This is a genomic window from Actinoplanes sp. KI2 (assembly GCF_025630775.1).
Taxonomy (GTDB): Bacteria; Actinomycetota; Actinomycetes; order Mycobacteriales; family Micromonosporaceae; genus Actinoplanes.
On record NZ_JAOSZE010000032.1, the window covers coordinates 56,331 to 109,540 of the forward strand.

65 protein-coding genes and 1 pseudogene (2 of these 66 cut by a window edge) are annotated in these 53,210 nt (G+C 72.4%); 38 read left to right on the plus strand and 28 right to left on the minus strand.

Going from position 1 to position 53,210, the window contains the following annotated elements; genetic code table 11:
- Positions 1–10 carry the beginning of a hypothetical protein gene (locus ODJ79_RS30690; RefSeq protein ID WP_263027104.1) on the minus strand. 296 nt of this gene lie to the left of the window's left edge, so only the first 10 of its 306 coding nucleotides appear in the window; the start codon lies at positions 8–10; the stop codon falls past the left edge of the window.
- 246 nt (positions 11–256) lie between these two features.
- Here ODJ79_RS30690 and ODJ79_RS30695 point away from each other — a divergent pair, with 246 nt between their 5' ends.
- Both ODJ79_RS30695 and ODJ79_RS30700 read left to right on the plus strand, forming a co-directional pair.
- The gene (locus ODJ79_RS30695) at positions 257–424 is read left to right on the plus strand and encodes a hypothetical protein (protein WP_263027105.1); all 168 of its coding nucleotides are present in this window, start codon (positions 257–259) and stop codon (positions 422–424) included.
- A gap of 41 nt (positions 425–465) precedes the next feature.
- The gene (locus ODJ79_RS30700) at positions 466–891 is read left to right on the plus strand and encodes a PPOX class F420-dependent oxidoreductase (RefSeq protein WP_263027106.1); all 426 of its coding nucleotides are present in this window, start codon (positions 466–468) and stop codon (positions 889–891) included.
- Between the two features lie 23 nt (positions 892–914).
- Here ODJ79_RS30700 and ODJ79_RS30705 read toward each other — a convergent pair whose 3' ends face one another.
- Positions 915–1,733: a PhzF family phenazine biosynthesis protein gene (locus ODJ79_RS30705; RefSeq protein ID WP_263027107.1), complete on the minus strand. Its 819-nt coding sequence runs from the start codon at positions 1,731–1,733 to the stop codon at positions 915–917.
- A 164-nt stretch (positions 1,734–1,897) separates the two neighbouring features.
- Here ODJ79_RS30705 and ODJ79_RS30710 point away from each other — a divergent pair, with 164 nt between their 5' ends.
- The 11 genes from ODJ79_RS30710 (at position 1,898) to ODJ79_RS30760 (ending at position 11,350) form a co-directional block, all read left to right on the plus strand.
- Entirely contained in the window at positions 1,898–3,322 is a 1,425-nt protein-coding gene (locus ODJ79_RS30710; RefSeq protein WP_263027108.1) for a magnesium chelatase, read from the plus strand.
- A gap of 6 nt (positions 3,323–3,328) precedes the next feature.
- Positions 3,329–5,287, plus strand: coding sequence for a vWA domain-containing protein (locus tag ODJ79_RS30715; RefSeq protein ID WP_263027109.1), 1,959 nt, complete (start codon positions 3,329–3,331; stop codon positions 5,285–5,287).
- 135 nt (positions 5,288–5,422) lie between these two features.
- Positions 5,423–6,022, plus strand: a complete 600-nt coding sequence (locus ODJ79_RS30720) for a CDP-alcohol phosphatidyltransferase family protein (RefSeq protein WP_263027110.1) — start codon at positions 5,423–5,425, stop codon at positions 6,020–6,022.
- Positions 6,019–6,918, plus strand: coding sequence for a DUF881 domain-containing protein (locus ODJ79_RS30725; protein WP_263027111.1), 900 nt, complete (start codon positions 6,019–6,021; stop codon positions 6,916–6,918). Before ODJ79_RS30720 ends, ODJ79_RS30725 begins: the two co-directional genes overlap by 4 nt.
- Entirely contained in the window at positions 6,915–7,247 is a 333-nt protein-coding gene (locus ODJ79_RS30730) for a small basic family protein (protein ID WP_263027112.1), read from the plus strand. The genes ODJ79_RS30725 and ODJ79_RS30730 overlap by 4 nt, the downstream gene beginning before the upstream one ends.
- A gap of 179 nt (positions 7,248–7,426) precedes the next feature.
- On the plus strand, positions 7,427–8,311 hold the full coding sequence (locus tag ODJ79_RS30735; protein WP_411267387.1) for a DUF881 domain-containing protein: 885 nt from the start codon (positions 7,427–7,429) through the stop codon (positions 8,309–8,311).
- A 33-nt stretch (positions 8,312–8,344) separates the two neighbouring features.
- Positions 8,345–8,725 (plus strand): glycine cleavage system protein GcvH, encoded by a 381-nt coding sequence (gcvH, locus tag ODJ79_RS30740; RefSeq protein ID WP_263027113.1) that lies wholly within the window; start codon positions 8,345–8,347, stop codon positions 8,723–8,725.
- A gap of 205 nt (positions 8,726–8,930) precedes the next feature.
- Positions 8,931–9,374 (plus strand): FHA domain-containing protein, encoded by a 444-nt coding sequence (locus ODJ79_RS30745; RefSeq protein WP_020514443.1) that lies wholly within the window; start codon positions 8,931–8,933, stop codon positions 9,372–9,374.
- A 74-nt stretch (positions 9,375–9,448) separates the two neighbouring features.
- Positions 9,449–10,123, plus strand: coding sequence for a MerR family transcriptional regulator (locus ODJ79_RS30750; RefSeq protein ID WP_263027184.1), 675 nt, complete (start codon positions 9,449–9,451; stop codon positions 10,121–10,123).
- A gap of 97 nt (positions 10,124–10,220) precedes the next feature.
- Positions 10,221–10,685, plus strand: coding sequence for a bifunctional nuclease family protein (locus ODJ79_RS30755; protein ID WP_263027114.1), 465 nt, complete (start codon positions 10,221–10,223; stop codon positions 10,683–10,685).
- 116 nt (positions 10,686–10,801) lie between these two features.
- Positions 10,802–11,350 carry a MerR family transcriptional regulator gene (locus ODJ79_RS30760; protein ID WP_263027115.1) on the plus strand — a complete coding sequence of 183 codons (549 nt, stop codon included), beginning with the start codon at positions 10,802–10,804 and terminating at the stop codon, positions 11,348–11,350.
- Between the two features lie 5 nt (positions 11,351–11,355).
- Here ODJ79_RS30760 and ODJ79_RS30765 read toward each other — a convergent pair whose 3' ends face one another.
- Both ODJ79_RS30765 and ODJ79_RS30770 read right to left on the minus strand, forming a co-directional pair.
- A complete protein-coding gene (locus ODJ79_RS30765; protein WP_263027116.1) occupies positions 11,356–11,991 on the minus strand; it encodes a class I SAM-dependent methyltransferase in 636 nt (211 codons plus the stop codon).
- A gap of 92 nt (positions 11,992–12,083) precedes the next feature.
- Complete coding sequence (locus ODJ79_RS30770) at positions 12,084–13,346, minus strand: citrate synthase (RefSeq protein ID WP_263027117.1); 1,263 nt, start codon at positions 13,344–13,346, stop codon at positions 12,084–12,086.
- A gap of 67 nt (positions 13,347–13,413) precedes the next feature.
- Here ODJ79_RS30770 and ODJ79_RS30775 point away from each other — a divergent pair, with 67 nt between their 5' ends.
- From ODJ79_RS30775 to ODJ79_RS30805, 7 genes are all read left to right on the plus strand, one after another.
- Positions 13,414–14,523 carry a citrate synthase 2 gene (locus tag ODJ79_RS30775; protein WP_263027118.1) on the plus strand — a complete coding sequence of 370 codons (1,110 nt, stop codon included), beginning with the start codon at positions 13,414–13,416 and terminating at the stop codon, positions 14,521–14,523.
- Between the two features lie 44 nt (positions 14,524–14,567).
- Positions 14,568–15,002 carry an SRPBCC family protein gene (locus ODJ79_RS30780; protein ID WP_263027119.1) on the plus strand — a complete coding sequence of 145 codons (435 nt, stop codon included), beginning with the start codon at positions 14,568–14,570 and terminating at the stop codon, positions 15,000–15,002.
- Positions 14,999–15,418 carry an EVE domain-containing protein gene (locus tag ODJ79_RS30785; protein WP_263027120.1) on the plus strand — a complete coding sequence of 140 codons (420 nt, stop codon included), beginning with the start codon at positions 14,999–15,001 and terminating at the stop codon, positions 15,416–15,418. The genes ODJ79_RS30780 and ODJ79_RS30785 overlap by 4 nt, the downstream gene beginning before the upstream one ends.
- Positions 15,415–15,861 carry a MarR family winged helix-turn-helix transcriptional regulator gene (locus ODJ79_RS30790; RefSeq protein WP_263027121.1) on the plus strand — a complete coding sequence of 149 codons (447 nt, stop codon included), beginning with the start codon at positions 15,415–15,417 and terminating at the stop codon, positions 15,859–15,861. The genes ODJ79_RS30785 and ODJ79_RS30790 overlap by 4 nt, the downstream gene beginning before the upstream one ends.
- Positions 15,862–16,001: 140 nt before the next feature.
- Positions 16,002–16,175, plus strand: coding sequence for a hypothetical protein (locus ODJ79_RS30795; protein WP_263027122.1), 174 nt, complete (start codon positions 16,002–16,004; stop codon positions 16,173–16,175).
- Positions 16,176–16,199: 24 nt separating this feature from the next.
- Positions 16,200–16,769, plus strand: a complete 570-nt coding sequence (locus ODJ79_RS30800) for a hypothetical protein (protein ID WP_263027123.1) — start codon at positions 16,200–16,202, stop codon at positions 16,767–16,769.
- A 91-nt stretch (positions 16,770–16,860) separates the two neighbouring features.
- Entirely contained in the window at positions 16,861–17,457 is a 597-nt protein-coding gene (locus ODJ79_RS30805; RefSeq protein ID WP_263027124.1) for a class I SAM-dependent methyltransferase, read from the plus strand.
- Here ODJ79_RS30805 and ODJ79_RS30810 read toward each other — a convergent pair.
- From ODJ79_RS30810 to ODJ79_RS30835, 6 genes are all read right to left on the minus strand, one after another.
- The gene (locus ODJ79_RS30810) at positions 17,454–17,744 is read right to left on the minus strand and encodes a YiaA/YiaB family inner membrane protein (RefSeq protein ID WP_263027125.1); all 291 of its coding nucleotides are present in this window, start codon (positions 17,742–17,744) and stop codon (positions 17,454–17,456) included. The two genes, ODJ79_RS30805 and ODJ79_RS30810, sit on opposite strands and share 4 nt — an antisense overlap.
- A 49-nt stretch (positions 17,745–17,793) precedes the next feature.
- The gene (locus tag ODJ79_RS30815; RefSeq protein WP_263027126.1) at positions 17,794–18,174 is read right to left on the minus strand and encodes a hypothetical protein; all 381 of its coding nucleotides are present in this window, start codon (positions 18,172–18,174) and stop codon (positions 17,794–17,796) included.
- A gap of 50 nt (positions 18,175–18,224) precedes the next feature.
- Positions 18,225–19,058, minus strand: a complete 834-nt coding sequence (locus ODJ79_RS30820; RefSeq protein ID WP_263027127.1) for an alpha/beta hydrolase — start codon at positions 19,056–19,058, stop codon at positions 18,225–18,227.
- 137 nt (positions 19,059–19,195) lie between these two features.
- Positions 19,196–21,082, minus strand: a complete 1,887-nt coding sequence (locus ODJ79_RS30825; protein ID WP_263027128.1) for a helix-turn-helix domain-containing protein — start codon at positions 21,080–21,082, stop codon at positions 19,196–19,198.
- A 9-nt stretch (positions 21,083–21,091) separates the two neighbouring features.
- The gene (locus tag ODJ79_RS30830; protein ID WP_263027129.1) at positions 21,092–21,853 is read right to left on the minus strand and encodes a 3-hydroxybutyrate dehydrogenase; all 762 of its coding nucleotides are present in this window, start codon (positions 21,851–21,853) and stop codon (positions 21,092–21,094) included.
- A 134-nt stretch (positions 21,854–21,987) separates the two neighbouring features.
- A complete protein-coding gene (locus ODJ79_RS30835; protein ID WP_263027130.1) occupies positions 21,988–23,181 on the minus strand; it encodes an ROK family protein in 1,194 nt (397 codons plus the stop codon).
- Positions 23,182–23,317: 136 nt separating this feature from the next.
- Between ODJ79_RS30835 and ODJ79_RS30840 the strand changes: the two genes are divergently transcribed.
- From ODJ79_RS30840 to ODJ79_RS30875, 8 genes are read left to right on the plus strand one after another with little or no spacing between them, the layout of a single operon-like run.
- A complete protein-coding gene (locus ODJ79_RS30840) occupies positions 23,318–24,259 on the plus strand; it encodes an ROK family protein (RefSeq protein ID WP_263027131.1) in 942 nt (313 codons plus the stop codon).
- Complete coding sequence (locus ODJ79_RS30845; protein ID WP_263027132.1) at positions 24,256–25,944, plus strand: ABC transporter substrate-binding protein; 1,689 nt, start codon at positions 24,256–24,258, stop codon at positions 25,942–25,944. Before ODJ79_RS30840 ends, ODJ79_RS30845 begins: the two co-directional genes overlap by 4 nt.
- A gap of 28 nt (positions 25,945–25,972) precedes the next feature.
- Positions 25,973–26,962 (plus strand): ABC transporter permease, encoded by a 990-nt coding sequence (locus ODJ79_RS30850; protein ID WP_263027133.1) that lies wholly within the window; start codon positions 25,973–25,975, stop codon positions 26,960–26,962.
- 4 nt (positions 26,963–26,966) lie between these two features.
- Complete coding sequence (locus tag ODJ79_RS30855; RefSeq protein WP_263027134.1) at positions 26,967–27,884, plus strand: ABC transporter permease; 918 nt, start codon at positions 26,967–26,969, stop codon at positions 27,882–27,884.
- Entirely contained in the window at positions 27,871–28,842 is a 972-nt protein-coding gene (locus ODJ79_RS30860) for an ABC transporter ATP-binding protein (RefSeq protein ID WP_263027135.1), read from the plus strand. The genes ODJ79_RS30855 and ODJ79_RS30860 overlap by 14 nt, the downstream gene beginning before the upstream one ends.
- Entirely contained in the window at positions 28,839–29,807 is a 969-nt protein-coding gene (locus ODJ79_RS30865; RefSeq protein ID WP_263027136.1) for an ABC transporter ATP-binding protein, read from the plus strand. Before ODJ79_RS30860 ends, ODJ79_RS30865 begins: the two co-directional genes overlap by 4 nt.
- 51 nt (positions 29,808–29,858) lie before the next feature.
- A complete protein-coding gene (locus ODJ79_RS30870; protein WP_263027137.1) occupies positions 29,859–30,305 on the plus strand; it encodes an MmcQ/YjbR family DNA-binding protein in 447 nt (148 codons plus the stop codon).
- Positions 30,306–30,363: 58 nt separating this feature from the next.
- On the plus strand, positions 30,364–30,945 hold the full coding sequence (locus ODJ79_RS30875; RefSeq protein WP_263027138.1) for a septum formation family protein: 582 nt from the start codon (positions 30,364–30,366) through the stop codon (positions 30,943–30,945).
- A gap of 163 nt (positions 30,946–31,108) precedes the next feature.
- Here the strand turns inward: ODJ79_RS30875 and ODJ79_RS30880 are convergent, their stop codons facing one another.
- The 5 genes from ODJ79_RS30880 to ODJ79_RS30900 form a co-directional block, all read right to left on the minus strand.
- Positions 31,109–32,290, minus strand: coding sequence for an ABC transporter permease (locus ODJ79_RS30880; protein WP_263027139.1), 1,182 nt, complete (start codon positions 32,288–32,290; stop codon positions 31,109–31,111).
- Positions 32,290–32,979, minus strand: a complete 690-nt coding sequence (locus ODJ79_RS30885; protein ID WP_263027140.1) for an ABC transporter ATP-binding protein — start codon at positions 32,977–32,979, stop codon at positions 32,290–32,292. The genes ODJ79_RS30880 and ODJ79_RS30885 overlap by 1 nt, the downstream gene beginning before the upstream one ends.
- Entirely contained in the window at positions 32,976–34,049 is a 1,074-nt protein-coding gene (locus ODJ79_RS30890) for a peptidoglycan-binding protein (RefSeq protein WP_263027141.1), read from the minus strand. The genes ODJ79_RS30885 and ODJ79_RS30890 overlap by 4 nt, the downstream gene beginning before the upstream one ends.
- The gene (locus ODJ79_RS30895) at positions 34,042–34,683 is read right to left on the minus strand and encodes a hypothetical protein (RefSeq protein ID WP_263027142.1); all 642 of its coding nucleotides are present in this window, start codon (positions 34,681–34,683) and stop codon (positions 34,042–34,044) included. The genes ODJ79_RS30890 and ODJ79_RS30895 overlap by 8 nt, the downstream gene beginning before the upstream one ends.
- Positions 34,684–34,826: 143 nt before the next feature.
- The gene (locus ODJ79_RS30900) at positions 34,827–35,807 is read right to left on the minus strand and encodes an undecaprenyl-diphosphate phosphatase (protein WP_263027143.1); all 981 of its coding nucleotides are present in this window, start codon (positions 35,805–35,807) and stop codon (positions 34,827–34,829) included.
- A 144-nt stretch (positions 35,808–35,951) separates the two neighbouring features.
- Here ODJ79_RS30900 and ODJ79_RS30905 point away from each other — a divergent pair, with 144 nt between their 5' ends.
- Positions 35,952–36,797: a hypothetical protein gene (locus ODJ79_RS30905; RefSeq protein ID WP_263027144.1), complete on the plus strand. Its 846-nt coding sequence runs from the start codon at positions 35,952–35,954 to the stop codon at positions 36,795–36,797.
- A 25-nt stretch (positions 36,798–36,822) separates the two neighbouring features.
- On the opposite strand, the pseudogene ODJ79_RS30910 reads toward ODJ79_RS30905, so the two are convergent.
- Positions 36,823–37,366 (minus strand): annotated as a pseudogene (locus ODJ79_RS30910) (uridylate kinase).
- Between the two features lie 124 nt (positions 37,367–37,490).
- Here ODJ79_RS30910 and ODJ79_RS30915 point away from each other — a divergent pair.
- Positions 37,491–38,366 carry an alpha/beta fold hydrolase gene (locus ODJ79_RS30915; RefSeq protein ID WP_263027145.1) on the plus strand — a complete coding sequence of 292 codons (876 nt, stop codon included), beginning with the start codon at positions 37,491–37,493 and terminating at the stop codon, positions 38,364–38,366.
- A 57-nt stretch (positions 38,367–38,423) separates the two neighbouring features.
- Positions 38,424–39,257, plus strand: a complete 834-nt coding sequence (locus tag ODJ79_RS30920) for a methyltransferase (RefSeq protein WP_263027146.1) — start codon at positions 38,424–38,426, stop codon at positions 39,255–39,257.
- A 34-nt stretch (positions 39,258–39,291) separates the two neighbouring features.
- Here ODJ79_RS30920 and ODJ79_RS30925 read toward each other — a convergent pair whose 3' ends face one another.
- Positions 39,292–40,014: a hypothetical protein gene (locus ODJ79_RS30925; RefSeq protein WP_263027147.1), complete on the minus strand. Its 723-nt coding sequence runs from the start codon at positions 40,012–40,014 to the stop codon at positions 39,292–39,294.
- Positions 40,015–40,081: 67 nt separating this feature from the next.
- Between ODJ79_RS30925 and ODJ79_RS30930 the strand changes: the two genes are divergently transcribed.
- Positions 40,082–40,423: a PadR family transcriptional regulator gene (locus ODJ79_RS30930; RefSeq protein ID WP_263027148.1), complete on the plus strand. Its 342-nt coding sequence runs from the start codon at positions 40,082–40,084 to the stop codon at positions 40,421–40,423.
- Positions 40,424–40,451: 28 nt separating this feature from the next.
- The gene (locus ODJ79_RS30935; RefSeq protein WP_263027149.1) at positions 40,452–41,525 is read left to right on the plus strand and encodes a hypothetical protein; all 1,074 of its coding nucleotides are present in this window, start codon (positions 40,452–40,454) and stop codon (positions 41,523–41,525) included.
- A 6-nt stretch (positions 41,526–41,531) separates the two neighbouring features.
- Here ODJ79_RS30935 and phoU read toward each other — a convergent pair whose 3' ends face one another.
- The 3 genes from phoU to ODJ79_RS30950 all read right to left on the minus strand — a co-directional run bounded on the left by phoU (position 41,532) and on the right by ODJ79_RS30950 (position 44,017).
- Positions 41,532–42,173 (minus strand): phosphate signaling complex protein PhoU, encoded by a 642-nt coding sequence (phoU, locus tag ODJ79_RS30940; protein WP_263027150.1) that lies wholly within the window; start codon positions 42,171–42,173, stop codon positions 41,532–41,534.
- 114 nt (positions 42,174–42,287) lie between these two features.
- The gene (locus ODJ79_RS30945) at positions 42,288–42,881 is read right to left on the minus strand and encodes an alpha/beta fold hydrolase (protein ID WP_263027151.1); all 594 of its coding nucleotides are present in this window, start codon (positions 42,879–42,881) and stop codon (positions 42,288–42,290) included.
- Positions 42,882–42,982: 101 nt separating this feature from the next.
- The gene (locus ODJ79_RS30950) at positions 42,983–44,017 is read right to left on the minus strand and encodes a cation diffusion facilitator family transporter (RefSeq protein WP_263027152.1); all 1,035 of its coding nucleotides are present in this window, start codon (positions 44,015–44,017) and stop codon (positions 42,983–42,985) included.
- An 85-nt stretch (positions 44,018–44,102) separates the two neighbouring features.
- On the opposite strand from ODJ79_RS30950, the gene ODJ79_RS30955 reads away from it, so the two are divergent.
- On the plus strand, positions 44,103–44,834 hold the full coding sequence (locus ODJ79_RS30955; RefSeq protein ID WP_263027153.1) for a sulfite exporter TauE/SafE family protein: 732 nt from the start codon (positions 44,103–44,105) through the stop codon (positions 44,832–44,834).
- Between the two features lie 97 nt (positions 44,835–44,931).
- Here ODJ79_RS30955 and ODJ79_RS30960 read toward each other — a convergent pair whose 3' ends face one another.
- A complete protein-coding gene (locus tag ODJ79_RS30960) occupies positions 44,932–45,324 on the minus strand; it encodes a hypothetical protein (RefSeq protein ID WP_263027154.1) in 393 nt (130 codons plus the stop codon).
- Positions 45,325–45,420: 96 nt separating this feature from the next.
- Between ODJ79_RS30960 and ODJ79_RS30965 the strand changes: the two genes are divergently transcribed.
- From ODJ79_RS30965 to ODJ79_RS30975, 3 genes are read left to right on the plus strand one after another with little or no spacing between them, the layout of a single operon-like run.
- Positions 45,421–46,008, plus strand: coding sequence for a dienelactone hydrolase family protein (locus ODJ79_RS30965; protein ID WP_263027155.1), 588 nt, complete (start codon positions 45,421–45,423; stop codon positions 46,006–46,008).
- Positions 46,009–46,053: 45 nt separating this feature from the next.
- Positions 46,054–46,710, plus strand: coding sequence for a helix-turn-helix transcriptional regulator (locus ODJ79_RS30970; RefSeq protein ID WP_263027156.1), 657 nt, complete (start codon positions 46,054–46,056; stop codon positions 46,708–46,710).
- A gap of 41 nt (positions 46,711–46,751) precedes the next feature.
- Complete coding sequence (locus tag ODJ79_RS30975; RefSeq protein ID WP_263027157.1) at positions 46,752–47,213, plus strand: DUF3291 domain-containing protein; 462 nt, start codon at positions 46,752–46,754, stop codon at positions 47,211–47,213.
- On the opposite strand, the gene ODJ79_RS30980 is transcribed toward ODJ79_RS30975, so the two are convergent.
- From ODJ79_RS30980 to ODJ79_RS31000, 5 genes are read right to left on the minus strand one after another with little or no spacing between them, the layout of a single operon-like run.
- Positions 47,200–47,643, minus strand: coding sequence for a DUF6086 family protein (locus ODJ79_RS30980; protein ID WP_263027158.1), 444 nt, complete (start codon positions 47,641–47,643; stop codon positions 47,200–47,202). The genes ODJ79_RS30975 and ODJ79_RS30980 overlap by 14 nt on opposite strands.
- 5 nt (positions 47,644–47,648) lie before the next feature.
- Complete coding sequence (locus tag ODJ79_RS30985) at positions 47,649–48,611, minus strand: cation diffusion facilitator family transporter (protein ID WP_263027159.1); 963 nt, start codon at positions 48,609–48,611, stop codon at positions 47,649–47,651.
- 20 nt (positions 48,612–48,631) lie between these two features.
- Positions 48,632–49,471: an alpha/beta fold hydrolase gene (locus tag ODJ79_RS30990; RefSeq protein ID WP_263027160.1), complete on the minus strand. Its 840-nt coding sequence runs from the start codon at positions 49,469–49,471 to the stop codon at positions 48,632–48,634.
- Positions 49,468–50,331, minus strand: a complete 864-nt coding sequence (locus ODJ79_RS30995) for an SDR family NAD(P)-dependent oxidoreductase (protein WP_263027161.1) — start codon at positions 50,329–50,331, stop codon at positions 49,468–49,470. Before ODJ79_RS30995 ends, ODJ79_RS30990 begins: the two co-directional genes overlap by 4 nt.
- Positions 50,328–51,791, minus strand: a complete 1,464-nt coding sequence (locus ODJ79_RS31000) for a flavin-containing monooxygenase (RefSeq protein ID WP_263027162.1) — start codon at positions 51,789–51,791, stop codon at positions 50,328–50,330. The genes ODJ79_RS30995 and ODJ79_RS31000 overlap by 4 nt, the downstream gene beginning before the upstream one ends.
- A gap of 70 nt (positions 51,792–51,861) precedes the next feature.
- On the opposite strand from ODJ79_RS31000, the gene ODJ79_RS31005 reads away from it, so the two are divergent.
- Positions 51,862–52,866, plus strand: coding sequence for an AraC family transcriptional regulator (locus ODJ79_RS31005; protein WP_263027163.1), 1,005 nt, complete (start codon positions 51,862–51,864; stop codon positions 52,864–52,866).
- A gap of 8 nt (positions 52,867–52,874) precedes the next feature.
- Here the strand turns inward: ODJ79_RS31005 and ODJ79_RS31010 are convergent, their stop codons facing one another.
- Both ODJ79_RS31010 and ODJ79_RS31015 read right to left on the minus strand, forming a co-directional pair.
- Positions 52,875–53,186, minus strand: a complete 312-nt coding sequence (locus ODJ79_RS31010) for a DUF4873 domain-containing protein (RefSeq protein ID WP_263027164.1) — start codon at positions 53,184–53,186, stop codon at positions 52,875–52,877.
- On the minus strand, positions 53,173–53,210 hold the end of the coding sequence (locus ODJ79_RS31015; protein WP_263027165.1) for a TetR/AcrR family transcriptional regulator. It continues 652 nt past the right edge of the window; 38 of the gene's 690 nt are visible here — the last part of the coding sequence; the start codon falls outside the window, past its right edge — the gene reads right to left on this strand; it ends in the stop codon at positions 53,173–53,175. Before ODJ79_RS31015 ends, ODJ79_RS31010 begins: the two co-directional genes overlap by 14 nt.

Sequence of the window (53,210 nt, forward strand, 5' to 3'; positions counted from 1 at the left end):
GGCCGGTCATCGCAGTCCCCCTAGCATTTTTGTGACGGTGGCGACCTCGTCCGAGTCCAGGTAGCGCGCGCCGGCGACGAGGTAGTCGTTGTCGTCGCGTTCGATCAGCGCTACCGCCAGCCAATTACCCTGTAGGTTTCGTCCACCAGCCAAGCGTAGACAAAATGTCTACACCCTGCGAGCGTCGGCGCGGAGCGGGTTGCCGGGTCGCCGATTTCGGCGGCATTCTGGGCGGGGAGACGGTAGGGAGGCGACTATGGCTGAGCCCGCGGTCCGTCCATCGGGTCGTCGGACTCGATGGGGATGGTGGCCGGCGGGGGTCGCGGTCCTCGCGACGGTCGCCGCCCTGATCGGCTATCAGATCGTTCCGCCGTTCAGCGACTGGGTCAACGACCTGCTCGGATCGCTGAACATCGGCGAGTGACCCGCCGTCCTGCTCGGGCCGCGGATCGCTACCATCGCGCCATGCGTCGCATGTCCATCGATGAGTTGCGCACCTTCCTCACCGCCGGCACCCGCACCGCGAAGATCGCTACGGTGTCGGCCGACGGCCACCCGCACGTCGTACCGGTGTGGTTCGTGCTGGACGGCGACGACCTGGTCATCACCACCGCGAGCGGCAGCGCGAAGGCCCGCCATCTGGCCGCCGACCCGCGGGTGTCGATCGCCGTCGACGACGAGCGGGCGCCGTTCGCGTTCGTCCACCTGCGCGCCACCGCGACGCTGCATCCGAGGCCGGCCGATCTGCTGGTCTGGACCACCCGGGTGGCCCGGCGCTACGCGGGCGACGACGCGGCGGACGAGCTGGGCCGCCGCTACGCCGAGTTCGACGATCTGATCATCCGGGTGCCGATCGCCGGCGCGGTCGGCTATGCCGAGGTCGTCGGCTGATCTTCCAGAGGCGCGAGAAAGAGTCAGACCTCGATCGGGACGGCTCGGCCGCTCACCCGGACGCCCGCTTCGCCCGGGATCAGCCGGACCGTGAGGCGGCTGGGCCGGCCCAGGTCGTCGCCCTGGCGCAGGTGCAGGGTGGCGTCGTCGGGGACGAGGCGCAGCTCGCGCAGGTAGCCGCCGAACGCCGCGGCGGCCGCGCCGGTGGCCGGGTCCTCGTAGACGCCGCCGACCGGGAACGGGTCGCGGACGTCGAACGTGTCGCCGGTGGCCCGGAAGACCAGCTGCACCGTGGTCCAGCCGCGCGACTGCATCAGCGCCTTCAGGGCGGGCACGTCGTAGTCCAGGCCGGCGAGCCGGCGGCGGCTCTGCACGGCCAGGATCGGGTGGTACGCGCCGGCGTAGGCGACCCTCGGCGGCAGCGTCTCGTCCAGCTCGGCGGCGGTCCAGCGCAGGGCGGACAGCAGCGCGGTCAGGTCGGCGCCGGGCAGCTCGCCGACGACCGGGTCGACGCTGGTCAGGGTGGCGACCCGGTCGTCGCCGACGCTGACCGGGACCTCGCCGGCATTGGTGCGGAAGACGTGCTCACCGGGGCCCAGGGCCACCGCGGTGGCGATCGTGGCGTGGCCGCAGAACGGGACCTCGGCCAGCGGGCTGAAGTAGCGCACCCGGTAGCGGTCGCCGGCCCTGGACAGCACGAACGCGGTCTCCGAGTAGCCCACCTCGGCCGCGATCTCCTGCATCCGCCGGTCGTCGAGGGCGGCCGCGTCCAGCACCACGCCGGCCGGGTTGCCGCCCTTCGGGTCGTCGCTGAAGGCCGCCAAGCGCAGAATCTCCGTCATTCCGCCAGCCTGCACCCGGCGCCGCGCGGCTGACAGGGGCAATCCGCGGCAAGTGGCCTGCGCGTACCGGGATTCCGTATTCCCGAAATCCATGCCGTTACGGTCACACTTCCTTCTCGAACACGATCACACCCTGGTCACAGGGGCGGAGTAGCTTTCTTCCCGTGACAGACGCACCGATCGCGATCACGCCCACGCCGCCTGCCGATCTCCCGCGCACCGTCGGTGAGCTGCGCGCCTCCGGCCACGAGTTCCGCACGGTCAAGGAGGAGCTGCGCGACAACCTGCTCGATCGGCTGCGCAGCGGCGCGCCGCGGTTCCCGGGCATCGTGGGGTATGACGACACCGTCCTGCCCGAAGTGGAGCGGGCGCTGCTCGCCGGGCACGACATGGTGCTGCTGGGCGAGCGCGGTCAGGGCAAGACGCGGCTGATCCGGGGGCTGGTCGGGCTGCTCGACGAGTGGACTCCGATGATCAGCGGCTCCGAGCTGCACGAGCATCCCTACCTGCCGCTGACGCCGGCGTCGCGCCGGCTGGCGGCCGAGACCGGTGACCTGCTGCCGATCTCGTGGCGGCACCGGTCCGAGCGGTACGGGGAGAAGCTGGCCACGCCCGACACCAGCGTGGGCGACCTGATCGGCGACGTGGATCCGATCAAGGTGGCGCAGGGGCGGGCGCTCGGCGACCCCGAGACGATCCACTTCGGCCTGGTGCCGCGGACCAACCGGGGCATCTTCGCGGTCAACGAGCTGCCCGACCTGGCCGAGCGCATTCAGGTGTCGCTGCTCAACGTGCTGGAGGAGCGCGACATCCAGGTCCGCGGCTACCAGCTGCGGTTGCCGCTCGACCTGCTGCTGGTCGTGTCGGCCAACCCGGAGGACTACACGAACCGGGGCCGGATCATCACGCCGCTCAAGGACCGGTTCGGCGCCGAGATCCGCACCCACTACCCGGTCGATCTCGAGCTGGAGACCGCGCTGGTCCGGCAGGAGGCGGCGCTGGTCGCCACGGTGCCCGACCACCTGATCGACGTGATCGCGCGCTACACCCGAGCGGTCCGCGAGTCGCCGGCGGTGGACGCCCGGTCGGGCATCTCGGCCCGGTTCGCGATCGCCGCCGCCGAGACCGTCGCCGCCTCGGCGCTGCGCCGGGCCGGGCTGCGCGGCGAGCGGGAGGCGGTGGCCCGGGTCGGCGACACGATCTCGGTGACCTCCACGCTGCGCGGCAAGGTCGAGTTCGAGAGCGGCGAGGAGGGGCGCGAGACCGAGGTTCTCGCCCACCTGCTGCGGGTCGCCACGGCCGAGACGTTCCGCGACCGGCTCGCCGGCCTCGACCTGTCCGGCTTCACCGACCTGGTCGCCGAGGGCGCGATCATCGAGACCGGCGAGCTGGTCTCGGCCGAGGAGCTGCTCGGGCAGATCGGCACCGTGCCGGGACTGGCCAAGGTGCTCGACCGGCTCGGGCTGGGCGACGCGCCGTCGCCGGGGCAGGCCGCATCGGCGGTCGAGTTCGTGCTCGAGGGGCTGCACCTGACCCGCCGGCTGGCCAAGGAGCTGACCGGCGACGGACGCACGCTGTACGGGAGCTGAGGGAGCATGTCGGGCAACCGGTTCCGATACGGGGCCTGGCGGGACGGGCCGGACCCGCTCGCGCCGCCCTACGACGTGCGCGCGGCGGTGGACGAGGTGGGCGAGCGCGTCCTGGCCGGCGACTCGCTCCGGGACGTGCTGCGTGACCTGCTGCGGCGCGGGCCGCGGGAGGGGCGCGGGCTGGACGAGATGCGAGCCCGGGCGCGCCGGCTGCGGCGGGAGGCGCTGCGCCGGGGCAACCTCGACGGCGCGGTCACCCGGGCGCAGCAGCTGCTGGACCAGGCCGTGGCGACCGAGCGGGACGAGCTGCGGGGGCGGGATGACCCCGATGCCCGGTTCGCGGAGGCCGTCCTCGACAATCTGCCCAGGTCCACCTCGCGGGCGGTGGAGGAGCTGGCGAGCTACGACTGGGCGTCCGACGAGGCGCGGGGGCTGTATCAGCAGATCCTCGACGGCCTGCGGCGGGAAGTTGTCGAGCAGCGCTTCGCCGGGATGAAACAGGCCCTGGAAAACGGTGACTTTTCTGGAGTGTCGGAAATGGTCGCCGACCTCAACCAGCTCCTGCAGAAGCACGCCCGGGGCGAGGACACCGACGACGCGTTCCAGCGGTTCATGGCCAAGCACGGCCAGTTCTTCCCGGAGAACCCGCAGAACATCGAGGAGCTGATCGACTCCCTGGCCCGGCGCGCCGCGGCGGCCGAGCGGCTGATGCGGTCGCTCACCCCGCAGCAGCAGGAGGAGCTGTCCCGGCTGATGGACCAGGCGCTCGGCGACGGCCCGCTGCGCGGCCGGCTCGGCGAGCTCACCGACAACCTGCGCGCCCTGCGCCCGCAGCTCAACTGGGGACGCGGCGAGCGGATGCGCGGGCCCGACGACCTCGGCTACGGCGACGCCGCCGCCGCGCTCGGCGAGATCGGCGAGCTGGACGAGCTGCTCGACCAGCTGGGCCAGGAACACCCGGGCGCGACGCTCGACGACATCGACGTGGAGATGGTGGAGCGGCAGCTCGGCCGGTCCGCCGCCGACGACGTGCGCCGCCTGCGCGACCTGGAGCGCGAGCTGTCCCGGCAGGGCTGGGTGACCCGCGACGAGGAAGGCCTGACGCTGTCGCCCAAGGCGCTGCGCCGGCTCGGCCGCACCGCCCTCGCGCAGGTCTTCGACGAGCTGAAGAGCAAACGCCAGGGTCAGCACGACCTGCGGGACGCGGGCGCGGCCGGCGACCTGATCGGCTCGTCCCGGCGCTGGGAGTTCGGCGACGAGCAGCCCCTGGACGTGGTGCGGACCATCGGCAACGCGGTCCGGCGCCGGGCCGGCGGTGGTGTGGAGACCCTCCCGGTACGGCTCGAGCCCGAGGACTTCGAGGTCGCCGAGACCGAGCGGCGCGCCTCGGCCGCGGTGGCGCTCTGCGTCGACCTGTCCTACTCCATGTACGCCGATGGCCGCTGGGGCCCGATGAAACAGACCGCGCTCGCCCTGTCGCATCTGGTCGCCACCCAGTTCCCGCAGGATTCGCTGCAGATCATCGGATTCGGCAAGCACGCCTCGGCGCTGTCGCAGGGGCAGCTCGCCGCGATCGAACCGACCGCCGAGAAGGGCACCAACCTGCAGCACGCCCTCAACCTGGCGGGCCGGCACCTGCGCCGGCACCCGGGCGCCGAGCCGGTCGTCATGATCGTGACCGACGGCGAGCCGACCGCGCACCTCGAGGACGGCGAGGCGTTCTTCTGGTGGCCGCCGACCGCCGAGACGATCCGGGCCACCGTTCGCGAGGTCGACCACCTCACCCGGTACGGCGCCACGCTGAACTTCTTCATGCTCGGCGAGGACCCCGGGCTGCAGCGGTTCGTCGGCGCGGTCGCCGAGCGCAACGGCGGGCGCGTCTTCCGTCCGGACGCCGATGAGCTGGGCAGATACGTCGTCGACGACTACGTTCGAGCCCGCCGGGGCCGTCGCCGACAGTCCTAGGACGGCGCACACGGTGTGCGTCGGGCGACTGGTCACCGGAACGAACCTCGGAGCTGGCTATAGTTGCTCGGCGAGTGACCGGTCACGCCTGGCCGGGGGGACCGGGCCGCCGCCGGAGGGGGAGAGGAAGTCGCGATGTCGCAGCAGCCTGCGCCGTCCGTCGTCGCCTCCGACCGGATCTGGACGATTCCGAACGTCATCAGCTTCGTCCGGCTGCTCGGCGTGCCGCTCTTCCTCTACCTGCTGCTCGGGCCGGAGAAGGACGTGGCCGCGGTGATCGTGCTGGCGGTCGGCGGCACCACCGACTGGGTGGACGGCTTCGTCGCCCGCCGGATGAACTCGGTGAGCCGCCTCGGCGAGCTGCTCGACCCGTTCGCCGACCGGCTCTACATCCTGGCCACGCTGATCGGGTTCACCCTGCGCGGCGTGGTGCCGTGGTGGCTGACCGGCGCCCTGCTGCTGCGTGAGCTGGTCCTCGGCATCGCCCTGCTGGTGCTGCGCCGGCACGGCTACGGTCCGCCGCCGGTGCACTACGTCGGCAAGACCGGCACGTTCGTGCTGCTCGCCGCGTTCCCGGTGATCCTGCTGGCCCAGGCGGTCGACTCGGCGTCGTCCTGGCTCACCCCGATCGGCTGGGGCCTGGCCTGGTGGGCGCTCGGCCTGTACTGGGCCGCGGCCGCCCTCTACCTGATGCAGACCCGCCGCCTGTTGAGAGCGGAAGCCCGAGCCGGATGACGGACGAGCAACCCAAGCGGGTCTTCGCCCCGGACTTCCTCACGGAGCTGTTCCGCAATCCGCTCGACCCCGGCTACGCCGACGCGGCCGCCCGCAAGGCCGTCGAGGGCGGCCCGACCGGCCCGAAACGCTGGGTGAGCAGCGGGATCTCGCTGGTCACCCTGGTCGCGCTGGGCTTTCTGTTCGTGGTGGCGTACCAGCAGACGATCGCCGACGAGCCGGGCCGCACCAAGGCCCGCGCCGCCCTGCTGCAGCAGGTGCAGAGCCGCCGCGACCTGACCACCCAGCTGCAGGACCAGGCCGACAAGCTCGGCGACGAGGTGTCCCGGCTGCGGGAGCGGGAGCTCGGCGGGGCCGCGGTCGCCCAGCTGCGCGACATGGAGGCGGCGACCGGGCTGGCCCCGGTCAAGGGCGACGGTGCCAAGATCAAGATCGGCGACGGCCCGACCCCGATCAACCCGGTGACCGGCGAGCGCAACACGGTGGCCCGGGTCAAGGACACCGACCTGCAGCTGGCCACGAACGCGCTCTGGTCGCTCGGCGCCGAGGCGATCACGATCAACGGGCAGCGGCTGACCGCGACCTCGACGATCCGGCAGGCCGGCGAGGCGATCCTGGTCGACTTCCAGCCGGTCACCACGCCGTACGAGGTGATCGCGATCGGGCCGCAGGACATGGCCGAGAAGTTCCGCGACGGCTACGCGGGCACCTTCTTCAAGGAGCTGTCGACCAAGTACGGCATGTCGTTCGACGCCACCGGCGTGCGCAACGTGACACTGCCGGCCGCCACGGAGCTGAAGCTCCGGGTGGCCGAGCCGATCCCGACCCCCTCGGCCAGCGCCTCGACCAGCGGCTCTGGCTCGGTAAGCAGCTCTCCCTCGGAAGGCGGCCGATGATCGCCGTACTCGCCCTCGCCGCCGGCATCGTGCTGGGCATCGTGTTCCACCCGACCGTGCCGGCCGGTCTCCAGCCGTACCTGCCGATCGCCGTCATCGCGGCCCTCGACGCGGTGTTCGGCGGCGTCCGAGCGAAGCTCGACGGAATCTTCGACGACAAGCAGTTCGTCGTCTCGTTCATCTCGAACGTCCTGGTCGCCGCCTTGATCGTCTACCTCGGCGACCAGCTCGGCGTCGGCAGCCAGCTCTCCACCGGCGTCGTGGTGGTCCTCGGCGTGCGGATCTTCGGCAACGTCGCGGCGATCCGCCGCCACCTCTTCCGGGCGTGACCGTGACCGACCGAGACCTCCCCACCGCCGGCCGCCGGCCGCCGTTGCCGGACGAAGAACCGATTTCCGGTACGCCCGGAGCCGGGCAGTATGTGCGGCCCGCGCCCGGCGCCGCCCTGACCCCCGAGCCGGCGCCCCCGCCGCCCGCCGCCGACGACCTCGACGGGCCCACGCAGCCCCTGGACCGGCCCTCGGCTGACGACGATCTTGACGGACCCACCCGGCCCCTCGACCGGCCGCCGGCCGCTGACGACGATCTTGACGGGCCTACCCGGCCTCTCGACCGGCCGCCCGGCTCGCCTGAACGGGTGACTTCGGCGAGGGAGGCTTCCGGCGTACCGGCAAACGCGGAGGAACCACCCACCAAGCCGGCGCCGTGGCGACGGCTCTCCTCGGCCGGCGCGCTGATCTGCGTGCTGCTCGCGCTCTTCGGCTTCACCCTGGTCGTGCAGCTGCGCAGCAACGACGGCGACCAGGGCCTGGCCACCGCCCGCCAGGAGGACCTGGTGCGGATCCTCAGCGACCTGGAGGCCCGCGACAGCCGCCTGCAGAGCGAGATCACCGCCTTGGAGACCAGCCAGCGGCAGCTCACCTCGGGTGTGGCCGGCCGGCAGGCGGCACTGGCCGAGGCCGAGAAGCGCGCCGACGAGCTGGGCCTGCTCGCGGGCACCCTGCCGGGCCGCGGGCCGGGCCTGGTGATCACGTTGGACAAGGTCAAGTCGCCCGCGGTGCTCAACGCCGTGCAGGAGCTGCGCGGGGCCGGCGGCGAGGTCATGCAGATCGCCGGCGCCAACGGTCAGACCGTCCGGATCGTCGCGTCCAGCTATTTCGTGGACGCGGACGGTGGCGGCATCATCTGCGACGACGCCCGGCTCACCGGCCCTTACCTGCTCACCGTGATCGGCGCGCCGCAGACGATGCAGACCGCTCTGCAGATCCCCGGTGGGGTGGTCGCGTCGGTGAACAGCGGCGGCGGTAGCGTGACGATGGAACAACGCGCCGAGGTCGAGGTGACCGCGGTGCACCAGGCGACGGCATTGCAGTACGCCAAGCCGGCTTCGTGAGAAAACCGGTTACGCGACAACGGGAGAGATTGCGTGATTCCTGAGGACCTGCGGTACACGGCGGAACACGAGTGGGTGTCCGGTGACGGCAGCGGGCCCGTGCGCGTGGGCATCACCCACTACGCGCAGGATGCGCTCGGCGACATCGTCTTCGTGCAACTGCCCGAGGAGGGCACGAAGGTGTCGGCGGGCGACTCGCTCGGCGAGATCGAGTCGACCAAGAGCGTCTCGGAGATCTACGCGCCGATCTCCGGCACGGTGGTCGCCACGAACGCCTCGCTCGCCGACGAGCCCGAGCTGATCAACGCGGAGCCCTATGCGGCCGGCTGGCTCGTCGAGATCGCGGCGGACGATGCGTCGGCCATCGGGGACCTTCTCGACGCGTCGGGATATCAGGCATTGACCGAGAGCTGAATGCCATCCGACCGCCCCGCCCGCCGCCCCTGAGCGGACTGAAGGCTGGGCCCGAACCCGCGCGTCCGGTTGCCCCGCGTTATTGGCCCTGACTAGGGTGGCGGGGCAACGCGGAAACGCCTTTTGCTGATAACCGAAATGTGAAAACCGATAGTCGTGCGTCCGGGCCGCCTGGCGACGACCAACTGATCCGTGAGGTGGTCCGATGACGCGCCCAGACGACGAGTTCCCCCCACTCGACGTCACGTCCACGCTGAACCTCGGTGCGCTCGATGAGGTGCTGGAGGGTCCCGACACCGACGTGGTGCCGAGCCGCATGTCCGGCTCGCTTCCGCCCGGGATGGCGCTGCTGGTTGTGCGCCGCGGTCCGAACGCGGGGGCTCGCTTCCTGCTCGACCACGACGTCACCACCAGCGGGCGGCACCCCGACAGCGACATCTTCCTCGACGACGTGACGGTGTCCCGCCGGCACGCCGAGTTCCACCGCGACGGTGGCACCTTCACCGTGCGCGACGTCGGCTCGCTCAACGGCACGTACGTGAACCGGGAGCGGGTCGAGGCGGCGACCCTGAGCAACGGGGACGAGGTGCAGATCGGCAAGTTCCGCCTGGTGTTCATCGCCGGCCCCCGGCCGGAGGGCGAGGCCTGAGCGTGAACCAGTCGGGGGCTGCCGCACGCGACGACCCGGGGCATCGCCCCGCGGCCGGCCGCGAGGCCGCGCTGATGAGCATCGGGGAGGTGCTGGCCCATCTGCGCACCGAGTTCCCCGACACCACCATCTCCAAGCTGCGGTTCCTGGAGGCGGAAGGGCTGGTCGACCCCCAGCGCACCGCCTCCGGGTACCGCAAGTACTCGTGGAACGACGTCGCGCGCCTGCGGTTCGTCCTGACCGCGCAGCGCGACCAGTACCTCCCGCTACGGGTGATCCGCGAGCAGCTGGACAGTTTCGACGCGGCGCCGGTCACGCCGGTGCGGCCGTCGCTGGTCGCGGTCGGCGACGGCACCGAGAAGGCCGCCGATCCGGCCGACACTCGCGTCCCGCGGGAAGATGTGATCGAACGCACCGGGGTCTCCGCGGAGCTGCTCGACGAGCTCGAGCAGTTCGGATTGATCACCGCGAGGCCCCCGGGCTGGTACGACGGGGACGCCGTGATCATCGTCGAGGCGGTGGTCGGGCTCGCCCGGTACGGTCTCGAGGTCCGGCACCTGCGGGCGTTCCGCGCGGCCGCCGACCGGGAGGTCGGCCTGTTCACGCAGTTGCTGGCGCCGCTGGTGCGGCAGAGCGACCCGGCGGCGCGGGCCCGCGCCAACGAGACGGCGCGTGAACTGCAGGCGCTTTCGCAGAAGTTGCACGCCGCGCTGGTCCGGGCCGGATTGCGCGGAGAGCTCGGCCGCTGACCGGATCGGCGCTCGTGGGATCCGGACGTGAGGCGTGTACCGTGCAGGTTAAGGGGGGCCGTGCGAAGCGGCATGGACAACGACACGGAGGCGTGCGGTGCGCGAGCTGAGCGTGGTCGGGGTTCGGGTGGAGCTGCCGAGCAACCAGCCGATCGTCCTGCTGCGGGAGGTCGACGGTGATCGGTATCTGCCGATCTGGATCGGCGCCGTGGAGGCAACGGCGATCGCGTACGAGCAGCAGGGTGTGAAACCCGCCCGTCCGCTCACCCACGACCTGTTGCGGGACATCCTGGCCGCGGTGCAGGCGCCGCTGCGGGCCGTCGAGATCACCGAGCTCAAGGACAACGTCTTCTACGCCGACCTGCTGATCGGCGAGGACCTGCGGGTCTCGGCCCGGCCCAGCGACTCGATCGCCCTGGCCCTGCGGGTGGGCGCGCCGATCCGCTGCGCCGACCAGGTGCTCACCGAGGCCGGCATCGTCATTCCGGACGAGCAGGAGGACGAGGTCGAGAAGTTCCGCGAGTTCCTCGACCACGTCCGCCCCGAAGATTTCGCGGGCTAGCCAGTCTTCCTCCATACGCGGCGTGTCGCCCGGTTACCTCACTGTCTCCGGGCTCGCTGAGATATACGCTCGTGAGGTCCAAGTAAAGCGGCACCGCGCAGCGGGGAGGTAGTCGCGTGCACGAGCAGCCGTTAGAGGGCCCACTCGTCGGCGAGGACGGTTCGGTCGGTTACCGCGGGGTGACCGCCTGCCAGGCGGTCGGGATCAGCTACCGCCAGCTCGACTACTGGGCACGCACGACGCTGGTCGTCCCGAGCATCCGGGACGCGTCCGGCTCCGGCACCCAACGGCTGTATTCGTTCCGCGACCTGGTCGTTCTCAAGGTCGTGAAGAGGCTGCTCGACGCGGGGGTCTCCCTGCAGAACATCCGCCGGGCGATCGAGACGCTGCGCTCGCGCGGCGTGGAAGATCTGGCCGGCATCACGCTGATCTCGGACGGCACGACGGTCTACGAGTGCCGCTCCCCGGAGGAGGTCGTCGACCTCCTGCAGGGCGGCCAGGGCGTGTTCGGCATCGCGATCGGCGGCGCCTTCAAGGAGATCCAGGGTTCGCTGTCGCACCTGCCCGCCGAGCCCGCGGCCGGTCCGCAGCCGGTGGGGGAGGCCGCTTCGCCGGCCGAGGGTGACGAGCTTGCCGCCCGGCGGGCGCGCCGCCGGGCCGGCTGACTCGCCTACGCCTTCCGGCGAAGTTTCACGGTGCTGTCGGTACGGGTGTGGTTCTCCCCGTCCGGGCCCTGCTGCTCGCGCGGGTGAACCTCGGCCTTCAGGGTCTCCCAGTCGTCGCCGAGAGCCAGCGCGGCGACGACCTCGTCGGGCGTCGGGAAGTGCGGCTGCTGCTGGCCGTGGCCCTCGTGGCCCTCGTGGTGGCCCTGGTGCCGGAACGGGCCGTGATCCATGTGGCCCTCGATCAGCAGAATGCCGCCCGGCGCCACCGCGTCGGCCGCCCGGCGCAGGATCTTCTCCCGGCCGAATTCCTCCCAGAAGTGCAGGAACTGAGCCGAGACCAGGTCGAACTCGCCGGCCGGGAAGGTCTCCTCCAGGTCGTGCCGCTGCCAGTCGACGGTCACGCCGGCCTCGTCGGCGTGCTCGGCGGCGCGCTGAAGGGCGACGCCGGAGATGTCGGCCGCGGTCACCCGCCAGCCCTGCCGGGCCAGCCAGACGGCGTCGGCGCCCTCGCCGCAGCCCAGATCCAGGGCGCGGCCCGGGGCGAGGCCGGCGATCTCGGCCACCAGGGCCACGTTCGGGTTGCCGCTCCAGATGCGGTGGCTTTCCTGGTAGCGGGCGTCCCACGCTTGTTCGTCACTCATTCGCCCAGCATGCGGCACCCTCGCCGGAGCGCCGAGTTTCCTTGCCGAAATGGCAAAGTGTGGCGCTTACCATTGCCGATCGGGCGCGGTGCTCACGCGGACGGCGTGCGGCCGGCGTACTGCCCGACCGGGCGGAAGCGACTGGGGCGGTCGGCGTACTCCTCCAGGGCGTGCGCCAGCCAGCCGGCCGTGCGTGCCACGGCGAAGACGGCCTCGCCGGCGTCGGCGGGCATGCCGTGATGCAGGGCGAGGGCGGCCAGGGCGAGATCGATGTTGGGGTGGGTGCCGGAGCGCTCCCGGACCGCTTGCGCCAGGCGGACCGCCATGTCCCGGGCCGGGCCGTCGTCGAGCAGGTCCAGCAGCGTCGCGGCGCGCGGGTCGCCGTCCGGGTAGAGGCCGTGCCCGAAGCCGGGGAGGTGACCGTCGGTGCGCAGGCGGGCGGCGATGGTGGCGACCGGGTCGCGGTTCTGGATCGCGTCGTTCAGCAGGGCGTACGCGAGGCCGCTCGCCGCGCCGTGGAACGGGCCGTCCAGGGCGGCGAGGCCGGCGCCGACCACGGCGTAGGGGTGGGCGCGGGTCGAGGCGGCGACCCGCGCGGCGAGCGTGGAGGCGGCGATGTCGTGATCGGCCAGCAGGATGAGCGCGGCATCCAGCACGCGGCAGTCCGTGGGGTCCGGCGGGCGGGCGGTGAGCCGGGGCCACAGCGCCTCCGCCAGTCGGCCGCCCCGCCGCCCGGCGCCCGGATCGGCTCGCGGGTCGCCCGACATCCCGGCCGCCGAGGTCGACGGCCCGGCGTGCGGCGCCCCGGCGTGCGTCGTCCCGGCTTGGGGGAGTGCGCTGACCATGGTGGCCAGCATCGTGCGGCCGGTGGCGATGACGGCCGGCGCGCTGGTGTCGAAGCGCAGCGGGTCGGCCGTCGCGGCGGCCGCGACGATCACGCGTAGCCGGTCGGTGGTGCGGGCATCGGCGGGCAGCGGCCGGACGACCGCCTCGGCGAGGGCGGTGAGCTCCGGGTTCGGCACGAGATCGACGTGGTCGAGGGTGCCCGTCCAGAGCAGCGTGGCCACCGCCTCGAACGTCGACGTGCGGGCCAGGTGGAGCGCGTCCGTGCCCCGGTAGTACAGCCCGCCGTCCCGGATCAGGGTGATGCCGGTCTGGATGCCCGGCGTCGTGGTGCGCCGACGACCGGCGACGAACGCGTCCACGTCCGCCCGGGCGAACAGGCTGCCCTTGCCGTCGGCATTGCGGATGCTGGTGAGCAGGCCACGGCTGACGTACGCGTACACCGTCGTGGGTTTGACGCCCAGTCGGGCGGCGACCTGTTCGGTGGTCAGCAGAGGGGACTCCCGGGGCATGTGCAACCGCTCTCATATTGACTGAATCAATGTTGACGTCAACATGAACAACATACATCGTCGGAGGATGCTGACTGTCAATCCTGGACTGGCCGGTGTCGTAGCGTTCGACACCGAGATCGCCGAGCCCGATCGGGACGGCGGATCGCTGCGGTACCGCGGCGTCGACCTTCGTGACCTGGCGGGGCGGGTGAGCTTCGCCGACGTGTGGGGTCTGCTCGCCGACGGTGACTTCGCGCAGGGCCTGCCGCCCGCCGAGCCGTACCCGATCCCGGTGCATTCCGGCGACACCCGCGTCGACGTGCAGGCCGCGGTGTCGATGCTCGCGCCGCACTGGGGGCTGCGCCCGCTGATCGACATCGACGACGCGCAGGCCCGCGAGGATCTGGCCCGCGTCTCGGTGATGATGCTGTCCTTTGTGGCCCAGTCGGCCCGTGGCCCGCGGATGCCCGCGGTCCCGCAGCGGCTGGTCGATGCCGGCCGCAACGCCACCGAGCGGTTCATGATCCGCTGGCAGGGCGACCCCGACCCGCGTCACGTGGCCGCCATCGACCGCTATTGGGTGTGCGCGGCCGAGCACGGGATGAACGCGTCCACGTTCACCGCCCGCGTGGTGGCCAGCACCGGTGCCGACGTGCCGACCTGCATGTCCGCCGCGGTGGCCGCGCTCTCCGGGCCGCTGCACGGGGGCGCTCCGGCCCGCGCGCTCGGCATGATCGAGGACGTGCAGCGCGGGGCCGAGCCCCGGGCGTACGTGAAAGGGATCCTGGATGCGGGTAAGCGCCTGATGGGCTTCGGTCACGCGATCTATCGCGCCGAGGACCCGCGGGCGACGATCCTGCGCGAGGCGGCCCGCGAGCTGGGCGCGCCGCGGTACGAGGCGGCACTCGAACTGGAGCAGGCGGCGCTGGCCGAACTGCGCGAGCGCAAGCCGGACCGGGTGCTGGAGACCAACGTCGAGTACTGGGCGGCCGTCGTGCTCGACTTCGCGCAGGTGCCGCCGGACATGCTGGCCGGCATGTTCACCTGCGCCCGTACCGCCGGCTGGAGCGCGCACATCCTCGAGCAGAAGCGCCTCGGCAAAATCATCCGCCCCTCCGCCGACTACGTCGGTCAGGCGTCCCGCCCGGCGTCGGAGCTGCCCGGCTGGGAGACCGCCCGCAAGCGATATGCGTGACGAACGCGGTTGACGGCGAGATAGTAAGCGCGCATACTAAATGTATGAAGACGATCGCCACCGCACAGATCACCACCGACGTCCCCGCCGAGGCCTTCTTCGAGCGCTGGGCCGACATGGCCACCTGGCCGCAGTGGAATACCGACACCGCATGGGTACGCCTCGACGGCCCGTTCCGGACCGGGGCGACCGGGCAGCTGAAGCCGAAGGGCGGCCCGGCCACCCGGTTCGTCGTCACGTCGCTCGTCCCGGGGCGCGAGTTCACCGACGTCTCGCTGCTGCTGGGCGCGCGACTGACCTTCCAGCACCTGGTGAGCGTCGACGCGGCGGGCCGCACCACCGTCGCGGTGACGGTGACCATCGCCGGCCCGCTCGCGTTCTTCTGGACCGCGGTGCTCGGCAAGGGCATCGCGACCGGGCTCGGCGCCGACCTCACCCGGCTCGAGGCCGCCGCGCGCGCGGCCGGGGTGCCGGCATGAGCGCCTGGCTCGGCGTGGTCTGCCGCGATCACGTCCGGCGTGGCACCCAACGGGGCATCGCCCAGCTCGGGCACGGCAAGCGGGACGGGCTCGCCCGGCTCGCGGCCGGCGACTGGCTCGTCTGCTACTCACCGCGCACGAGCCTGCGCGGCGGCGAGCCGCTGCAGGCGTTCACCGCGCTCGGCGTGGTCGCCGACGACGAGATCTGGCAGGCCCACGAGGGCGACTTCCATCCGTGGCGGCGCCGGGTCGAGTACCTGCCGGACGCGGTCGAGACGCCGATCCGGAGCCTGCCGCTGGACCTCACCGCCCGGCCCGGGTGGGGTGTCTCGCTGCGTCGTGGCCTCGTACCGCTCACCGACGACGACTTCGCCCGCATTCACGCGGCGATGCACGGACAGCGGGTGCCGGCGTGAGTCTCGCCTCCGGGTACGAGAGCGCCGACGAGAGCCCCGGCCTGCTGCTGTGGCAGGTCACCAACCGGTGGCAGGCCGCGCAGCGGGCCGCGCTGAAACCGTTCGACCTCACTCACGTCCAGTTCGTGCTGCTGGCCACGCTCACCTACCTGCAGGACGCCGGCCCGGTCACCCAGAAGACCCTCGCCGACCTGGCCGCCACCGACCCGATGATGACCTCCCAGGTACTGCGCACCTTGGAGAGCCGCAACCTGGTGCACCGGCCGGCGCATCCGACCGACCGGCGGGCCCGCGCGGTGGCCGTGACCGGGGCCGGCCGCGACCTCGCCAACCGGGCGGTGGTCGCGGTGGAGGCCTGCGACGCCGCGTTCTTCGCCGGCCTCGGCGACGGTCTGCCGGTCTTCACCGCGGGCCTGCTCGCCCTGCGCCGGGCCGCGTCCTGAGCGGACACCCGGTGTGTCGCCTCCCCGGCATGGGGTAACTCGCTCGGGCACATTGTTCTGGCGCGGCGGCCCATGCACGTCCGGGTCCCGCGTGCCCATTCTTGGTTCCGGTCCTGTCGGAGGAGAACCGGAGTTGATCGATGTCCGTTGAGCTGGTCCGCTACGACGGTGACGCGCCGTCCTTCACCGAGACGGTGGCCGATTTCGCGGCCGCCATCCATCCGCTGCTCGGCCTGTCCCGGCTGGTCGCGAAGGTGATGGCGTCCCGGGTGGAGATGCAGCGGCTCAGGACGGTGGCGACCCACGACCGGTAGCGGCACGAGCAGGAGAGGGCCGGGATGCGGCAGCAGGCAACCGCCGCGGACAAGCATTCCCGTCGGATGTACGAGGCGAGGATGGCCGAGTTCGCCGCGGACGAGCGCGCCGACCTGCGCCGGGACCAGGTCGACCTGCTGCGGCTGGAACGCGGCTTCGACGCCTCCCTGTCGGCGATCAAGGTGGAGGGTGCGGTCAGCCGGCACGAGGCCGACCGCCGCTACGCCGCGGAGATCCACCGCATCGACGGCGGGCTTCAGGTCGAGATGGCCCGCCTGGCCGACCAGCGCCGTCGCGACCAGCAGAACTTCGCGGAGGAACGACAGCGGCTGCGGCTGGCCGAGGAGGCGCGCCGGGACATCGGCAAGGCGATCAGCGAGGCGACCCGGATGATGCGCGGCCGCTCCCGGTTCGCCGAGCTCGCCGCACTGACCGTGCCGGCCCTCTCCACCGCGATGGCCGCCGTGGTGATCCGCCGGCAGGAGGGTGCCGTGGCCGTCCTCGAAGCCCTCTGCCAGCCGCGGCCGAACGAGTCCGGACCCCGATCGGGGGCTGGCACCCGGACGTCGTCCGGACGGCACGCCCGCCGATGAGCTTCGCCCCTGCTCACCCACCCGCTCAGGATCTCATCGCCGCCGGGAATCCCGTGGCCCGGCGACCGGGCGTCCGGCAGGATCGGAGGGTGTGGCGGGGCGGGATGGGTTGCACTGGGCGGACTACAACGACCGGCAGGCCGGGCGCTCGGTGCGGGAGCTCTGCGCCGAGCTGATCGGGCTGGCCGGGCCGGGGGCGGGACGCCGGGCGGTCGACCTGGGTTGCGGGGCGGGGATCGAGACGCGGGCGCTGCTGGACGCGGGGTGGCGGGTGCACGCGATCGACTCGGCGCCCGGGACCGCGGAGCGGGTGCTGGCGACGGCCGGGGCCGACGAACGGCTGCGGATCGAGGAACGGGATCTCGCGCTGCCGGACGAACTGCCACCGGCCGACCTGGTCTACTCCGGATACTCGTTGCAGTATCTGCCGCCGGAGAGCTTCGCGCCGGCGTGGCGGCGGATCCGCTCGAGCCTGCGCCCGGGTGGCTGGCTCGCCGTCAATCTGCTCGGCGACCGGGACGAGTGGGCCGGGACGCCGGGGGAGACCTTTCTCGACGAGCCGGCCGTGCGCCGGCTCGCCGAGGGGCTCGAGGTGGTGAAGCTCGTCGAGGAGGACGCCGACGGGCCGGCCTGGAGCGGTACCAAGCACTGGCACGTGTTCCACCTGATCGCCCGGCGGGGAGCTTAGGCCCCGGCGTTGCTGAACGGGTTGTGTTCGCTGATGAGCTTGTCGATGCGGGCCTGGTCGACCCGGCGGACGACGGTGCCGGACTCCTGGGCGTCGCGGACGGTCTTGGCGAGGGTGAAGGCGGAGGTCACCACGTAGAGCAGGCCCAGGCCGAGGAAGGCGCGGACCCAGCCGCCGACCGGCAGGTAGTAGATGCCGATGGCGACGGCCACCAGGGAGACGGCGAACGAGGCGACTGCCTGTGCGTAGAACGCATTGGTGACCTTCGGCTGCGTGTTGATGTCCATGGCGGTCATCCTCGCGGGCGGGGCGTCCGCGGCGAATGAGTGCGAATACTCAAAGACCCTGGTGGTTGAGGTAGAGCACGATCTGGAGGCGGTCGCCGTCGTCGTGCAGCAGGAACGAGGAGGACAGGAGCCTCGGCTCGCCGCCGGCCAGGCTCGGGCACGCCCACTCGGTGCGGGCGAGCAGGTAGTGGTCGTCGAGGCGATCCCAGGTCAGGGCCGTCAGTGCGGCCGGGCCCAGGCCGGCGTCGGCGAACAGCGCCGCCCGGCGGGGGAGGGCCTGCAGGAACAGGTCGCGGGGGACCGGGCGGGCGCCGGTGGCGTCGGCGGAGAGGAACGGGTCGGCGAAGAGGTAGCCGAGGACGTCGAGCTTCAGGTCGCCGCTGGCGTCGCCGAAGACCTCGAAGAATTCCGGTACGCGGAAGTCATGCATGGCGGCAACGCTAGACCGGGGAAGTCCACAGTATACCACAAAATGTCTATTTATTCCAGTGCCGAGCGGGTGAAACCGGGGTCGGCCATTTCGCTGATCCGCTTCGCGACGTGGGCGGCGCCGCCGCCGAGCAGGATCGTGTAATGGTTGACGTCGGGGACCATCTCGGCGCCGACCGCGTGCAGCAGCGCCGGGGGATACATGCCGGTGGGCTCGTCCTGCAGGCCGCGCGGGGCTGCCAGCAGCGGGAACTCGGCGGGCGCGGCGCCGGTGAGCATGTCCCGGGCGTCGGCACGGATGGCGTCGATGTTGCAGGACGACCTGACGCCGGTGTAATCCCGCAAGACATATTCGGAAATATCATGATTCCAGGCCGAGCCGAGCGCCGGGTTTGACCTGAAATACGCCAAGTATTCGTCCGATGTCGCGAATGTCATCGATAGGCGGCGCATCGCGGGCCCGATCGTGGCGAGCAGAGCGGTGTCCACGTCGATGTCCGGTGGCAGGGGCAGCGGCACCCCGCCGTCGATGAGCAGCACCGACGACACCCGGGTCGGATACCGGGCGGCCGTCTCGGTCACCACGAAACCGCCCATCGAGTGCCCGGCCAGAGCCACCTTCGCCGCCCCGAAATGGTCGGCCACCGCGATCAGATCGGCCGCGTGCGCGGCCATCCCGAACGGCCCGGGCAGACCCGCGCTCCGTGCCCGCCCGCGCAGATCGGGAGCAACCAGCCGTACGCGTCCCGCCAGCTCCCGCGCGACCGCGGCCCAGCTGAGCGCATTGGCGGTGATCCCATGGGCCGCGATGACCAGCGGCCCGTCGCCGGGCCAGGCCAGCACCCGCAGCGACCCGCCCCGGACGGCGACGTCGATCTCTTCCACACCAGCAGCCTAGGCACTCCGTGGGCCGGCGCCACATGGGTGCGACCCACATCCGCGGTGCCGGGACCATGTGGGTCAGGTGGAGAGTGGGCCGCGGCATGTGGGTCGGTCACGTCGAGTGGGCCGCGGCGTGCGGATCAGGTGGAGAGCGGGCCGCGCAGCCGGTGCAGGCGCAGGGCCAGCTGGAGGTCGAGGGCGCGGGGCGGCGACTGCCAGTCGGCGCCGAGCAGGTGCGAGATGCGGTCGAGGCGCTGGGTGACGGTGTTGACGTGGACGTGCAGCGACTCCGCCGCCCGGGACAGGCTGCCGCCCGCCGCGAAGTACGCCTCCAGGGTCTTGAGCAGGGCGGTCCCGCGCCGGGCGTCGTAGTCGATCACCGGGCCGGCGGCGGCGGCAACGAACGCGGGGACGTCGCGCCGGTCGCCGAGCAGCAGCCCGACGTACCCCAGTTCGGTGTGGCTGGCGCCGTCGCCGGCCCGGCCCAGGGCGATCAGCGCGGTCGCGCACGAGTCGGCCTCGTGGAAGGCGGGCGCCACCTCGGCCGGCGAACAGGCGGGGCCGGCCGCCCCCGCGGTGACCGGGCGGCTCAGCGCCCGGCCCATCTCCTTGGCGACCGTACGGGCACACGCGGCCGGATCCGACCCGGGCAGCAGCAGCGCGATCCGCCCGTCTCGTCCGGCCGCCAGCCCGCCGCGCGTGGCGGCGAAGGTCCGCGCCCAGGACAGGGCCCGTTGCCGCAGCTCACCGGCCGCCGCGACGAGCACGTGCGGCTCGTCCAGCGACACGCCCAGCCGCGCGGCCCGCGACCGCAGCCCCTCCTCGTCGCGCAACGGCCCCGCGATCAGGTCGTCGAGCAGCTCCCCGCGCACCTGCCCCTCGGCCTCGGCGACCGTCCGGCGGAAGAGCAGCAGCAGCGCGGTGATCTGCGCGGCCCGCTCGAGGATCCGCTGGTCGGCGCCCTCGAGCTGGTGCGACGGGTGGAACACCAGCGCGCCCAGGTTGTCGGCGCCGGCCGCGACCGCCGCCACGAACGCGTCGCCGCGATGCACACTGCGGCCCTCCGCCCGGGACGCGGCGACCGCGGAGGCCACCTCGGAGGCCTCCGGCGCGGGCTCGCCGCCCGCCCACGACGAGGACTTGGCGGTCGCCAGGGTGCGGCCCTGCGCGTCCAGCACGAGCAGCGCGCCGCCGAGCACGTCGACCAGATCGGCGGCCACGTCCTCGACGCCGCCGCCGCGCAGCACCAGCGCGGTCATCCGGTCGTGCGCGGCGGCGGCCCGCTCGACCGACGCGCTGTGCGCCTGGATCACGTCGTTCGCCTCGGACAGCTCGGCCAGCGCCGCCTGGGTCTCGGTGAGCAGCCGGGCGGTGTCGATCGCGATCGCGGCGTGCGCGGCCAGCGAGGCGAGCAGCGCGACCTCCTCGCGGGCGAACGGCCGCTCGGTCCGGTTCGCGGCGAACAGCACGCCGATCACCGTCGGGCCGAGCAGCAGCGGCACACCCAGGATCGCGACCAGACCTTCGTCCCGTACCCCGGAGTCGATCTCCGCGGTGTGCCGGAACCGGGGGTCGTTGCCGTAGTGCGCGGTGGCGTACGGCGTGCCGGAGACCGCGACCAGCCCGCCCAGCCCGGCGCCGGCCGGCAGGCGCAGCGTCTGGAAGCTGGCCGCCACCGAGCCGTCGGTGATCCGCATGTACGTGTCGCCGCGCTCCGGATCGTCCAGCGTCAGGTACGAGACGTCCGCGCCGAGCAGCGTGCGCGCCCGGTGCACGATCGCCCGCAGCACCGCGTCGAGATCGCGCAGCCCGGCGAGGTCGCCCGCGGTGTCGTACAGCGCGGACAGCTCCTCCTCGCGGCGCCGGCGGCGCTCGAGCAGCTCGCGTACGCGCAAGGCGGCGATCTTGATCTCTTCGAGCTCGGCCAGCTCGGCGGCGGGCGCGCCGGACTGCCGGGCGGCGAGCAGCGGCCGCTCGAACTCGACCGGGGCGGCCTCCCGGGCGAGCAGGGTCAGGAACTCGAGCATGATGGCAAACTAGTGTGCGGTCCAGCCGCCGTCGATCGTGATCGACGCACCGGTGATCAGCGAGGCCGGTGGGGTGCACAGGTAGGCCATCAGCTCGGCGACCTCGGCCGGCTCGATCAATCGCTTGATCGCCGCCCGGTCCAGCATGATCTTCTCGATCACCTCGTGCGGCGGGATGTCGTTGATCTCCGCCTGGTCCGCGATCTGCTTGTCGACCAGGGGCGTACGCACGAACGCCGGGCAGATGCAGTTTGACGTCACGCCGTGCGGCGCGCCCTCCAGGGCGGTGACCTTGGAGAGGCCCTCGAGCCCGTGCTTGGCGGCGACGTACGCCGACTTGTACGGCGAGGCCAGCAGACCGTGCACCGAGGAGATGTTCACGATCCGGCCCCAGCCGCGCTCGTACATGTGCGGCAGCACCCGCTTGGTCAGCCGGTACGGCGCCTCGACCATGACCCGCTGAATCAGCGCGAACCGGTCGTCCGGGAACTCGGTCAGCGGCGCGACGACCTGCAGCCCGGCGTTGTTGACCAGCACGTCGACCGCGCCGGGCAGCTCGGCCACCGCCTCCGGGTCGCCGAGGTCGGCGACCAGCTCCCGCCCGCCGATCTGGACCGCCACCTCCTTCGCGGCGGCGCCGTTCACATCCACCACGATCACGTCCGCGCCCGCCTGCGCGAGCCGGGTGGCGCAGGCGCGCCCGATCCCGCTGCCGCCCCCGGTCACCAGGGCGGTGCGGCCCGAAAGATCCAGGTCGACCACAGTCGTCATGCTCGTGAACCTACGGCCCACCGTCGGCCGCCGCACATGTGTGCGCCCCACACACCCGGGCATTTGGCGGTGTGCGCCACTTTTCCCGAGGCGGCACGCTCAACGCGACACAAGCACCGGTGCACGGCGCCGCCTCAAGGCCCGCCGTTGTCCGGGGCGAGCCCGGCGGTGAGCCGGTCCCACAGCCGGCCCGCGCCGGCGGCCAGGCACCCGTCCACCACCGCGTCGTCGCCGAGCGCGCTCACCCGCATGGGCGGCACCACCGGCGCCAGCTCGCGGACCCGGTCGGCGACCCGGCCGAGGAAGTCGGCGGCCTGCCCCACGCCGCCGCCCAGCACGATCAGGTGAGGGTCGGCGACCGCGATGACGGCGCACACCGCCCGCGCGATGAGCGTCGCCTCAGCCTCGACGACACCCTGCGCGCGGGCGTCGCCGCGGGTCGCCGCCTCGAAGACCGTGCGCGCGGAGAGCGGGCCGTGCATGCCGGCCCGCCGGGCGGCCCGGACGATGCCGCCCGCCGACGCGACGCTCTCCAGGCCGCCGAGCCGGCGCGCGTCGGCGGGGTCGGCCCGGTCGTCGTCCATCGGCAGGAAGCCGATCTCGCCGGCCGCGCCGTGTGCGCCGCGGTGCAGCCTGCCGTCGATGACCAGGCCCATGCCGATCCCGGTGCCGATCGAGACGAACGCGAAGCTGGCCACGTCCCGGCCGTGCCCGTGTGCCTGCTCGGCCAGGGCGGCGGCGTCGATGTCGTTCTCCAGCACCAGCTCGGTGCCGAACGCGCGGCGCAGGTCGCGCAGCACGGCCGGCTCGCCCCAGCCGGGGAGCCCGGCCGCGAGGGTGAGGGTCTCGTGGGCCGGGTCGTAGATGCCGGGGCTGCCGAGAACGGTCTGGCCGAGCGCGCCGGGACCGAAGCCGGCCTCGGCGCGCAGCTGCGCACCGAGCTTGGCCAGCGCGGTCACCCGGCCGGGACCGGTGCGCGCCCGCGCCCGCAGCGTGGCCCGGGCGCGCACGGCACCGGCGGCGTCGGCGATCGCCCCGCGCAGGTACTGGCCGCCCACGTCGAGCCCGAGGGCGAAACCGGCGTCGGGGTTCACCTCGTAGAGCACGGCGGCCGGCCCGGGTACGCCGGTGCGGACCCCGGCCGGGCGGATCAGGCCGGCCAGTTCCAGGTTGCCGAGGGCGAGCGACACGGTGTTCTTCGCGAGCCCGGAGATGCGCGCCAGGTCGGCCCGGGACAGCGACTTCGTGGCGCGGATGTGGTCGAGCATCAGCTGCTCGTTGAGCGCGCGGATGAGACGCGGCCGCGCGGCCGAGCCGGAAACCGCCATGCATCTTCCTCCGTTACCGACTCTTCACGGGAAGCTCTTGTCCGGGACGAGATCGATAGTCTACCTTCCTAACCATCAGACGGTAGTCAGCCTTACTAACAATCATTTGCGGAACGCAAGAACGTTGGGAGGCGGTATGCCGGCGGTCGTGCTCGGCATCGACTTCGGCGGCACCAAGATCGCCGTTGCGGTCGGTGACCTCGACGGTAACCGGCTCGGCGCCGTGACCGTCCCGGCCGCCGCCGAGTCCGGGGCGGCGGCCAGCCTGTCCGCGGCCATCGACGCGGGGCGCGGGCTGCTGGCCCGGGTGGCACCGGGCAGCACGCTGGCCGGCCTCGGCGTGTCGACCTTCGGCATTCCCGGCCCGAGTGGGGTGGCACTGGCCCCGGCCATCGACGGCTGGGCCGAGCTGCCGCTCGGCCGTGAGCTGGGCGCCGCCTTCGACCGGGTGCCGATCCGGCTGGTCACCGACGTCAAGGCGGCCGCGCAGGTCGAGGCCGACCGCGGTGCGCTGGCCGGCTGCGACCCGGCGGTCTACCTCAACCTGGGCACCGGGCTGGCGGTCGCGATCGTGGCGGGCGGCTCGGTCCTCGCCGGGCGCCACGGCGCCTCCGGCGAGATCGGCTACAACCTGCGCGGTCTCGGCGACGTGGGGCTCCGGCTCGACGACCGTACGCCGCTGGAGGCGACGGTCAGCGGCGGCGCGCTGCTCGCCGCCGCCGCCCGGGTGATTCCCGGGATCACCGTATCCGAGTTTTTCCAAGCGGTGGCTGAGGATCGCGCGCTCGCCGGAGTGCTCGACGCCTTCCTCACCGAACTCTCCTTTCACCTCGTGAACCTCGCCGTCGCCGTGGACCCGCAGCGGATCGCGGTCGGCGGCGGACTGGTGCGCTCGTGGGACCTGATCGGCCCGCGACTGCGCGCGGCGCTGGACGCCGCCGTTCCCTACCCACCCGAACTCGTCATTGCCGCTTTCCCCTTCGACGCGCCACTGATCGGGGCCCTGGCCCTCGGTGTGGCGGCCGCCCGAGAACGGCCCACCGGCGTCGTCACCCTCCAGAAGGGAATTCCAGGATGAGACCGAGCAAGAGCCTGATCGCCGTGCTGGCGGTGGGCCTCGTGTTGTCCGCGTGCAGCGGGAAGTCGACGTCCCCGACCGCCACCGACCAGAGTGCCGCCGGCACCGACGGGCCGCACAAGCCGGGCGGCACGGTCACCATCGCCAACACCACCGGGCAGACCTGGCCCTGTCAGTTCAACCCGTTCAACCCGGCGCAGAACCAGCAGGTGCTCGGGTTCGTCTACGAGCCGCTGGTGCACGTCTCCGTGGTCGGCAACTCGGCCGAGACCCCGATGCTCGCCACCGGGTACAAGTGGAGCGCCGACCTCAAGTCGCTCGTGTTCACCATCCGCGACGGGGTGAAGTGGAGCGACGGGCAGCCGTTCGGCGCCGAGGACGTGGCGTACACGTTCAACCTGATGAAGGCCCACCCGGCGCTGGATCTGTTCGCGCTGTGGAGCGGCGCCGGGCTGACCGGGGTCGCCGCCGCCGGCAACCAGGTCACGATGACCTTCGACAAGGCCGCGAAGCCGTACTTCTACAACGTCGCCGACCAGGTCGGCATCGTGCCCAAGCACATCTTCTCGGCCGGCGAGGCCGCGGCGCACCCGGACACCTGGACCAACCCGAAGCCGATCGGCACCGGACCGTACCTGCTGAGCACGTGCGGCCCGAACAACATCGAGTACACCGCGAATCCGGCGTTCTGGCAGCCCGGCAAGCCCTGGATCCAGAAGGTCGAGTACCCGGCGTACCTGGACAACGCCCCCGCCAACAACGACCTGGCCAGCGGCAAGGCACAGTGGGGCGGGCAGTTCATCCCGAACATCAAGGCGTTCTACCTGGCCAAGTCGGGCAACAACCACACCTGGTCGCCGCCGCTGCTCAACGTCGGCCTGTTCCCGAACCTGGACCCGTCGCACCCGGCCACCAGCAAGCTTCCGGTGCGCCAGGCGATCGCCGCGGCCCTGGACCGCAACCAGATCGCGCTGATCGGCGAGGGCGGCCAGCAGCCGGCCGCCAACCAGACCGGCGTGGTGACGCCGACCTTCCAGAAGTACTTCGACCAGGCCGCGCTGGCCGCCTCCGGGTACGACAAGCCGGACCCGGACAAGGCCAAGACGCTGCTGGCGAGCGCCGGCTACTCGCCGGCCAACCCGCTGAAGCTGACGGTCATCACGATCACCGGCTACACCGACTGGGACGCCTCGCTCGCCGTGGTCAAGCAGCAGCTGCAGCCGATCGGCATCGACCTGACCGTCGACGACCTGGCCCAGCAGGCGTTCCTCAGCAAGCTCTACACCGGCGACTTCGACCTGGCCTACTACTCCGAGCAGAACAGCGGCCCGTCGCCCTACTACGAGCTGCGGCAGATCTTGTACTCCAAGAACTCGGCGCCGATCGGCAAGAACGCGAGCTCCAACTTCGAGCGCTACCACAACGACGAGGCCGACAAGCTGCTCGACCAGTACGCCACCGCGGACGACGCCGGCCAGGTGGCGATCGTCAAACAGCTCTCCGCGCTGATGCTGCGGGACGTGCCGATGATCCCGACCACCGGCTCGGTGGACTGGTTCCAGTACAACACCGCGGACATCCTGGGATGGCCGACGCCGAGCAACCCGTACGCGGAGCCGTCGCCGTACAAGGTGCCGGACAACGAACAGGTGCTGCTGCACCTGTACTCCAAGGCCGCGCAGTAGCAGCCCGGCCGGAGAGGAGGGCCCGCCCATGAGATACGTGCTGCGGCGCATGGGATTCTTCGCGCTCACCTTGTGGGCGGCGCTCACCATCAACTTCTTCCTCCCGCGGTTCATGCCGGGCAGCCCGTTGCAGGCGCTGCGCGCGCGGACCTACAACAAGCTCTCCCCGGCCGCGCTGGAGGAGATGCTGACCTCGTTCGGGTACAAGCCGCACGAGAACGTCGGCGTGCAGTACCTCGACTACCTCGGCCACATGTTCACCGGGAACTGGGGCGTCTCGATCGGGTCCGCCCTCGGCGAGCCGATCACCAAGATCGTCGGGCAGGCGCTGCCGTGGACGCTCGGCCTGGTCGGGGTCGCGACCGTGCTGGCGTTCGTGGCCGGCTCGGTGATCGGGGTGCTGGCCGGCTGGCGGCGGGGCGGCGCCCTCGACTCGATCCTGCCGTCGGTGTTCGTGGTGACCTCGGCCCTGCCGTACTTCTGGGTCGGTCTGCTGTTGATCCTGTTCTTCTCGGTGTGGACCGGCGGCTGGCTGCCCAGCGACTTCAACTACGACAGCAGCGTGCAGCCGGGGCTCACCCCCCAGTTCGTCGGCGACGTGCTGCGGCACGCCATCCTGCCCGGGCTCACCATCTTCATCACGGCCGTCGGCGGCTGGGTGCTGACCATGCGCAACAACATGATCAGCACCCTGGCCGAGGACTACATCCGGATGGGACGGGCGAAGGGCCTGACCAATCGGAAGATCATGTATCAGTACGCGGCGCGCAACGCGTTCCTGCCCAACCTGTCCGGCTTCGCGATGTCGCTCGGCTTCGTCATCTCCGGCGCCATCCTCGTCGAGTACGTCTTCAACTACCCCGGACTCGGCTACCTGCTCTACAACGCCGTGCAGAACACCGACTACCCGCTGATGCAGGTGCTGTTCATGCTCTTCACCGTCGCGGTGCTGGTCTCGGTGCTGCTCTGCGACTTCGCGACCGCGTGGCTCGACCCGCGCTCCCGGGCGAAGGGGTGAGGCCGTGACGGCGCTGCTGACCACGGCGGGCCCGGCCACCGCGCCGGCCCGCCGCCGCGGCGGGTTCCTGCGCGCCGTGCTGCGCAGCCGCAAGGCCCTGATCGGCCTGGCCATCTTCGGCGTCTTCACGGTCCTGGCGGCCGTGCCGGAGCTGTTCACCCCGGTCACCGAGCCGAACAAGCTCGCCTTCCCGCCGGCCCTGCCGCCATCCGGCGAGCACCCGCTCGGCACCACCTCGCTGGGGCAGGACATCTGGGCGCAGCTGGTCTACGGCACCCGCCAGTCGCTGGTGATCGCGCTGGTGGCCGGGTTCTTCGCGACCGTGCTCTCGGTGCTGGTCGGCGTCTCGGCCGCCTACCTGGGCGGCCTCGCCGACGACGTGTTCTCGATGGTCATCAACATCTTCCTGATCATCCCGACCTTCCCGCTGATCATCATCCTGGCCACGTACGCCGGGAAGGGCACCTCCACGGTGGTCCTCGTCGTGCTGGTCGTCACCGGATGGTCGTACGGCGCCAACCAGATGCGGGCGCAGGCGCTGTCCCTGCGCAACCGCGACTTCCTCGAGTCGGCGCGGGTCCGCGGCGAGCGGCGGTCGTACATCATCGTCGCCGAGATGCTGCCCACCATGACCTCGCTGATCGTCGCGAACTTCCTGGGCGCGGCCCTCTACTCGGTACTGACCGCGGCCGGGCTGCAGTTCCTCGGCCTCGGCGACCCCAACGCGATCAGCTGGGGAACGATGCTCTACTGGTCGCAGAACCAGCAGGCGCTGCAGAGCGGCATGCCCCTCTGGTCGATCGCGCCGGGCCTCTGCGTGGCCCTGCTCGGCATCTCGTTCGCGCTGCTCAACTACGCCTTCGACGAGCTCGGCAACCCCGCTCTGCGACCCGTACGGAGGCGTCGTCGTGCCACTGCTTGAGGTCCAGCACCTGCGGGTCGAGTACGCCGCCGACCGCCCGGCGGTGGCGGTCGACGACGTCAGCTTCACCGTCGGCGAGGGCGAGTTCGTCGGCGTCGTCGGCGAGTCCGGCTGCGGCAAGTCCACCCTGCTGTTCGCGCTGGCCCGGCTGCTCAGCCCGCCGGCCGAGATCACCGGAGGCAGCGTCGAGTTCCGCGGCCGGAACCTGGTGACGATGACCGAGAAGCAGCTGAGCCTGCTGCGCTGGCGGGACTTCTCGGTGGTCATGCAGAGCGCCATGAACGCGCTGAACCCGGTGGCCTCGGTCGGCGCCCAGTTCGCCGACGCCCTGACCGCGCACGGCCGGTTCACCAAGGCGGAGATCGCCGAGCGCTCGGTCGAGGTGCTCCGCCTGGTCGGGATCGACCCGATCCACCTGCGTAGCCACCCCCACCAGCTCAGCGGCGGCATGCGGCAGCGTGCCATGATCGCGATGGCGCTGCTGTTCACGCCCGATCTCGTGATCATGGACGAGCCGACCTCGGCGCTCGACGTGGTCGCCCAGCGCGCGCTCATGGTGCAGATCCGCCAGCTGCAGTCCCAGCTGGGCTTCGCGGTCGTCTTCGTCACCCACGACATGTCCCTGGTCAGCCACTTCTCCGACCAGCTGCTCGTGATGTACGCCGGCCAGGTCGTCGAGGCCGGCCCGACCCGGACCGTCTTCGACCGGCCCGCGCACCCGTACAGCCGCGGGCTGCTCGACGCCTTCCCGTCGGTCCGCGGGCCCCGGGTGCCGCTCACCGGCATCCCGGGCAGCCCGCCCGACCTGTCCCGGCCCACGGCGGGCTGCCGGTTCCAGCCGCGCTGCCCGGTCGCCCTGCCCGAGTGCGCGACCACCCGGCCGCCGCTCTACCAGGTCGGATCGGCCCACAGCCGGTGCCTGCTCAACGCCCCGGCGCCGGAGGAGGTGAAGTCATGACCGAGTTGCTCCGGACCCGAGGGCTCACCCGGCACTTCAAGGTGGGCGGGACGTTCTCCGGCAAGCGGCTGCACGCCGTCGACGACGTCGACCTGACCATCGAGGACCGCGAGATCGTCGCGCTGGTGGGGGAGAGCGGCAGCGGCAAGTCGACCATCGCGCGGCTGCTGGCCCGGGTCTATGAACCCACCGCGGGGGAGATCTTCTACCGCGGGCGGTCGCTGGCCCGGCTGCGCCGGCGCCGGGACCTGCTGGCCTACCGCGGCGACGTGCCGATGGTCTTCCAGGACCCATTCAGCTCGCTGAACCCGGCGTACCGCGTCGACCACGGCATCATGCGGGGGCTGATCCTGCACCGGCCGGAGCTGGATGCCGCCGGCCGGCGGGCCGAGGCGGTGCGGGTCGTCGAGGCCGTCGGGCTGCACCCGGCCGGCGAGATCCTGCAGCGCTACCCGTACGAGCTCTCCGGCGGCCAGCGTCAGCGCATCGGCTTCGCCCAGGCACTGGCCTACCGCCCCAAGCTGATCATCGCGGACGAGCCGGTGTCCATGCTGGACGTGTCCATCCGGATCGGGCTGCTCAACCTGATGGCGACGCTGCGCGAGGACGCCGGCGTGTCGATTCTCTACATCACGCACGACATCGCCAGCGCCCGCTACCTGTCCGACCGCGTCGCGGTCATGTACGGCGGCCACATCGTCGAGGCCGGCCCCACCGACGACGTGCTGGGCGACCCCCGGCACCCGTACACCCGGCTGCTGGTCTCGGCCGTGCCCGATCCCCGGGCGCCGCTCGACCCGGACGCGGCCCTCGACCGCGGCGAGCCGCCGAGAGTGGTGGACCCGGCGCCCGGTTGCCGGTTCCGGGCGCGCTGCCCGCTCGCCGTCGACCGCTGCGCGGTGGAGACGCCGCTGCTGCGGGATCTGGCCCCGCGACACAGCGCCGCCTGCCACGTGGCGTCCTAGGCCTGTCCTGCCGCTCACGTGGGAGCGGCAGGACAGGCCTAGGCTGGGGCGGTGACCGAGAAGGAGCGCCCGGCGCGGGTGGCGGACGTGCACGAGGTGGCGGAGTCGATGCCGCACGTCACGGTCGAGTGGGGGAGCGGGGAGAACCCGGTCTACCAGGTCGGCGGGAAGTCGTTCGTGTTCTTCCGCAACCCGCGGCCGGACGCGTTCGACCCGGAGACCGGCGAGCGGTACGCCGACGTGATCGTGTTCTGGGTGGAGTCGCAGGCCGACAAGGAGGCGATGGTGCAGGACCCGTCGTCGCCGTTCTTCACCACGCCGCACTTCGACGGGCATCCATCGGTGCTGCTGCGGGCCTGCCGGATCGGGGAGCTCAGCCGGGCCGAACTGGTCGAGGTGGTGCAGGACGCCTGGCTGTCGCGGGCCTCGGCCCGGCGGGCGGCGGCGTGGCTGGCCGCCAACCAGCCTGTCAACACCCGTACGGGGGAAGAAGTTTGATCGTATAGTTGATCTTCGGGACCACCTACTGATCATCGAGCCGGTAGTGTGCCCGCGCGTGACAGAGTTTCCTCCCCCTGCGCCGCAGGGTCAGCAGCCGGGATATGCGCCGGCACCTGGGCAGCAGCCCTACCCGCAGCCGGGGCAGCCGGGACAGCCGCCCTACCCGGCCGCTCCGACGATCACCGCCGCGCCGGAGGAGTCCGCGAAGAAGAAGCGCGGCCTCGTCCGCAACGTCATTGTCGTGGTCGGCGCCCTCGTGGTGGTGGGCATTGGCGTCATCGCCAACCTTGGGACCAAGGAGGTGACGGAGCTCAAGGCCGGCGACTGCGTGACGAAGCTGGAGGAGTCCGACAGCGTCAGCAAGCTGCCGGTCGTCGACTGCGCCAAGCCGCATCAGGGCGAGGTCTACTTCGCGTTCCAACTGCCGTCCGGCGACTACCCGGGCGACCAGAAGGTGCAGAAGGACGCCGAGGACCGGTGCTCCAAGGAGATCAACACCTATGCCGGCGCGGGCGCGGACGAGAAGTTCGACATCTTCTACCTGCGGCCCAGCTCGGACGACTGGTCGCGGGACCGCGGCGTCACCTGCATCGCGACCGACGCGAACAAGTCGGTGACCGGGTCGATCAAGAAGTAACCCCGTCGATCAAGAAGTAACCCCGGAGCTTGGTTCCGCCCGGCGCATTTCCTGCGCCGGGCGGTTTTCTTTGACCGTACGTGTCGGGACCGGTCCCCGGTCGAGCGGACCGGCCAGGTGGGTGGCCGGGCTCCGCGCCCGGCCGCCGGGTTGTCCTGCATGGTCAGAGCGTGCGGAGCGCCTCGACCGGGGACAGTCTCGCCGCCCGGGCCGCCGGATAGAGCCCGGCCAGCGCCCCCACCAGCAGCGCGGCGGCCAGGCCGGCGGCCGGCGCGGACAGCGGCACGGCGACCGGGTTGCCACCGAGCCGGGCCGCCACCGCCGTGGCCGCGATGCCCAGGGCGACGCCGAGTACGCCGCCCGCCACGGCCAGCAGGGTCGACTCGAGCAGGAATTGCCACGCGACGTGCCGCCGGCGCGCACCCAGCGCCCGCCGCAGGCCGATCTCGCCGCGGCGCTCCAGGACCGAGATGACCATGATGTTGGCGATGCCCACCCCGGCGATCAGCAGCGCGATGCCGCCCAGCCCCAGGAACAGGCCGACGAACGCGCCCTTCGCCGCGATCCGGGCCACCAGCAGGTCGGACGGGCGGCGTACCTGCACGTCGTCCTTGCCGTCGGGGACCGTGGTCGCGGTGAGCACGGCGGCCACCGACGCCACCTGGTCGGGGTCGGCGCGCAGGTAGATCCGGCTCGGACCGGCGTCGCGGGCGAAGACCCGCTCGGCCTGTCCGAAGCTGATCAGGGCCGCCACGTCGATCTCGGGGGCGACCGCCACCGGCGCGAGCACGCCGGTGACCGTGAAGTAGTGGTTGCCCAGCAGGATCTGGGTCGGGGTGTCCAGCGAGCCGACGCCGAGGATCTTCGCGGCCTCGTAGCCGAGGACCGTGACCGGATAGTGCTCGGCGGCCGCGTCGAGGTACCGGCCGAGCAGCAGGTGCGCCGACATGGTGGGCAGCAGCGAGCCCTGGGCGGCGAGCACGTTCATGCCGCCGCCCTGCTCGACGGGTATCGCCCGGGTACGCCGGACGGTCACGTTGTCGACCGAGCCGACCGCCGTGACCGTCCGCACCGGCGGAATCCGGGCGATCATCGACTCGGCGGTCAGCGGCAGCGGCACCGTGCGGCCGTTGACCGTTTCCGCCGACGCCACGGTGAGCAGGTTGCCCTCCTCGCCGAGCTGGGTGAGCAACTGGGCCTTGGCGGACTGGGCGATGCCGAGCACGGCGACCACCGCGGCGACCGCGATGGCGATGCCGAGCGCGGAGAGCGCGGCCCGGATCCGGCGGGAGCGCAGGCCGGCCGTGGCGACGCCGATCGCGTCCGGGAAACGCAGTCTCGACATCAGCCCCGGCCTCCGCTGTCGGCGACGATCCGGCCGTCGACCAGCGACACCTGCCGCCGCATCGCCGCCGCGACCTCGGCGTTGTGGGTGATCAGCACGACCGTGGTGCCGTCGTGGGCGAGCCCGGACAGCAGCGCGGTGATCCCGGCGCCGGTGGTCGAGTCGAGATTCCCGGTCGGCTCGTCGGCGAGCAGCACGGCCGGCCGGCCGACGATCGCCCGGGCGATGGCGACCCGCTGGCGTTCGCCGCCGGAGAGTTGCCCGGCGCGGTGCCGGGTGCGGCTCTCCAGGCCCACCTCCCACAGCACCTCGGCGGCCCGCTCGCGCCGGACCTTGCCCGGCATCCCCCGATAGAGCAGGCCGGTGGCCACGTTGTCGAGCACGCTGAGCTGCTCGAGCAGGAAGAACTGCTGGAACACGAAGCCGAGCCGGGTGGCACGGACCTCGGACAGCTGCGGGTCGGAGAGCGCCGACGTGTCGGTGCCGGCGATGCGTACCGTCCCGCTGGTGGGCCGTTCGAGCGTGCCGAGGATGCTCAGCAGCGTCGACTTGCCGGCCCCGGACTGGCCGGTGATCGCCACCGTCTCGCCGGCGTCGACCACCAGGTCGATGTCGGCCAGGGCGGTCACCGCGGTCGGCGGCGGATAGACCTTGCCGACCCCGGAGAGCTCGAGCGCGCGACCGGTCATGCTGCCGGCACCTCCACCTTGGCGCCCTCGTGCAGGTCGCCGCCCTTGACCTCGACCTGGGTGTCGGAGAACAGCCCGGTGGTGACCCCGATCAGCCGCCGGGCGCCGCCGTCGAGCAGGTACAGGCCGTACCCGCCGCCGGCCAGCGCGACCAGAGCGGTGATCGGCACGACCAGGGCGTTCTTGACCGACGCGTCGGTGACGTGCACCTCGACCGGCGCCTGGTCGAACCCGGCGCCGGCGACCTGGCGGGCGAGCGTGACGACCGCCCCGATCGTCGGCAGCTGGCTGCCCCGGCCCTGGTCGTCCGGCATCGGCGCGGAGGCCACGGTGGACAGCCGGGTGACCCGGCCGGGCACGCTCTGCCCGGTCGGCATGATCACGGTGACCGCGTCGTGCGGGTGGACGGCGTGCGATTCGGTCACCGGGATCGCCAGGGTCACCGCCACGGTGGTCGACGTGCCGGTGACCAGCGGGCCGCCCCCGCCGGCCGGGGCGCCGACCTGCGCGCCGAGGGCGGTGACCCGCATCCGGCCGGGCTGGAAGGTGACCGCGCCGAGGTCGAGCCGGCCGGTCACCGGCTGGTGGGTGGCGCGCTGCCAGCGGCGTAGCGCGGCGGCGGTGGCGTGGGTGAAATGCCCGTCCACCGTGAGGTCGCCGGCGTAGCCGAGGGCGGTGAGGTTGTCCTCCAGGGCGCGCACGTCCGGGCCGTCGGTCACGCCCGGCGACAGCGACCGCCAGGCGGGCTTGCTGCCGTAGAAGAGCCGTACCGGCCGGTTGTCGATCGCGAAGACCGGCCGGCCCCGGGTGATCACCTGGCCCGGCTCGGGCATCCAGGTCACGGTGCCGGTCTCGCCGGTGTAGACCCGGTAGGTCCCGACGTAGCCGAGCGTGCCGGAAACGATCGACGTGGTGGACAGGTCGGTGCGGGTCACCGTCACCGACCCGGTCGGCACCCGGGTCACGGCCGCGGGGGCCGCGGGGGTGCCGGTCAGCCACCAGCCGGCTCCGGCTCCGGCCGCCACCACCGCCAGGGCGGCCCCGCCGCTCAGCAGCGTCCGCCTACGCATGGCCGAGGTTTCCCAGGCTGGACGCGGACGCCTCGGCGTCCAGGATCGGCCGGCAGGCCTCGACCGCCCGCCTGAAGATCGGGTTCTCCTTGCCGCCCGGCGGCACCTCGTCGGGGCTCAGGCCGAAGCCCTTGCCCGGGGAGAACCGGCTCTGCGCGGTCGGGTCCTTCATCGCCGTCAGGCCGTTCGCGCGCAGGCACTGGGCCGCCCGCACCCCGGCCTGGATGAGCGCGGGCGGCGGCGGCCCCTGGTCGCGGATCGCGAAGTTCGCCGCGTGGATGAGGTCCTGGCAGGCGTTGGTGAGGGCGGTCAGCTGCTCGCCGCTGAGGCTGCGCATGGCGACCTCGTCGGTGTAGACGTAGCCGTCCGCGGTCAGCACCGGGTCCTGGTAGTTCGGCGCGCCGTGCTGCCGGATGCACTGCGCGGCCGCGTGCAGCCTGGCCCGTCGCGCGGCGCTCGCGTCGCCGGCCACGGCGTTCGGGTTGTCGTCCTTCGGCTCCCGGGCGCCGGCGCTCGCGTTCGCGCCGCCGCCGGTCGCCAGCCGCGGCACCGACGGCGTCGCCGGGCCGCCGCCGCACGCGCCGAGGCTGATCAGCAGGATCGTGGCCGCCACGGCCACGGGGAACTGTCGCACCGCGATACCCCCGTTCTCGGGTCGTCATCGACGCCGACAGGTGTATCGGGTGAGCGGTGACACCACCGCTACCGGCCATGTTGGACGGATGTCACGTCCGGCGGGAGGCGGCGGCTTCGGGCGGCCAGGAACAGGCGCGCGTCCTAGCCGGCGAGGCTCCAGACGACGCCCGCGGCGCCCGCGATCACGCAGTAGATCGCGAACGGGTTCAGCGTCCGGGTCTCGAAATACTTGGTGAGAAACCGCAGGGAGACGTACGCGGCGACGCCGGCGACGAGGCTGCCCGCGAGCACCGGCCCGAGGATGCCGTGCCCCTCCGGCCCGGCCAGCTCGGGGAGCTTCAGCACGCCGGCCGCGGCGATCACGGGCGTGGCCAGCAGGAAGGCGAACCGGGCGGAGTCCTCGTGGGTGAGCCCGCGCAGCAGGCCGGCACCGATCGTGGAACCCGAGCGGCTGATGCCCGGCAGCAGCGCGAGGATCTGCGCCGACCCGATCAGCAGGGCCTGCTTCCAGGACTGGCCGGCGATCCGCTGGTCGGACTCGACGTCGCCGCCGTGCCCGGCCGAGACACCACCGTCGTCGCCGCCACCGGCGGCCGCGGTCGTGCTCGCGTACACCCCGGCCGGGCCGACCGGCACCGGCACCCGGACCGCCGCCCGCTGCCGGCTGCGCAGCCGCTCGACCGTGGCGAGCAGCACCCCGTTCAGGATCAGGAAGAGCGAGGCGGGCAGCGGTTTGCCCAGTGCTGTCCGCACGGTGTGCTCGAGCGCCAGCCCGGCCAGTCCGACCGGGACGGTCGCCACGATCAGCAGCCAGGCGAGCCGCTCGTCGGGGCTGGTGATCGCGCGGTGGCGGACCGAGCTGATCAGGCCGCGGACGATCCGGACCCAGTCGGCGCGGAAGAACCAGACCAGCGCGGCGGCGGTCGCGACGTGCACGGCGACGACGAACGCCAGGTACGGCGATTGGTCGGCGCTCATGTTGAGGTCACGGGCCCACTGACCGCCGATCACCGCGGGGAGCAGGATGCTGTGCCCGAGGCTCGATACCGGAAAGAGCTCGGTGACACCCTGCAGCAGCCCGATGACGATCGCCTCGGGATAGGTCAATGACGCGTGAACCATGGCGGCGCATCCTCCTTGTCGCATCCTGAACTTTCGCTGAGGACTGCAACCCGGACAAGTGTGGATAAATCCGGTTTTCAGGACTTATTCAGCTCCGCTCCGGCACGCTCTCCGGCAGTGATCGAGCCGAACAGAGGAGAAAGCGTGACCGCGACCACACACCGCGCCGCCCCGGCGAGGGCCGTGCTGAAGAAGCTGCCGGAGATCACCCTGGCGTTCTGGATCATGAAGGTGGCCGCGACGACCCTCGGCGAGACCGCCGGTGACCTGATCGCCCAGACCCTGCGGCTCGGGTACTTTCTCAGCACGGTCACCCTGTTCGCCATCTTCGTGGTGACCCTGGTGATCCAGTTGCGGTCCCGCCGGTACAACCCGATCTACTACTGGACGGTCATCCTGTCCACGAGCATGGCCGGCACCACGCTGTCCGACTTCATGAACCGGGACACGCACTACCTGGCGCCCGGCACCGGTTCGCTCGGCTGGGGTCCGCAGGGGCTGGGCCTCGGCTACCCGACCGGGGCGGCGATCCTGACCTCGCTGCTGATCGGCGTCTTCATCGCCTGGAAGACCACCGGCCTGCCGTTCGACATCAACCGCATCCGGACCTTCCGCGGCGAGGCGCTGTTCTGGACCGCCATCCTGATCTCCAACACGCTCGGCACGTCGATGGGCGACTTCCTCTCCGACAGCTCCGGCCTCGGCTACCTCGGCGGCGCCCTGCTGATCACCGGCGCACTGACCGTCCTCGCGATCGCCACGACGATCCGCCGGGTGCCGAACGTGCTGATCTTCTGGCTGGCGTTCGTGCTGACCCGCCCGCTCGGCGCCACGGTCGGCGACTTCTTCACCAAGCCGGTCGTCAAGGGCGGCCTCGGGCTGGGCACCTACGGCGCGTCCGCGGCGCTGGTCGCCGTGCTGGCCGGCTTCATGGCGTGGTCGGCGATGCGCGAACGCAACCGCCCGGCGGTGCTGCTCAGCGCCGGCTGAGCAGGGGCGCAGTGGACTTTCGGTGTTACCGGGTCTCCCAGACCGGCTGCCGGGGCTCATCGTTGTGGACGATGACGTCGACGTGATCGGTCGGGCGGACCGTAGCGAAATAGAACTCCTGGGCGGGGATGTAACGCTCGCGCCAGCGGCGCTCGACCTCAGCCCGGGACGACACCCGGCGCTCTCGGATCACGGCACGATCCACGGTCGTCTCGAGCGAGGTCGACACGAAGACGCGCAGGTCGGAAACGTCGATCTCCGCCCGGACCGAGCGGATCGAGCAGGACCCGGGCCAGCCGGTCGTGGTCGTGGGCGTCGAGGTAGCAGCCCTCGGCCGAGTACTCGCCGCGCGGATAGCGCCGCGCCTTGGGGACCAGGAAATCGTCGATCGTCGCGCGGATGACGTCGCGGCCCCGGGCGCGCAGGACGACGGCCAGTTCGTCGGCGAGCGTGGTCTTGCCCGAGGCGGGCGGCCCGTCGATGGCGACCCGAGTCGGGTGTGCGACGGCGATCGACCCGACTGCCTCAGCCAGGCGGCCCAGGAGCTCGTCGCGAGTCCCTAGGTCCATACAGTGAGGTTAGTCCCAGGTTGAACAAGGCCTCGTCCAGCGTCCCGGGGCTGCCGACAGCGCACGACGGCCGGCCTACGCTAAATGTCGGCGAGCGGCGGCAGGTAGCGGCTACCGTGCCGCCATGGTCGATGCCGACGAGCGGTTTGTGGCCTCCGGCCCGCTGCGGATCTGGACCGAGCGGGTCGGGGATCCGGAGCTCCCCGCAGTCCTGATGGTGATGGGATCCGGCGCGCAGAGCGTCAGTTGCCCCGATGCGCTGGTCGGCCGGCTTGTCGAGCGGGGCGTTCAGGTGCTCCGATTCGATCATCGGGACACCGGCCGGTCCAGCGTCGTCGACTTCGATGCTCACCCGTACACGATCGGGGACATGGCTCGCGACTGCCTGGCCGTGCTGGACGGGTACGGACTGGATTCCGCTCACGTGGCCGGGACTTCGCTGGGCGGCATGATCGCGCAATGGCTGGGTGTGCACGCGCCGGACCGGGTTCGGTCGCTGACGGTCATATCGAGCACGCCGATGGGTCATGATCTGCGGCCGGTGTGGGCACGGGCGCAGGCCGGCGAGCCGGCCGACCCGGATGATCTGCCGCCGCCGGCGCCGGCGTACTTCGCGCACCTGGCCGCCGGGCTGCCAGCGGGCGTGGAGTCCGACGTAACCCTGTTCCGGGTCTTCAACGGGCCGGTCCGGCCGTTCGACGAACCGGCCGCCCGGGCGATGCTGGAGCTGGCGCTGTCGCGGGCCACCGACCCGGCGGCCGCGGCCAACCACGGCCGGGCCGCGTGGACGCCTTCGCCGGACGTGCTCGTCCCGCTGTCGTCGATCACCGCGCCGACCTCGATCGTGCACGGCGACCAGGATCCGGTCCATCCGCCGGCTCACGGCAAGGCCCTGGCCGCCGCGATTCCCGGCGCGGTCCTGCACATCGTGCCCGGAATGGGCCACGTCATGACCTCGCCCGGCCTGCCCGAGCAGATCGCCGACCTGATCCGGCTGTAACCGGCCACCGGCGCGTCACGGTGCAGAATCGCCGTCCGGGGAGGCGACCATACGGGGATGAGCTCCTCGCCCCGCCCGCCGGACGTCGGCGGCGAACCCGCCCGCGGCTACCTGCTGGACAACGCGCGCGCCGAGGCGGGCGAGCGATTCGCCTGGCTGGCCGAGCTGTTCGACGGTGTGACGCGGGGGCACTTCGACCGGCTCGGGGTCGGGGCCGGCTCGCGCTGCTGGGAGGTGGGCGCCGGTGGCCCCAGCATCCCGGCGGCGCTCGCGGCGGCCGTCGGCCCGAGCGGGCACGTGCTGGCCACGGACATCGACCCGTCGTGGCTGACGGCGGGCGGCGGGTACGAGGTGCGCCGGCACGACGTCACCGCCGATCCGCCGCCGGAGCCGGGGACGTTCGATCTGGTGCACGCCCGGCTCGTGCTGGTCCACCTGCCCGAGCGTTCCCGGGCGTTGGCCACGATGGCGGCCGCGCTGCGGCCCGGCGGCTGGCTGCTGGTCGAGGACGCCGATACCGCCCTGCAGCCGCTGGCCTGCCTGGACGACAGCGGACCGGCGCAGCGGCGGGCCAACCGGCTGCGCGACGCGGTCCGCGAGCTGCTGACGCGCCGCGGCGCGGACCTGCGCTTCGGGCGTACGCTGCCGCGGGCATTGCGTGCGGCCGGCCTGGTCGAGGTCGCCGCGACGGGCTCCTTCCCGGTCGGCGGCACGGCCTGCAACCGGCTGGAGGCGGCGACCGTCCGGCACGTACGCGGCGAACTGCTCGCGGCGGGGTTGGCCGACGACGCCGAGATCGATGCGCACCTGGCCGCCATCGACGCCGGCGAGCTCGACCTGACGCTCGCGCCGCTGATCTCGGCCTGGGGCCGCCGCCCCGCGGCCGGCTAGTCAGCGTCGGCGGCCAGGACGGCGCCGGAGCGGACTACCAGTCCATCCAGCCGTCGAGCGTCGGCTTGCGCAGGTGCGGCGGCTCGTCGTAGTCGATGGCGGTCAGCCACTGTGCGCCCGGCATCACCCGGTAGCCGAGCTTCCCGGCGAGCTCCCGGACGACGATCGGCATGTGCAGCGCCCCGAAGACGACGGCAACCTCGATGTCCTCGGCGGCGAACTCGCCGTCGATCTCGCGCAGCACGCCGAGCAGCAGGTCGTCCCGCTTGCGATCGACGGCGTCCCGCGGGACCTCGGTGAGGTCGTTGATGTCGAGCCGGGTGGTGCCGAACCAGTCGCCGTCGCCGGTGAGGGCCATGTGCAGCGCGAGGATCGGCGTCACCACGGTCGCGGTCACCCGCTCCGCACGCGACATCTGGCGGTCCGGGCCGGCGTCCGGCGCCAGGTAGTCGTCGGGGAAGATGATCGGTACGCCGAGCGCGCCGTAGTCGATGTCCTGGGCCACCAGGTCACGGCCGGCTCGCTGACGGGCCAGGCGCATCGCGTTGGCATAGACCATGCCGGTCGAGCTGGGCCCGTCCCAGGTCTCGGCGATGACCACCTGGCAGGAGCGCAGCCGTTGCCAGATCGCCCAGTAGTAGTCGGCGTGTCCCATGTGGATCGTCGGGATGATCACCCAGCGCAGCCCGCCGGCGGGTCGCCGGAACACGGTGACGGACGTCCGGAAGCCCATCACGCTCATCTCCGTCAGCTGCATGCCGACAGCGTAGAAAGCCACGGCCAGCCGGGTTCCCAATAGCACGATCAACTGTATATTGGTCGGCATGGCGAGCATGCGACGACCGAGCTTTCTGATCATGTCCGCGCTCGCCGCGGGCCCGCTGCACGGCTATGCGGTGATCAAAGAGGTGTCGCGGCTGTCGGATGACACGGTCCGCCTCGCCGCCGGCACCCTCTACGCGGCCCTCGACCGTCTCACCGACGAGGGCCTGGTCGAGGTCGACCGGGAGGAGACGGTCGACGGCCGTCTCCGCCGGTACTACCGGCTCACCGGGCCGGGCGCGTCCACCCTGGCCGCCGAGGCCGAGCAGATGCGCCGCGACGCCCGGATCGTCCTCCAGCGGCTGCGCCGGACAGGTCCCGCCGGTGCCCCCCGACTTGCCTAGCCGCCCCGAGCGCCGAAGGGACCCCCACATGACCGACGACCCCCGCAGCACGCGCCTGGCCCGCAGGTACCGTCGCTGGTTGCTGGCCTATCCCCGGGGGTACCGGAGGGAACGGGGTCCGGAGATCCTCGCGACGCTGCTCGACGCCGCCGGCCCGGACCGGTCGCGGCCGCCCGCCCGGGAAGCTGCCCTGCTGCTGCGGCACGGGCTCGGCCGGCGCATCGCCGAGACCGGGCGCCGGGCCTTCGTCGTCGCGGCGGTCGCCGCCGTGCTGGGCGGGCTCAGCGGTATCGCGCTCGGTTCCTGGCTGGCCTGGCGGAGCGTGGACCCGATGGCGCCCGACAGGACCACGGCGATCGGTCTCGCCCGCACGGTCCTGCCCGGCCCCGTCGCCGAGCGGGTCGACTACTACGGCCGGCACACCTTCTGGAACCCGTACAGCGACAACAGCCTGCACGGCGGCACCGGCGTCCGGGTCGGCCGGGCCAGTGTCAGCGGCACCGTGCCCCCGGACTCCGGCTACGAGCAGCTCGCCGCCGCCGTCGAGGCGCGGATGCGCGCGAACGGCTGGCACGACGTGCACACCACGATCGACCGCTACGGGCCCGACACGTCGCCCTCGGCGCAGGCCGAGGTGACCGGAGAACGCGCCGGTTACTTCGCCTCGGTGCAGGTCGTCCCGGGCGACGAGCTCAACCGGCCCACCCTCGATGCCGCCGTGATGTGGGCCGAGCCGCCCGGTCACCTGCGCGACACCATCGCCGGCGGGCTGGCCGGCGCCCTGCTCGGCGCCCTGCTCGGGCTGTACACCGCGAAGCGCATGCGCCGCCACGGCCCGGGGGTGCGGCGGGCGTACTCCTGGCTCTGCGTGGCCACGCTGCTCATGCTCGGCCCCGCCTGCCTGGGCAACATTCCGACCTCGACCGGTTCGCTGCTGGCCAACACCAATCGCAACGGCGCCGGCCCCTCGGTGTACTGGGGCGGCTTCGTGATCTACGGGGCCGAGCCGCTCGCCATCCTGTCGCTGCTACCGATCCTGGCCATCCTCGCCGGCTGCCTCTGGCCGCGCCCGGCAATCGCCCGCGCCGCCACCACGGCGTAGGGGACGTCAGGCGTTCTTGCCGTCGACCAGCACCATGACGTGCTGGCTCACGTTGACGGCGTGGTCGGCGTAGCGCTCGTAGTAGCGGCCGAGCAGCGCGCCGTCGATGGCCGCCTCGACGCCCAGCGGCCAGTCCGGGCGCAGCATGACGCTGAACAGCTGGCGGTGCAGCTGGTCCATCGCGTCGTCGTCGCCGTCCATCTCGGCGGCGAGCGTCGCGTCGTGGTCGGCCAGCGCCGCCACGATCTTGCCGGCCAGCTCGTCGGCGACCTTGCTCATCGCGCGGAACAGCTCGGTCAGCTCGGGCGCGACCGCGGCGGTCGGGTGCCGGCGCAGGGTGGCCCGGGCGACGTGGGCGGCCAGGTCGCCCATGCGCTCGAGGTCGGCGGCGGCCTGCAGCGCGGTCAGGGCCGTCCGCAGGTCGCCGGCGACCGGCTGGCGGCGGACGATCAGGTCGAAGACCCGGTCGTCGACCACCCGGTAGAGCACGTCGATCTCGGCGTCCCGGACGGTCACCTGCTGGGCGAGCGTGGGGTTGGCGGTGAGCAGGGCGGTGCTGGCCTGGCGCATCGCCTCGCGGACCGCCTTCGCCATGGTCACCAGCGAGCTGCTGACCCGGGCGAGCGCATCCTGGAAGTCGTCGCCCATGATTTCTCCCGCCCCCGAGGTTCGCATCGCCCCGCTGCCTGAATCGCCCCGACGCCACATGCTATGCGTCGCGGAGGGTGCCTGCACCCTCCGCCTCCGCCCTTTTCCGGAACGTCACAACAGCTCCCGAAGATGCGCGGCGAGACCGGCCGGGTCGCTCAGCGGCGCGAACGGCCGGTCCGGCCGGGCGGGCCCGCTGCGCGCGCCGCCGGCCAGGGCGGGTTGGTTGCGGCGGGTGGTGGGTCGGCCCAGCCAGCTTGCGTACGGGTCGAGCAGCGCCGGTTCCCGCCGGGGCCGGGCGTAGCAGCGGAAGACCTCCGGCACCCGGTCGAGGTGGGCGGCCGCGATGAGGTCGGCCGGGGCGGTCGCGCCGGCCGGTGGCACGTCGAGGGTGACGACGGCCTGGGTGGCGTAGCCGGCGGCGAAGGTCGTCGCCAGCCGGGCGGCGCCGGCGTGTCCCACGACCACCGGCGCGCGGTGCAGCCCGAGCCGGTCGACGAGCCGGGCGAGCTCGGCGGCGACGGCGTCCAGCCGGCAGGCGTCCCGGGGCGGCGACTGACCGTGGCCGGGCAGGTCGGGGGCGATCACCGTGCAGCGGGCCGAGGCCAGCTCGGCGGCGACCGGCCACCACATGGTGCGGTCGAAGAGCAGGCCGTGCAGGAGGACGACGGGCCGGCCCAGCGAGCCCCATCGGTCGTACACAAGCATGGTTTTGGGTGTTCCGAAGACGTGCAGGGAGCGCAGGGGCGGCCGCGGGTGCATACCGGCTGAACGATCGGCGCGGCACGCTGGTCGCTGGTGCGCGGGTGTCAATGCCCGGCGGCGGCGAGCCGGTCGCGGCGCTCGTGCGACAGTCCGGTGTGGTGCACCTCGCCGGGATGGCTGTCCGGGTCGACGTGGACGGTCGCGCCGGCCAGCCGGGGTACGCCGTGGGTGAGCTGGTGCCCGGCGTCGGCGGCGATCTCGTGGGCGTCGAGCAGGCTGAGCCGGGCGTCGACCACCACGGCGGCCTCGGCGTGCAGGCGGTGACCGATCCAGCGCAGCCGCAGCCCGGAGACGTCGCGGACGCCCGGGACGGCGCGCAGGATCCGCTCGGCCAGGTCGACGAGCTCGGGCTCGACCCGGTCCATGAGCCGGTGGTAGACCTCGCGGGCGGCGTCCTTGAGCACGAACGCGATGGCGACCGTGATGGCGAGCCCGACGACCGGGTCGGCCCAGCCCCAGCCGAGCCCGGTGCCGGCGGCCGCGAGCACGACCGCGAGCGAGGCGAAGCCGTCGGTGCGGGCGTGCAGCCCGTCGGCGACCAGCGCGGCCGACCCGATGCGCCGGCCGACGGTGATGCGGTACCGCGCGACGATCTCGTTGCCCAGGAAGCCGATCACGCCGGCCGCGAACACCCAGGGCAGGTGCGTCATCGTCCGCGGATGGAGCAGGCGCTCGACCGCGAACGCGGCCGAGGCGATCGACGACGCCGCGATGACCAGTACGATGACGACGCCGGCGAGATCCTCGGCGCGGCCGAAACCGTACGTGTACGCCCGGGTGGCGGCCCGCCGGCCGAGCCAGAAGGCGACCCCCAGCGGGACGGCGGTGAGCGCGTCGGCCAGGTTGTGCAGGGTGTCACCGAGCAGCGCCACCGATCCGGAGATGACCACGATGAGCGCCTGCAACGCCGCGGTGACACCGAGGCCGGCCAGCGAGATCCACAGTGCGCGCATGCCCTCGCGGGACGCCTCCAGGGCCGCGTCGACCTGGTCGGCGGCGTCGTGCGAGTGTGGCGTGACCGCGTGCCTGATCCGGTGGAGGACGCCGCCGTGCGGGTGCTCGTGCTGATGCTCGGCCATGCGGCCCAGTCTAGGCCGAGACTAGTCGTGCGACAATGCGGTAGATGCCAAGGACCTGCAAGAACTGTGGTTTGGCGGCTGCCGGGTGAGTGCTGATCAGGTGCCGACGCTCGCGCTGGCCTCGGCGGCGGCCTTCGGGTTGGCGCTGTTGTCGGCGGTGGCCGGGTTCGGCGGCGGGGTGCTGCTGCTGCCGGTGTTCACCGTCCTGTTCGGGCTGCGGGTCGCGGTGCCGATGCTGACGCTCACCCAGCTGTCCAGCAACGGGTTCCGGGCCTGGCTCAACCGCCGCGAGCTGCGCTGGGGGCTGATCGGCTGGTTCGCGCTCGGCGCGGTGCCGTTCGCGATCGCCGGCGGGTTGCTGCTGGCGCACGCGCCGCTGGGCGCGCTGAAGCGGGTGCTCGGCGCGTTCCTGATCGGCGTGGTCGTCTGGCGCCGGCTGCGCCCGCACCCGGGCAAGCCGTCCGATCGGAGCTTCGCCGCGGTCGGTGCGGTCTCCGGGCTCGGGTCGGCGCTGCTGGGCTCGGTCGGGCCGCTGACCGCGCCGTTCTTCCTCGCCTACGGGCTCACCCGGGCCGCCTACATCGGGACCGAGGCGGCGAGCGCGCTCACCATGCACCTGTCGAAGATCGCCGCCTACGGCGCCGGGGACCTGCTCACCGTACGCGTGCTGCTGTTCGGTCTGGCCCTGACGCCGGCGACGCTGGCCGGCACCTGGGTGGGCAAGCGGATCGTGGGCCGGATCAGCGACCGCGTCTTCGTCGCGCTGGTCGAGATCGGCCTGGTCGCCGCCGGCGTCCTGTTCCTGATCGGCCTCTGACCGGGGCCGTGCCGTTCACCGGTCCGCGGCGGCGGTCCCGCCCGGGGCCGTGCCGTTCACCGGTCCGCGGCGGCGGTCCCGCCCGAGGCCGTGCCGTTCACCAGTCCGCGGCGGCGGTCCCGCCCGGCGGCGCGTGCCGCTTCGCCGCGAAGCCGGCCTTCTCCAGCTCCAGCCCCAGCGCGTCCAGCCGCTCGCCGAGCTCCGCCCCGCCCTCGGCCGCCACCCCGGTGAGGGCCGCCAGCCGGGCGTCGGCCTGCTTCACCACCTGCGGAAGGCGCCGCACCGACTGGCCGAGCAGCCGCAGCACCTCGCCGATCGCCGCCGGGTCGGGCAGTGCCTCCGGGTGCTGCGTCGCGTGGTTGAGGTAACGCACCAACTCACCGATCTCGGCGACCGCGGCCCGGGTGTGCCGCTCGCTCCACTCGTTGAACGGATGCAGGTCGGTGACGATCTCTTCGGGAGTGAGATCGTGCGTCTTCCGTCGGCCCATGGTGCTCAATGATCAGCTCGGGCGGCGCGGCCGCGGGCAGCGGGTTCACGTGGTTGGATCGTTCGACGTATCCGTCCGGAGCCAGGAGTCCAGGTCATGGCCGAAGTTGTGCTCTTCCACCACCTGCGCGGCCGCACCGACGGCGTTCTCGCGTTCGCCGACCGGCTGCGGGCCGGCGGTCACGTCGTGCACACCCCCGACCTGTTCGGCGGCGCGTTGCCCGGCAGCCTCGAGGAGGGCTTCGCCCTGTCCCAGCAGATCGGCGATGAGGTCATCGCCGAGCGGGCCACCGCCGACCTGCCCGAGGCCGCGGTCTTCGCCGGCTTCTCGTTCGGCGTGCTGTCCGCCCAGCGCCTCGCCCAGACCCGTCCCGGCGCGCGCGGGGCCCTGCTCTACGAGGCCTGCCTGCCCATACACGGCGAGTGGGCGGTCGGCCCGTGGCCCGCCGGCGTCCCGGTGCAGATCCACGGCATGGAAAAGGACCCGTTCTTTGCGTTGGAGGGCGATGTCGACGCCGCGCGCGACCTCGTCGAGACGATCGGCCCGGATCAAGGACGGCTTTTCCTGTACGCCGGGGACCGGCACCTGTTCACCGACAGTTCGCTGCCCTCGTTCGACGCCGCGGCCACCGACCTGGTCGTCGAGCGCTCGCTGGAGCTCCTCGACCGGCTCTCGGTCCAGTGACCCAGCCGCTCTAGTGACAAGCCGCGTTGGCAATACGATGGCCGGGTGACGACGGAAGACCTGCACGATCTCGACGCCCTCGCCAGCCTCACCGACCGGGTGCGGCGGCAGGCGTACCAGGTGGTCGCGGAGGGCGCGGGGCCGGTCGGGCGGGACGAGGTCGCCGAGGCGCTCGGCGTGGGCCGCACCCTGGCCGCGTTCCACCTCGACAAGCTCGTGGCGGCGGGACTGCTCGAGGTCTCGTACGCCCGACGGTCGGGAAAGACCGGCCCCGGCGCCGGACGTCCCGCCAAGCTGTATCAGGTGGCCGAGGCGGAGCACGCGGTCAGCGTGCCGCCGCGCGCCTACCAGGCCGCGGCCGAGCTGCTCGCCGAGGCCCTGGAACAGGCCGGCGCCGAGGAGACGCTGTATCGGGTCGCCCAGCGCCACGGCCGACGCGTCCCGGCCGGTGCCGCCGGGGAAGCCGACGTCACCCAGCTGCTGGCCGGGCAGGGGTACGCGCCGGCGCCCGACGGCCCGGACCGGATCGAGCTGCGCAACTGCCCGTTCCACCGGCTGGCCGAGCGGTTCCCCCCGGTGATCTGCGGGATGAACCTCGCGATGATCACCGGGCTGCTGGCCGGCGCCGGGCTGGACGACCGGTGGGCCGCCCGGATGGACGCGGCGCCCGGCCGGTGCTGTGTGACGGTCTCTAAAAAGTAATCCCGTTGACATTAGAGTGCCGAGCTGGTGAGCTGAACCTCATGAGCGACTTCCACCTGGCCCAGATCAACACCGCCCGCCTCCGAGCCCCGCTGGAAGACCCCTCGATGGTCGAGTTCGTCGAGGGCCTCACGCTGATGAACGAGCTGGCCGACCGTTCACCCGGCTTCGTCTGGCGGCTGGAAGGGGAGAGCGGCGACGGCACGATCGCCGCGCCCACCGACCCGAGCCGCATCTACACGCTCTCGGTCTGGGAGTCGCCCGAGCACCTCCGGGCCTACGCGTACCAGTCCCAGCACCTCGAATACCTGCGCCGCCGCCGGGACTGGTTCCACCCGCACGGGCACCAGGCCGCACTGGTGCTGTGGTGGATCCCGGCCGGCCAGGTCCCCACCCTGCGCCAGGGAATCTCCCGCCTCGGCCGCCTCCAGGCCGCCGGCCCGACACCCGAGGCGTTCACCCTCCGCGAGTTGTTCCCCGCACCCGAGCTCACCCGGCGCTGAGCGGGTCCCCTGGCATCGAGCGTGCAGCTGCGGCTGCCCGCCGGACGAGGTCACGCCGGTCGTCAGCAGGCGCAAACGCGTCAACGCCGAGCGAGATCGCCCTGGTCGAGCGTTCGGCCGGTGCCGTCAACGCGGCCACCGTCCGCCCGCTGCGCTCGACCATCACCACCGCCTGCGGCAGATATCCGGCGAGCATCGCCTTGAAGATTGCATGGTTCGACCCCAGATACTGCGTCACCAGCGCGTCCACGAACGCGGCGAAACCCTCCGGGTCGACGGCGTATTCGTCGGCCTCCAGATCCACGACCCCGCACGGCCGGTCGGCGACCGGCACCAACGCCACGGTCATCCGGAAGAAGAGCTGCGCCACCCTGGTCGCCGGGTTCCACAGTGTCTCCCCGGTCGTCGCATCGACGAAGTATTGGCCCATCCGGGTCAGGCCGGTCGGTAGGCGATGCCGTGTGCGTCCTCGCAGTGCTCGGCCGGGTTGGCGTGGTCGACCTGCAGGGTGCTGTGCGTGATTTTGTAGTCGCGGCGTAGCAGCTGCTCGATCTCGCCGCGGATGGCGTGGCAGTCCAGGCCCTCGGCGACCAGCACGTGCGCGGAGAGCGCCGGCTGCCCGGAGGTGATCTGCCAGACGTGCAGGTCGTGCACCTCGACCACGCCGCCCACGCCGGTCAGCCGGCGGCCCAGCGCGGGCGGGTCGATGCCGCTGGGTGCCGCCTCCAGGAAGATTTTCCCGGACTCGCGGATCAGCCGGAGACCGGCCTTGACCATGAGCGCGACGACGATCAGGGTGGCGACGGCGTCGGCCCGGGTGTAGCCGGTGAGCAGCACGATCAGGCCGGCCACGGCGGTGGCGATGAACGCGAACAGGTCGTTGAGGATGTGCTGGAAGGCGCCCTCGACGTTGAGGCTGGCCCGGTTGGCGCGGCCGATCGCCCAGGTCGCGGCGACGTTGAAGGCGATGCCGACCAGGGCGGTGACCAGGACCAGGCCGCCGGCCACCTCGGGCGGGTGGAGCAGCCGGCGGACCGCCTCGATGGCCAGCCAGACCGCGAGGATGAGCATGGTGAGGCCGTTGGCCTGGGCGGAGAGGATCTCCGCGCGTTTCAGGCCGAAGGTGAACCCGCCCTTGGGCGGCCGCGCGGCGAGCCGGATCGCGACCAGCGCCAGGACGATGCCGCCGGCGTCGGTGAGCATGTGCGCGGCGTCGGAGAGCAGCGCGAGGGAGTGCGCGATCAGGCCGGCGACGACCTCACCGGCCATGAAGACGCCGATCAGGGCGAGCGCGATGGTCAGCCATCTGCGATCGGCGTCGGCGGAGACGCCATGGCTGTGCCCGTCGTGTCCGTGCCCGTCGTGTGCGTGCTGATCGTGGTGGTGTGGGTCGCCCATGGTAAGGCGACCCTACGCCCTCACGCCGTGACCTGAGCCAGCAGCGGCCGCACCAACTGGGCGAACTCGGCCGGCCGTTCGAGCTGCGGCATGTGCCCGGTGCGCTCGAACAGGTGCCACTGCGCGTCGGGGAACGCCGCCCGGGCCGCCGGCAGGTGCGACACCGGCAGGATGTGATCGCGGTCGCCCCACACGACCAGCGTCGGCTTGGCGTGCCGGGCGACGCGCGGCAACAGCTCGGAGCGCCATCCCGCGGCGACCCCCCGGATGCCGCCCAGCGCCCGCGCGATCTCCAGGTAGACCGCGCGGAAGTCCGGCTGGCGGGCGAGCCTGATGGCCATCTCGATCCGCTCGGGGGTGACCATCTCCCGGGAGGCGAACAGCGTGCGCTCCAGGCGCGGCGCGGTGCGCCGGTCGATGTGCGCCAGCAGCTGCTTGCCCATGCCGGGGATCGCCAGCGCGCGCAGCGCGAAGGTGACCTCCCGGCCGAAGCCGGCGCTGTTCACCAGGGTCAGCGTCGACACCCGGGCCGGGTCCTCGACCACCATCTGCATCGACACCGCGCCGCCGAGGCTGTTGCCCATCAGGTGGATCGGCCGGGTCTCGCCGATCGCGTCCAGCGTCTGCCAGACGCCGTCGGCGAGGGACACCAGCGTGGTGCTCTCCGGATGGCGCTGACTGAGCCCGAAGCCGGGCAGGTCGACCGCGATCACCCGGTGGTCGGTGGAGAGCAGCTCGTGCTGGGCCGACCAGTCCTCGAGGCTGCGCCCGATGCCGTGCAGCAGCACCACCGGCGGCGCGTCCGGGTCGCCGGTCTCGTGGAAGCGGATCCGGGCGTCGCGTACGGTCACGTAGTTCATCGGGCCACCCCCTGCGGCGCGCGCCGGCGGGAGACCGACGCGGACGTCGCGGCCTTGACGATCCGCTCGTGCCCGACCGGCAGCAGCCGGGCGAGCAGGTCCGGCAGCTTCGCGCTGGCGGCGATCAACACCCGGGCCTTGCGCTTGGCGACCGCGTCCAGGATCTGCCGCGCGGCCTTCTCCGGCGGGTACGTGAGCAGCTTGGCGAACAGCTCCTTGTTCGGCTCCACCTCCTCGCTCGGTACCCCGCTGCCCACCACCGCGTTCTCCGCGATCCGGGTGCGGATCCCGCCCGGGTGCACGGTGGTGACCCCGATGCCGTCGTCGGCCAGCTCGCTGTGCAGCACCTGGCTGAGCCCCCGCAACGCGAACTTGCTGGCGCAGTACGCGGACTGCCCGGCCGGCGCGATCAGCCCGAACAGGCTGGACACGTTGACCAGATGCGCGCCGGGCGCGGCCTTGAGCGACGGCAGCAGCGCGTGCGTCAGCAGGAACGGCGCCCGGAAGTTCACGTTCATGACCTGCTCGAACTCGTCGACGGTCACCTGGTCGAACCGGCCGCCCAGGGCCATCCCGGCGTTGTTGATCAGCAGCCCGATCGCCGGGTGCTCGGCCAGCACCTGGGTGGCCACCCCCTCGACCGCCGAACGGTCGGACAGGTCGGCGACCAGGGTCTGCACCGACCGGCCCGGGGTGACCCGGGCGATCCGCGCCACGACCTCCTCGAGCCGGGCGGCGTCGACGTCGACCAGCACCAGGTCGCTGCCGCGGGCGGCCAGCTGGTAGGCCAGCTGTTCGCCGATGCCGCTGGCCGCGCCGGTCAGCACGGCGGTGCGGCCGCCGAAGTGATACGGGGTCATGAGGCGATCTCCTCCAAGGGGGCGGTGGCGGGACGGCGGGTGAAGGTCATGTCGCGGGTGACGTCGGCGCGCGGGGTGGTCAGCACGTCGCGCAGGTAGTTCTGCCGGACCAGCCACGGGTCGCGGTCGCCCTGGCGGGGGAACTTGTCGAGCGCGCGCTGCACGTACCCGGACGAGAGGTCCAGCAGCGGTCGGCCGCGGCCGCCGGGGGTCTGCGGCGTCGCCACCGCGTAGCCGTTGCGGTCCATGTGCTTGAGCAGGCGCATGACGTAGCGGTGCGACAGGTCGGCGCGCAGCGTCCAGGAGGCGTTCACGTAACCGATGCAGTACGCCAGGTTCGGCACCTCGCCGAGCATGATGCCGCGGTAGGCGGCGGTCTCGCCGATGTCGACGGGCCGGCCGTCGACCGTGGCCCGCACGCCGCCGATCGGGAGCAGCGACAGGCCGGTCGCGGAGACGACGATGTCGGCCTCGAGCACGCGGCCGGAGCGCAGCCGGATGCCCTCCGGCACGAACGTGTCGATGTGGTCGGTCACGATGCCGGCCTTGCCCGACTTGATCGCCTGGTACAGGTCGCCCGACGGGATCACGCAGAGGCGCTGGTCCCACGGGTCGTACTTCGGGTTGAAGTGCTCGTCCACGTACGCCGGATCGTTCAGGGCGCGAACGGCGACGGACCGCAGGAGCTTCCGTACGCTCTGCGGCCGCCGCCGGGCGAGCTGGTAGAAGCCCTGGGTGAGCGCGATGTTCTTGGCCCGGGTGAGCCGGTTGGCGAGGCCGAGCGGGAGCACCCGCCGCAACCCGTCGGCGATCACGTCCCGTTCCGGCAGCACGGTCATGTAGGTGGGGGAGCGCTGCAGCATGGTCACCTGCGCGGCGTCCGCGGCCATCGCCGGCACCAGCGTCACGGCGGTCGCGCCGCTGCCGATCACGACGACGCGCTTGCCGGTGTAGTCCAGATCCGCCGGCCAGAACTGCGGATGGATCACCCGGCCGGAGAAGTCCGCGACACCCGGGAAGTCGGGCTGGTAGCCGGTCGCGTAGTCGTAGTACCCGGCGCAGCCGTACAGGAAATTGCAGGTCAGCGACGATCCGTCGGCGAGACCGACGGTCCAGCGGGCATCGGGCGTGTACCAGTCGGCGGTGACCACCCGCGCGCCGAACCGGATGTGCGGCAGGATCCCGCCGTCGGCGGCCGTCTCCTCGATGTACCGGCGGATCTTGTCGCCCGGGGCGATCGACTCCGGCTCGCGCCACGGCCGGAAGGGGTAGCTCAGGGTGTACATGTCCGAGTCCGAGCGCACGCCGGGGTAGCGGAACAGATCCCACGTCCCGCCGATCGCGTCGCGGGCCTCCAGGATCGCGTACGTCTTGCCCGGCAGTTGTTCTTGCAGCCGCCACGCCGCGCCGATCCCGGACAGGCCGGCGCCGATGATGAGAACGTCGAAATGATCGGCCATGGTCTCAGTCTCGTGACCGATCCCGCCCGCCGACTTGCCTTCGCGCGACACTCATTTATCCTTTCGCGACATGGGTTCGATGGTCCGAGCCGCCGGGCTGCGCGGACTGCCCACGCTCGTCGACGATCTCGGAGGCGACGGCCGGGCGCTGTTCGCGGCGCACGGCGTGGACGCGGCACTGACCGACACCGACGACGCGGTGATGCCGTCGCTGGTGGCCGGGCGCCTGCTGGAGGCGGCGGCGGCCGACCGCGACTGCCCCGACCTGGGGCTGCGGCTGGCCGCCCGGCAGGACACCGCGATCCTCGGGCCGCTCGCCATCGCGATCGAGAACTCGGCGACCCTCGGCGAGGCGCTCGACTGCGCGAGCCGGTTCCTCTTCGTGCACTCCCCGGCGCTGACCATCGCGCAGGTCGCCGACCCGTCCGGCCGCCCCGGGGTGGTCGGGCTGCGCTACGGCTCGACGGAGATGGACCCGATGCCGCCGCAGGTCTGCGACAACGGCCTCGGCCTGCTGCACCGGATCACCGTGCTGCTCAGCGGCGGACGTTACGGACTGCGGTCGGTGCACCTCACTCACCGTCCGCTCGCTCCCGTGGCCTGTTACACGGAGTTCTTCGGCGCGGACGTCCGTTTCGGGCAGCCGGCCGCCGTGCTGCGGGTGCCGGTGTCGGTGACCGAGGCCCGGGTCGACGGCGCGAACCGGGTGCTGCGCGAGGTGGCCCTCGACTACATGCGCGCCCACTTCCCGGCCCCCGAGCAGCCCCTCGACGAGCAGGTGCGCCGGCTGATCACCCAGTCGCTCGGCTCGTCGCCGGCCGACATCGCCGCGGTCGCCCGCCGCCTGCAGACCCATCCGCGCACCCTGCAGCGCCGGCTCGCCGCCGCGGGCACCACCTTCGACCAGCTGCAGGACGGGGTACGCCGGGAGACCGCGCACCGCCTGATCACCACCACGGACCTTCCGTTCAGCCAGGTCACCGCGATGGTCGGCCTCACCGAGCAGTCGGCGCTGACCCGCGCGGTCCGCCGCTGGTTCGGCAAGAGCCCGCGCGACCTGCGCCGGGACGGCTGACCGGCGGCTCAGTGGAACCACGGCGGGGTGCCCGTGCCGGAGAGCCGGATGCCGCCCCACGGGTCCGGCTCGCTGAGTTTCACCGGGGTCCGGGGCGACTTCCCGATGGTCAGCTGCCCGTCGCGCAGGCCCGAGCTGACCCGCGACCGCAGATCGTCGTCCGGCGTCGTGCGCCCGGCCCAGCGGAACCGGCCCTCGACCGGCTCGAAGTGCGCGGACACCCGGATCGACACGGTCAGGTCCTGGTCGCCGATCCGCAGCGTGGCCGGGCCGCGATACTCCTCGTCGGGAAGTCTGGTCTCGTAGTCAGGCGAGTCCATGCCTCGTCTCCTCCTGGTAGGCGG

Bases quoted from the DNA above. Each gene is read 5' to 3' on its own strand.
- ODJ79_RS30695 (WP_263027105.1), top strand. From the start codon at position 257: ATGGCTGAGCCCGCGGTCCGTCCATCGGGTCGTCGGACTCGATGGGGA.
- ODJ79_RS30700 (WP_263027106.1), top strand. From the start codon at position 466: ATGCGTCGCATGTCCATCGATGAGTTGCGCACCTTCCTCACCGCCGGC.
- ODJ79_RS30705 (WP_263027107.1), bottom strand. From the start codon at position 1,733: ATGACGGAGATTCTGCGCTTGGCGGCCTTCAGCGACGACCCGAAGGGC.
- ODJ79_RS30715 (WP_263027109.1), top strand. From the start codon at position 3,329: ATGTCGGGCAACCGGTTCCGATACGGGGCCTGGCGGGACGGGCCGGAC.
- ODJ79_RS30720 (WP_263027110.1), top strand. From the start codon at position 5,423: ATGTCGCAGCAGCCTGCGCCGTCCGTCGTCGCCTCCGACCGGATCTGG.
- ODJ79_RS30725 (WP_263027111.1), top strand. From the start codon at position 6,019: ATGACGGACGAGCAACCCAAGCGGGTCTTCGCCCCGGACTTCCTCACG.
- ODJ79_RS30730 (WP_263027112.1), top strand. From the start codon at position 6,915: ATGATCGCCGTACTCGCCCTCGCCGCCGGCATCGTGCTGGGCATCGTG.
- ODJ79_RS30745 (WP_020514443.1), top strand. From the start codon at position 8,931: ATGACGCGCCCAGACGACGAGTTCCCCCCACTCGACGTCACGTCCACG.
- ODJ79_RS30750 (WP_263027184.1), top strand. From the start codon at position 9,449: ATGAGCATCGGGGAGGTGCTGGCCCATCTGCGCACCGAGTTCCCCGAC.
- ODJ79_RS30765 (WP_263027116.1), bottom strand. From the start codon at position 11,991: ATGAGTGACGAACAAGCGTGGGACGCCCGCTACCAGGAAAGCCACCGC.
- ODJ79_RS30770 (WP_263027117.1), bottom strand. From the start codon at position 13,346: ATGCCCCGGGAGTCCCCTCTGCTGACCACCGAACAGGTCGCCGCCCGA.
- ODJ79_RS30775 (WP_263027118.1), top strand. From the start codon at position 13,414: ATGCTGACTGTCAATCCTGGACTGGCCGGTGTCGTAGCGTTCGACACC.
- ODJ79_RS30780 (WP_263027119.1), top strand. From the start codon at position 14,568: ATGAAGACGATCGCCACCGCACAGATCACCACCGACGTCCCCGCCGAG.
- ODJ79_RS30785 (WP_263027120.1), top strand. From the start codon at position 14,999: ATGAGCGCCTGGCTCGGCGTGGTCTGCCGCGATCACGTCCGGCGTGGC.
- ODJ79_RS30795 (WP_263027122.1), top strand. From the start codon at position 16,002: ATGTCCGTTGAGCTGGTCCGCTACGACGGTGACGCGCCGTCCTTCACC.
- ODJ79_RS30800 (WP_263027123.1), top strand. From the start codon at position 16,200: ATGCGGCAGCAGGCAACCGCCGCGGACAAGCATTCCCGTCGGATGTAC.
- ODJ79_RS30810 (WP_263027125.1), bottom strand. From the start codon at position 17,744: ATGGACATCAACACGCAGCCGAAGGTCACCAATGCGTTCTACGCACAG.
- ODJ79_RS30815 (WP_263027126.1), bottom strand. From the start codon at position 18,174: ATGCATGACTTCCGCGTACCGGAATTCTTCGAGGTCTTCGGCGACGCC.
- ODJ79_RS30825 (WP_263027128.1), bottom strand. From the start codon at position 21,082: ATGCTCGAGTTCCTGACCCTGCTCGCCCGGGAGGCCGCCCCGGTCGAG.
- ODJ79_RS30830 (WP_263027129.1), bottom strand. From the start codon at position 21,853: ATGACGACTGTGGTCGACCTGGATCTTTCGGGCCGCACCGCCCTGGTG.
- ODJ79_RS30835 (WP_263027130.1), bottom strand. From the start codon at position 23,181: ATGGCGGTTTCCGGCTCGGCCGCGCGGCCGCGTCTCATCCGCGCGCTC.
- ODJ79_RS30840 (WP_263027131.1), top strand. From the start codon at position 23,318: ATGCCGGCGGTCGTGCTCGGCATCGACTTCGGCGGCACCAAGATCGCC.
- ODJ79_RS30845 (WP_263027132.1), top strand. From the start codon at position 24,256: ATGAGACCGAGCAAGAGCCTGATCGCCGTGCTGGCGGTGGGCCTCGTG.
- ODJ79_RS30850 (WP_263027133.1), top strand. From the start codon at position 25,973: ATGAGATACGTGCTGCGGCGCATGGGATTCTTCGCGCTCACCTTGTGG.
- ODJ79_RS30865 (WP_263027136.1), top strand. From the start codon at position 28,839: ATGACCGAGTTGCTCCGGACCCGAGGGCTCACCCGGCACTTCAAGGTG.
- ODJ79_RS30880 (WP_263027139.1), bottom strand. From the start codon at position 32,290: ATGTCGAGACTGCGTTTCCCGGACGCGATCGGCGTCGCCACGGCCGGC.
- ODJ79_RS30885 (WP_263027140.1), bottom strand. From the start codon at position 32,979: ATGACCGGTCGCGCGCTCGAGCTCTCCGGGGTCGGCAAGGTCTATCCG.
- ODJ79_RS30890 (WP_263027141.1), bottom strand. From the start codon at position 34,049: ATGCGTAGGCGGACGCTGCTGAGCGGCGGGGCCGCCCTGGCGGTGGTG.
- ODJ79_RS30900 (WP_263027143.1), bottom strand. From the start codon at position 35,807: ATGGTTCACGCGTCATTGACCTATCCCGAGGCGATCGTCATCGGGCTG.
- ODJ79_RS30915 (WP_263027145.1), top strand. From the start codon at position 37,491: ATGGTCGATGCCGACGAGCGGTTTGTGGCCTCCGGCCCGCTGCGGATC.
- ODJ79_RS30920 (WP_263027146.1), top strand. From the start codon at position 38,424: ATGAGCTCCTCGCCCCGCCCGCCGGACGTCGGCGGCGAACCCGCCCGC.
- ODJ79_RS30925 (WP_263027147.1), bottom strand. From the start codon at position 40,014: ATGCAGCTGACGGAGATGAGCGTGATGGGCTTCCGGACGTCCGTCACC.
- ODJ79_RS30930 (WP_263027148.1), top strand. From the start codon at position 40,082: ATGGCGAGCATGCGACGACCGAGCTTTCTGATCATGTCCGCGCTCGCC.
- ODJ79_RS30935 (WP_263027149.1), top strand. From the start codon at position 40,452: ATGACCGACGACCCCCGCAGCACGCGCCTGGCCCGCAGGTACCGTCGC.
- phoU (WP_263027150.1), bottom strand. From the start codon at position 42,173: ATGGGCGACGACTTCCAGGATGCGCTCGCCCGGGTCAGCAGCTCGCTG.
- ODJ79_RS30945 (WP_263027151.1), bottom strand. From the start codon at position 42,881: ATGCTTGTGTACGACCGATGGGGCTCGCTGGGCCGGCCCGTCGTCCTC.
- ODJ79_RS30950 (WP_263027152.1), bottom strand. From the start codon at position 44,017: ATGGCCGAGCATCAGCACGAGCACCCGCACGGCGGCGTCCTCCACCGG.
- ODJ79_RS30960 (WP_263027154.1), bottom strand. From the start codon at position 45,324: ATGGGCCGACGGAAGACGCACGATCTCACTCCCGAAGAGATCGTCACC.
- ODJ79_RS30965 (WP_263027155.1), top strand. From the start codon at position 45,421: ATGGCCGAAGTTGTGCTCTTCCACCACCTGCGCGGCCGCACCGACGGC.
- ODJ79_RS30975 (WP_263027157.1), top strand. From the start codon at position 46,752: ATGAGCGACTTCCACCTGGCCCAGATCAACACCGCCCGCCTCCGAGCC.
- ODJ79_RS30980 (WP_263027158.1), bottom strand. From the start codon at position 47,643: ATGGGCCAATACTTCGTCGATGCGACGACCGGGGAGACACTGTGGAAC.
- ODJ79_RS30985 (WP_263027159.1), bottom strand. From the start codon at position 48,611: ATGGGCGACCCACACCACCACGATCAGCACGCACACGACGGGCACGGA.
- ODJ79_RS30990 (WP_263027160.1), bottom strand. From the start codon at position 49,471: ATGAACTACGTGACCGTACGCGACGCCCGGATCCGCTTCCACGAGACC.
- ODJ79_RS30995 (WP_263027161.1), bottom strand. From the start codon at position 50,331: ATGACCCCGTATCACTTCGGCGGCCGCACCGCCGTGCTGACCGGCGCG.
- ODJ79_RS31000 (WP_263027162.1), bottom strand. From the start codon at position 51,791: ATGGCCGATCATTTCGACGTTCTCATCATCGGCGCCGGCCTGTCCGGG.
- ODJ79_RS31005 (WP_263027163.1), top strand. From the start codon at position 51,862: ATGGGTTCGATGGTCCGAGCCGCCGGGCTGCGCGGACTGCCCACGCTC.
- ODJ79_RS31010 (WP_263027164.1), bottom strand. From the start codon at position 53,186: ATGGACTCGCCTGACTACGAGACCAGACTTCCCGACGAGGAGTATCGC.